Annotated in this window: 52 protein-coding genes and 1 pseudogene (1 of these 53 running past the window's edge); 28 read left to right on the plus strand and 25 right to left on the minus strand. The window is 70.2% G+C overall.

Translation table 11 applies throughout. From position 1 onward, the window contains the following. Positions 1-137 precede the first annotated feature (137 nt). The gene (locus ACFY1H_RS40540; RefSeq protein WP_386955516.1) at positions 138-1,016 is read right to left on the minus strand and encodes an AAA family ATPase; all 879 of its coding nucleotides are present in this window, start codon (positions 1,014-1,016) and stop codon (positions 138-140) included. Further along, entirely contained in the window at positions 1,013-2,083 is a 1,071-nt protein-coding gene (locus tag ACFY1H_RS40545; RefSeq protein WP_386955517.1) for a cupin domain-containing protein, read from the minus strand. The genes ACFY1H_RS40540 and ACFY1H_RS40545 overlap by 4 nt, the downstream gene beginning before the upstream one ends. Positions 2,084-2,180: 97 nt before the next feature. On the opposite strand from ACFY1H_RS40545, the gene ACFY1H_RS40550 reads away from it, so the two are divergent. Both ACFY1H_RS40550 and ACFY1H_RS40555 read left to right on the plus strand, forming a co-directional pair. Next, complete coding sequence (locus tag ACFY1H_RS40550) at positions 2,181-3,425, plus strand: MFS transporter (protein ID WP_366581737.1); 1,245 nt, start codon at positions 2,181-2,183, stop codon at positions 3,423-3,425. 100 nt (positions 3,426-3,525) lie between these two features. After that, on the plus strand, positions 3,526-5,832 hold the full coding sequence (locus ACFY1H_RS40555) for a protein kinase (protein ID WP_386955518.1): 2,307 nt from the start codon (positions 3,526-3,528) through the stop codon (positions 5,830-5,832). A gap of 22 nt (positions 5,833-5,854) precedes the next feature. Here ACFY1H_RS40555 and ACFY1H_RS40560 read toward each other — a convergent pair whose 3' ends face one another. The 7 genes from ACFY1H_RS40560 to ACFY1H_RS40590 all read right to left on the minus strand — a co-directional run bounded on the left by ACFY1H_RS40560 (position 5,855) and on the right by ACFY1H_RS40590 (position 15,507). After that, positions 5,855-7,843: a nitric oxide reductase activation protein NorD gene (locus tag ACFY1H_RS40560; protein ID WP_386955520.1), complete on the minus strand. Its 1,989-nt coding sequence runs from the start codon at positions 7,841-7,843 to the stop codon at positions 5,855-5,857. Continuing rightward, positions 7,840-8,646: a CbbQ/NirQ/NorQ/GpvN family protein gene (locus ACFY1H_RS40565; protein WP_386955521.1), complete on the minus strand. Its 807-nt coding sequence runs from the start codon at positions 8,644-8,646 to the stop codon at positions 7,840-7,842. Before ACFY1H_RS40565 ends, ACFY1H_RS40560 begins: the two co-directional genes overlap by 4 nt. Next, positions 8,643-10,112 carry a hypothetical protein gene (locus ACFY1H_RS40570; RefSeq protein WP_386955522.1) on the minus strand — a complete coding sequence of 490 codons (1,470 nt, stop codon included), beginning with the start codon at positions 10,110-10,112 and terminating at the stop codon, positions 8,643-8,645. The genes ACFY1H_RS40565 and ACFY1H_RS40570 overlap by 4 nt, the downstream gene beginning before the upstream one ends. A gap of 22 nt (positions 10,113-10,134) precedes the next feature. Further along, positions 10,135-11,226, minus strand: coding sequence for an ABC transporter ATP-binding protein (locus ACFY1H_RS40575; protein ID WP_366581742.1), 1,092 nt, complete (start codon positions 11,224-11,226; stop codon positions 10,135-10,137). 38 nt (positions 11,227-11,264) lie between these two features. After that, complete coding sequence (locus ACFY1H_RS40580; protein WP_366581743.1) at positions 11,265-13,040, minus strand: iron ABC transporter permease; 1,776 nt, start codon at positions 13,038-13,040, stop codon at positions 11,265-11,267. Between the two features lie 37 nt (positions 13,041-13,077). Continuing rightward, positions 13,078-14,169 carry an ABC transporter substrate-binding protein gene (locus tag ACFY1H_RS40585; protein ID WP_386955525.1) on the minus strand — a complete coding sequence of 364 codons (1,092 nt, stop codon included), beginning with the start codon at positions 14,167-14,169 and terminating at the stop codon, positions 13,078-13,080. 348 nt (positions 14,170-14,517) lie between these two features. After that, positions 14,518-15,507: a hypothetical protein gene (locus ACFY1H_RS40590; RefSeq protein WP_366581745.1), complete on the minus strand. Its 990-nt coding sequence runs from the start codon at positions 15,505-15,507 to the stop codon at positions 14,518-14,520. 172 nt (positions 15,508-15,679) lie between these two features. Here ACFY1H_RS40590 and ACFY1H_RS40595 point away from each other — a divergent pair, with 172 nt between their 5' ends. Further along, the gene (locus ACFY1H_RS40595) at positions 15,680-16,672 is read left to right on the plus strand and encodes a cupin domain-containing protein (protein ID WP_386955527.1); all 993 of its coding nucleotides are present in this window, start codon (positions 15,680-15,682) and stop codon (positions 16,670-16,672) included. Positions 16,673-16,775: 103 nt separating this feature from the next. Then, on the plus strand, positions 16,776-17,591 hold the full coding sequence (locus ACFY1H_RS40600; RefSeq protein ID WP_386955529.1) for an NAD(P)-dependent oxidoreductase: 816 nt from the start codon (positions 16,776-16,778) through the stop codon (positions 17,589-17,591). Here ACFY1H_RS40600 and ACFY1H_RS40605 read toward each other — a convergent pair. The 4 genes from ACFY1H_RS40605 to ACFY1H_RS40620 form a co-directional block, all read right to left on the minus strand. Further along, positions 17,588-18,625 carry a HoxN/HupN/NixA family nickel/cobalt transporter gene (locus ACFY1H_RS40605; RefSeq protein WP_366581922.1) on the minus strand — a complete coding sequence of 346 codons (1,038 nt, stop codon included), beginning with the start codon at positions 18,623-18,625 and terminating at the stop codon, positions 17,588-17,590. The genes ACFY1H_RS40600 and ACFY1H_RS40605 overlap by 4 nt on opposite strands. A 67-nt stretch (positions 18,626-18,692) precedes the next feature. Next, positions 18,693-19,364 (minus strand): class I SAM-dependent methyltransferase, encoded by a 672-nt coding sequence (locus tag ACFY1H_RS40610; RefSeq protein ID WP_366581748.1) that lies wholly within the window; start codon positions 19,362-19,364, stop codon positions 18,693-18,695. Positions 19,365-19,444: 80 nt separating this feature from the next. Continuing rightward, positions 19,445-20,020 (minus strand): cupin domain-containing protein, encoded by a 576-nt coding sequence (locus tag ACFY1H_RS40615; protein ID WP_360605098.1) that lies wholly within the window; start codon positions 20,018-20,020, stop codon positions 19,445-19,447. A gap of 32 nt (positions 20,021-20,052) precedes the next feature. Beyond that, a complete protein-coding gene (locus ACFY1H_RS40620; protein ID WP_386955530.1) occupies positions 20,053-20,760 on the minus strand; it encodes a class II aldolase/adducin family protein in 708 nt (235 codons plus the stop codon). Positions 20,761-20,905: 145 nt separating this feature from the next. Between ACFY1H_RS40620 and ACFY1H_RS40625 the strand changes: the two genes are divergently transcribed. Beyond that, positions 20,906-21,685: a FadR/GntR family transcriptional regulator gene (locus tag ACFY1H_RS40625; protein WP_386955532.1), complete on the plus strand. Its 780-nt coding sequence runs from the start codon at positions 20,906-20,908 to the stop codon at positions 21,683-21,685. Between the two features lie 19 nt (positions 21,686-21,704). On the opposite strand, the gene ACFY1H_RS40630 is transcribed toward ACFY1H_RS40625, so the two are convergent. Further along, positions 21,705-22,091 carry a MerR family transcriptional regulator gene (locus ACFY1H_RS40630; protein ID WP_386955533.1) on the minus strand — a complete coding sequence of 129 codons (387 nt, stop codon included), beginning with the start codon at positions 22,089-22,091 and terminating at the stop codon, positions 21,705-21,707. An 85-nt stretch (positions 22,092-22,176) separates the two neighbouring features. On the opposite strand from ACFY1H_RS40630, the gene ACFY1H_RS40635 reads away from it, so the two are divergent. Continuing rightward, complete coding sequence (locus ACFY1H_RS40635) at positions 22,177-23,130, plus strand: TIGR03619 family F420-dependent LLM class oxidoreductase (protein ID WP_366581752.1); 954 nt, start codon at positions 22,177-22,179, stop codon at positions 23,128-23,130. A 36-nt stretch (positions 23,131-23,166) separates the two neighbouring features. Here the strand turns inward: ACFY1H_RS40635 and ACFY1H_RS40640 are convergent, their stop codons facing one another. Beyond that, positions 23,167-24,069 (minus strand): LysR family transcriptional regulator, encoded by a 903-nt coding sequence (locus ACFY1H_RS40640; RefSeq protein WP_366581753.1) that lies wholly within the window; start codon positions 24,067-24,069, stop codon positions 23,167-23,169. Between the two features lie 99 nt (positions 24,070-24,168). Between ACFY1H_RS40640 and ACFY1H_RS40645 the strand changes: the two genes are divergently transcribed. The 6 genes from ACFY1H_RS40645 to ACFY1H_RS40670 all read left to right on the plus strand — a co-directional run bounded on the left by ACFY1H_RS40645 (position 24,169) and on the right by ACFY1H_RS40670 (position 30,146). Beyond that, positions 24,169-25,008 carry an oxidoreductase gene (locus tag ACFY1H_RS40645; protein ID WP_366581754.1) on the plus strand — a complete coding sequence of 280 codons (840 nt, stop codon included), beginning with the start codon at positions 24,169-24,171 and terminating at the stop codon, positions 25,006-25,008. 249 nt (positions 25,009-25,257) lie between these two features. Continuing rightward, positions 25,258-26,031: a FadR/GntR family transcriptional regulator gene (locus ACFY1H_RS40650; protein WP_386955536.1), complete on the plus strand. Its 774-nt coding sequence runs from the start codon at positions 25,258-25,260 to the stop codon at positions 26,029-26,031. Further along, complete coding sequence (locus tag ACFY1H_RS40655; protein ID WP_366581756.1) at positions 26,024-26,401, plus strand: cupin domain-containing protein; 378 nt, start codon at positions 26,024-26,026, stop codon at positions 26,399-26,401. The genes ACFY1H_RS40650 and ACFY1H_RS40655 overlap by 8 nt, the downstream gene beginning before the upstream one ends. 106 nt (positions 26,402-26,507) lie before the next feature. Then, entirely contained in the window at positions 26,508-27,872 is a 1,365-nt protein-coding gene (locus ACFY1H_RS40660; protein ID WP_386955538.1) for an MFS transporter, read from the plus strand. A gap of 33 nt (positions 27,873-27,905) precedes the next feature. Next, a complete protein-coding gene (locus ACFY1H_RS40665) occupies positions 27,906-28,817 on the plus strand; it encodes a polysaccharide deacetylase family protein (protein ID WP_366581758.1) in 912 nt (303 codons plus the stop codon). 207 nt (positions 28,818-29,024) lie between these two features. Then, on the plus strand, positions 29,025-30,146 hold the full coding sequence (locus ACFY1H_RS40670; protein WP_386955540.1) for an iron-containing redox enzyme family protein: 1,122 nt from the start codon (positions 29,025-29,027) through the stop codon (positions 30,144-30,146). On the opposite strand, the pseudogene ACFY1H_RS40675 reads toward ACFY1H_RS40670, so the two are convergent. Next, positions 30,108-30,230 (minus strand): annotated as a pseudogene (locus ACFY1H_RS40675) (hypothetical protein); the annotation flags it as partial. The gene ACFY1H_RS40670 and the pseudogene ACFY1H_RS40675 sit on opposite strands and share 39 nt — an antisense overlap. A 164-nt stretch (positions 30,231-30,394) precedes the next feature. Between ACFY1H_RS40675 and ACFY1H_RS40680 the strand changes: the two are divergent. Then, on the plus strand, positions 30,395-31,978 hold the full coding sequence (locus ACFY1H_RS40680) for a phytoene desaturase family protein (RefSeq protein ID WP_386955541.1): 1,584 nt from the start codon (positions 30,395-30,397) through the stop codon (positions 31,976-31,978). A gap of 28 nt (positions 31,979-32,006) precedes the next feature. On the opposite strand, the gene ACFY1H_RS40685 is transcribed toward ACFY1H_RS40680, so the two are convergent. Together ACFY1H_RS40685 and ACFY1H_RS40690 are read right to left on the minus strand one after the other, a co-directional pair. Further along, positions 32,007-32,459 carry an SRPBCC family protein gene (locus ACFY1H_RS40685; protein ID WP_366581760.1) on the minus strand — a complete coding sequence of 151 codons (453 nt, stop codon included), beginning with the start codon at positions 32,457-32,459 and terminating at the stop codon, positions 32,007-32,009. Positions 32,460-32,671: 212 nt separating this feature from the next. Continuing rightward, on the minus strand, positions 32,672-33,106 hold the full coding sequence (locus ACFY1H_RS40690; protein WP_386955544.1) for an SRPBCC family protein: 435 nt from the start codon (positions 33,104-33,106) through the stop codon (positions 32,672-32,674). Positions 33,107-33,388: 282 nt separating this feature from the next. On the opposite strand from ACFY1H_RS40690, the gene ACFY1H_RS40695 reads away from it, so the two are divergent. Further along, positions 33,389-33,784 (plus strand): STAS domain-containing protein, encoded by a 396-nt coding sequence (locus ACFY1H_RS40695; protein ID WP_366581762.1) that lies wholly within the window; start codon positions 33,389-33,391, stop codon positions 33,782-33,784. A gap of 129 nt (positions 33,785-33,913) precedes the next feature. Here ACFY1H_RS40695 and ACFY1H_RS40700 read toward each other — a convergent pair whose 3' ends face one another. Next, entirely contained in the window at positions 33,914-35,473 is a 1,560-nt protein-coding gene (locus tag ACFY1H_RS40700; RefSeq protein ID WP_386955546.1) for a CocE/NonD family hydrolase, read from the minus strand. 293 nt (positions 35,474-35,766) lie between these two features. Here ACFY1H_RS40700 and ACFY1H_RS40705 point away from each other — a divergent pair, with 293 nt between their 5' ends. Next, positions 35,767-36,432 carry an alpha/beta hydrolase family protein gene (locus tag ACFY1H_RS40705; RefSeq protein WP_386955548.1) on the plus strand — a complete coding sequence of 222 codons (666 nt, stop codon included), beginning with the start codon at positions 35,767-35,769 and terminating at the stop codon, positions 36,430-36,432. Between the two features lie 30 nt (positions 36,433-36,462). Here ACFY1H_RS40705 and ACFY1H_RS40710 read toward each other — a convergent pair whose 3' ends face one another. Beyond that, a complete protein-coding gene (locus ACFY1H_RS40710) occupies positions 36,463-37,194 on the minus strand; it encodes a helix-turn-helix domain-containing protein (protein WP_366581765.1) in 732 nt (243 codons plus the stop codon). 368 nt (positions 37,195-37,562) lie between these two features. On the opposite strand from ACFY1H_RS40710, the gene ACFY1H_RS40715 reads away from it, so the two are divergent. Both ACFY1H_RS40715 and ACFY1H_RS40720 read left to right on the plus strand, forming a co-directional pair. Beyond that, positions 37,563-38,798, plus strand: a complete 1,236-nt coding sequence (locus ACFY1H_RS40715) for a hypothetical protein (protein ID WP_386955550.1) — start codon at positions 37,563-37,565, stop codon at positions 38,796-38,798. Positions 38,799-39,092: 294 nt separating this feature from the next. Continuing rightward, positions 39,093-39,293, plus strand: coding sequence for a hypothetical protein (locus ACFY1H_RS40720; protein WP_366581767.1), 201 nt, complete (start codon positions 39,093-39,095; stop codon positions 39,291-39,293). 22 nt (positions 39,294-39,315) lie between these two features. Here the strand turns inward: ACFY1H_RS40720 and ACFY1H_RS40725 are convergent, their stop codons facing one another. Next, a complete protein-coding gene (locus tag ACFY1H_RS40725; RefSeq protein ID WP_386955552.1) occupies positions 39,316-40,239 on the minus strand; it encodes a TIGR03564 family F420-dependent LLM class oxidoreductase in 924 nt (307 codons plus the stop codon). A 429-nt stretch (positions 40,240-40,668) separates the two neighbouring features. On the opposite strand from ACFY1H_RS40725, the gene ACFY1H_RS40730 reads away from it, so the two are divergent. The 6 genes from ACFY1H_RS40730 to ACFY1H_RS40755 all read left to right on the plus strand — a co-directional run bounded on the left by ACFY1H_RS40730 (position 40,669) and on the right by ACFY1H_RS40755 (position 48,757). Continuing rightward, positions 40,669-42,147, plus strand: a complete 1,479-nt coding sequence (locus tag ACFY1H_RS40730; RefSeq protein WP_386955554.1) for an ABC transporter substrate-binding protein — start codon at positions 40,669-40,671, stop codon at positions 42,145-42,147. 30 nt (positions 42,148-42,177) lie between these two features. Beyond that, positions 42,178-43,137: an ABC transporter permease gene (locus tag ACFY1H_RS40735; RefSeq protein WP_386955556.1), complete on the plus strand. Its 960-nt coding sequence runs from the start codon at positions 42,178-42,180 to the stop codon at positions 43,135-43,137. Positions 43,138-43,226: 89 nt separating this feature from the next. Next, positions 43,227-44,042 (plus strand): ABC transporter permease, encoded by an 816-nt coding sequence (locus ACFY1H_RS40740; protein WP_386955714.1) that lies wholly within the window; start codon positions 43,227-43,229, stop codon positions 44,040-44,042. Further along, positions 44,024-45,709, plus strand: coding sequence for a dipeptide ABC transporter ATP-binding protein (locus tag ACFY1H_RS40745; RefSeq protein ID WP_386955557.1), 1,686 nt, complete (start codon positions 44,024-44,026; stop codon positions 45,707-45,709). The genes ACFY1H_RS40740 and ACFY1H_RS40745 overlap by 19 nt, the downstream gene beginning before the upstream one ends. 407 nt (positions 45,710-46,116) lie before the next feature. Further along, the gene (locus ACFY1H_RS40750) at positions 46,117-47,505 is read left to right on the plus strand and encodes an amidohydrolase family protein (protein WP_386955559.1); all 1,389 of its coding nucleotides are present in this window, start codon (positions 46,117-46,119) and stop codon (positions 47,503-47,505) included. 76 nt (positions 47,506-47,581) lie between these two features. Then, positions 47,582-48,757 (plus strand): LLM class flavin-dependent oxidoreductase, encoded by a 1,176-nt coding sequence (locus ACFY1H_RS40755; RefSeq protein ID WP_386955561.1) that lies wholly within the window; start codon positions 47,582-47,584, stop codon positions 48,755-48,757. Between the two features lie 108 nt (positions 48,758-48,865). Here ACFY1H_RS40755 and ACFY1H_RS40760 read toward each other — a convergent pair whose 3' ends face one another. Next, positions 48,866-49,639 (minus strand): hypothetical protein, encoded by a 774-nt coding sequence (locus tag ACFY1H_RS40760; RefSeq protein WP_386955563.1) that lies wholly within the window; start codon positions 49,637-49,639, stop codon positions 48,866-48,868. Further along, on the minus strand, positions 49,624-50,187 hold the full coding sequence (locus ACFY1H_RS40765) for a hypothetical protein (protein ID WP_386955565.1): 564 nt from the start codon (positions 50,185-50,187) through the stop codon (positions 49,624-49,626). The genes ACFY1H_RS40760 and ACFY1H_RS40765 overlap by 16 nt, the downstream gene beginning before the upstream one ends. Positions 50,188-50,331: 144 nt before the next feature. Between ACFY1H_RS40765 and ACFY1H_RS40770 the strand changes: the two genes are divergently transcribed. After that, complete coding sequence (locus ACFY1H_RS40770) at positions 50,332-50,847, plus strand: DUF2199 domain-containing protein (protein ID WP_366581775.1); 516 nt, start codon at positions 50,332-50,334, stop codon at positions 50,845-50,847. Here ACFY1H_RS40770 and ACFY1H_RS40775 read toward each other — a convergent pair. Further along, complete coding sequence (locus ACFY1H_RS40775; RefSeq protein ID WP_366581776.1) at positions 50,844-52,082, minus strand: MFS transporter; 1,239 nt, start codon at positions 52,080-52,082, stop codon at positions 50,844-50,846. The genes ACFY1H_RS40770 and ACFY1H_RS40775 overlap by 4 nt on opposite strands. 373 nt (positions 52,083-52,455) lie before the next feature. On the opposite strand from ACFY1H_RS40775, the gene ACFY1H_RS40780 reads away from it, so the two are divergent. The 3 genes from ACFY1H_RS40780 to ACFY1H_RS40790 all read left to right on the plus strand — a co-directional run bounded on the left by ACFY1H_RS40780 (position 52,456) and on the right by ACFY1H_RS40790 (position 55,131). Beyond that, positions 52,456-53,091 (plus strand): DUF3558 domain-containing protein, encoded by a 636-nt coding sequence (locus tag ACFY1H_RS40780; RefSeq protein ID WP_366581777.1) that lies wholly within the window; start codon positions 52,456-52,458, stop codon positions 53,089-53,091. A 214-nt stretch (positions 53,092-53,305) separates the two neighbouring features. Continuing rightward, on the plus strand, positions 53,306-54,214 hold the full coding sequence (locus tag ACFY1H_RS40785) for a DNA-3-methyladenine glycosylase 2 family protein (protein WP_366581778.1): 909 nt from the start codon (positions 53,306-53,308) through the stop codon (positions 54,212-54,214). Between the two features lie 158 nt (positions 54,215-54,372). Next, positions 54,373-55,131: a hypothetical protein gene (locus ACFY1H_RS40790; RefSeq protein ID WP_366581779.1), complete on the plus strand. Its 759-nt coding sequence runs from the start codon at positions 54,373-54,375 to the stop codon at positions 55,129-55,131. On the opposite strand, the gene ACFY1H_RS40795 is transcribed toward ACFY1H_RS40790, so the two are convergent. Next, complete coding sequence (locus ACFY1H_RS40795) at positions 55,077-55,757, minus strand: hypothetical protein (RefSeq protein ID WP_366581925.1); 681 nt, start codon at positions 55,755-55,757, stop codon at positions 55,077-55,079. The genes ACFY1H_RS40790 and ACFY1H_RS40795 overlap by 55 nt on opposite strands. A 263-nt stretch (positions 55,758-56,020) precedes the next feature. On the opposite strand from ACFY1H_RS40795, the gene ACFY1H_RS40800 reads away from it, so the two are divergent. Then, positions 56,021-56,318, plus strand: the 5' end (the start) of a protein-coding gene (locus ACFY1H_RS40800) for an SDR family oxidoreductase (protein ID WP_366581780.1). The gene runs 443 nt beyond the window's last position; only the first 298 of its 741 coding nucleotides appear in the window; it begins with the start codon at positions 56,021-56,023; its stop codon lies beyond the right edge, outside the window.

Genomic DNA, 56,318 nt, shown 5'->3' on the forward strand with positions numbered 1-56,318 from the left:
CGCCCCCCCCCGCGGGGCCCCCCCGCCCCCCCCCCCCGCCCCCCCCCCCCGGCACCACCCCCCCCCCCCCCCGGCGCCCCCCCCGGGGGGGCGCGGCCCCCCCCCCCCCCCCCCCCCCCCGCGTCCGTCGGAGAACCTCAGGCTTCGAGCTGCGTCGCGTGGCGCAGGTCGTCGGCGGTGAGCAGGTTCGGGTCGAGGGCGACCTCGGTGCGCACCGTGAGCGCCGCGAGGATCGACTTGCGCACCCGCCGGCCGTCGAGGCCCCGCAGGCCCTTGGCCAGCTCCGCGCGGAGGTCGGCGTCCCGGGCGAGCGGCATCAGCCCGGGCCACTGCTCGGCCAGCTCGGTCAGCGAGGACGCCACGATCCGCTCGACGACCTCGTCGTCGGGCAGCGTGGTGGTCATGACCAGGTCGGCCCGCGAGAGCACGGCCTCGTCGACCGCGTCGACGAAGTTGGTCGTGGCCACGAGAACCAGGTGCGGGCACTGCGCGCGCAGCTGGTCGAGACCGGACAGCACGGCGTCCGTCGCGCGGTGCACGTCGACCGGGTTGGTTTCGAACGACGCCGAGCTTCGGCGCACGGCGAGTGCCTCGACCTCGTCGATCAGCACCACGGTGTGCGGTCGCCGCGCGGCGATCTCCGGCAGGGTGTCGAGGAACAGCCGCGAGACGGCCCGCTGGCTTTCGCCGAGCATGTCGCTCGGGAACGCGTGCGGGTCGACCTCGACGAGCGTGGTGGCGCCGCGCGGGGCCATCTTCCGTGCGGCGGCCTGCGCGAGTCCCTGCGCGAGCGTCGTTTTTCCCGTACCCGGGGGACCGGCCAGCACGATCAGGCCGTGCGGCGCGCCGGAGAGTCCGCTGAGCAACCGGCCCTGCCGCAGGACGAGCAGTGCGGTGCCGAGCAGCCTCTCCTTGGTGCCCGCCGGCACGATCATCGAGTCCCACGGCCCGTCGTGGTGGTCCGAGGGCAGCGCGTGCAGTCCGACGACTCCGGGCGGGAGCGTCCGCTCGCTCACGGCCAGGACGGCCGGTCGAGGGCGGGCCACACGACCGTGTTGACGTCGCCGGCCTGGGCGTCGCGGATGTGGTCCGGCGGCTCTTCGAAGAGCACCGCGGGATCCATCAGCGCCCGCATCGTCTCCAGCAGGCTGTCGAACATGTGGATGCGCACGACCCGCGCGGTGTTCTCCTTCGAGTCGTTGAAGTGCTGGTGCCACAGGAAGTGGTCGACCACGATCAGGTCGCCCTTCTTCCACGGGTGGTTCTCTCCGCCCTCCGGCTCGGTGCCGAGGTAGGAGTGGCCTTCGCCTTCCAGCACGTACAGCCAGGCCTCGCCGGCGTGGCGGTGCATCGACTGCTGCCGGCCCTGGCCGATCTCGAACATCGCCATCGTGATGCCGGAAGCCTGGTACCCGATGGCGCGGTCGAGGAGGAAGGTCGTGCGGGTGCCGCGCGGGGTGTTGAGCAGTTCGAGCTCGTCCCAGTCGGTGTGGAGCCGGCCGCTGCGCCGCTTCTGCTGCTCTTTGCCGAGCCGGCGCAGGCGCCGGGCGTACGCGTCGTCTCCCGGCACGTCGGGTGCGCTGAAGTCGGGCCGGCCCGGGAGGTTCTCGACCGGTTCGTGACCGCGGTCGTCGAGGATCGACATGCCCATCGTGGCGAGCAGCGGCTCGCTGGAGAACGTGAGGTAGCGGAACGTCTCGTCCCCGTCGTTGCCCGAGCGGTGCCACGCCCACGCCGGGATGTGGGCCGAGTCGCCGGGGGCGACGGCCACCCGTTCGCCGTCGATCTCGATCCAGCCGCGGCCGCCGACGCCCAGCACCATGGCGTCCCAGGAGTGCCGGTGAATCGTGGTGACCACGCCGTGGTCGACCTCGTGCACGAGGGCGTCGATGGAGCGCGTCGGGTTGTCGCCGTCCTCGCCCATGTAGACGCCGGTGCGCATGCCCCGCGCGGTCGGCTGGAGGGTGACGGCCTCGCTCCGGATGATCGTGCGGTGGTTGTCACGCCAGTCCTCGAGGAACTTCGCCCGCCGGGCTTTCTGCTGGTGGTAGTGGGTGGTCTTCGTCGTGGTCTTCGTCGACACCGAGCCTCCTGATTGGGCGGACCATTTTACCTTTCGCATTGTGGTCCGCCGGGCGCGCGGCGGCAAGCATGGACTTTTGGTCATACCATCAGGCAATATGGCGGTCATGAAGGTCGCCGAGGTCCTGCGCAATCGCGACTTCGACTTCTACTGGGGCGGTGTCGTCCTCTCGCAGATCGGCAGCCGGGGAACGATCGCGGCCAACCTCTACCAGGTCTACGAACTCTCCGGCTCGGTGGCGCAGACCGGGCTGGTCGGTGCCGCCCAGGTCGTGGCGCTCGTGGTGCTCAGCCCTTTGGCCGGCGTCTACGCGGACCGGGTGGACCGGCGCAAGCTCCTCCAGTGGTCGCAAGCCGTGGCCATGGTCGTGGCGCTCGCGCTCGCGGCGACGAGCTTCACCGGCCACGCCGACGTCGTGCAGGTGGTCGGCTCGGTCGTGCTCACCACCGCGGCCGCCAGTTTCGACCAGCCCGCGCGCCAAGCCCTGATCCCGGCCCTGGTCCCGCGGGCCCAGCTGCCGCAGGCCTTCGCGCTGCTCAACCCGTCCCGGGAGCTCGCCGTGCTCCTCGGCCCCGCACTCTCCGGGGTGCTCATCGCCGTCAGCGGGCCGGGCCTGATGTACGCCGTCGACGCGGTGACCTACCTGCTGCTGATGATCACCTTGGCGCTGCTGCGGATTCCGCACCTGCCCGGGGCGGGCGAGCACATCACGCTGCGGGAGCAGCTCGCGGAGGGGGTCCGGTTCGTCCTGGGGAGACGGATCGTGTGGCAGATGGTGCTGCTCGACCTGGTGGCGACCGTCTTCGCGGGCTACCGGGTTCTTCTGCCCTCCCTGGCGATCGACCGGTTCCACCTGGGAGCCACGGCGTACGGGCTGCTCTCGGCGGCACCGTCGGCAGGGGCGCTCATCGCGACGTACACGGTTTTCCGCGTCGTCGACCGCAGCAAACGGCTCGGCAAGGTCCTCCTCGCGTCGACGATCGCCTACGGCCTGAGCGCCGTCCTGCTCGCCTGGGCCGCCGGGCTCGTGGTCGCGCTGGTCGCCTGCCTGTTGCTCGGCGCGTTCGACGCGATGGCCACGACGATCCGGCAGGCGGCGGTGCAGCTCGAGACGCCGGATGCGCTGCGCGGGCGGGTTTCCGCGATCTACCAGATGGCCTCACGCGGCGGCCCGGCCCTGGGCGACACCGTGATCGGGGGCGTCGCGGCGGCGATCGGTCCCGTGCTCGCGCTCATGATCGGAGGGCTCGCGACCGCGGCCTTCGCCGTCGGGCACTTCGGCCGGGCGAACCCGGTGCGCAGGTACGCCGCCGCCCGCGCGGAGGAGCCCGAGCCGGCGTGACCCGCGAGTGTGACGGTTTCGCACTGAATGCCACATTCCGGTAGTGCCGGACCGCCGGTCGTGGTCTGATGTCCTCCGCGATTCGCGGAGGGGGCGGGGAATGGTCGACACCTGGCACTTGCCCGGGTTCACCGAGGTCGACGTGCTCGGCACCGGCGGCTTCGGGCGGGTCGTGCTGGCCAAGCACGACGCGTCGGGGCGGATGGCGGCGATCAAGTACCTGCGCGCGGAATACCTCGCCGACGCGCGGATCGCGGACGGCTTCCGGCGCGAGGCGTGGCTGCTGTCCGGCGTCCGGAGCGCGCACGTGGTCCGGCTCTTCGACTTCGTGGAGACGCCGGACGGCGCTGCGCTGGTCATGGAGGCTGTGCCCGGGGTGTCGCTGCGCGCGCTGCTGGCGGCGGAGAACGTGCTCGCCCCCGAGTCGGCGCTGGCCATCCTGAAGGGCTCGCTGCTGGGCCTCGCCGACGCCCACGCGGCCGGGGTGGTCCACCGGGACTACAAACCGGGAAACGTGCTGGTGTCCCGGGAAGGCGAGTCGAAGCTGGTCGACTTCGGACTCGCCACTTTGGACGGTCACAACGGGCTGACGGCCGGCTCACCGTCGTACATGGCGCCGGAGCAGTGGTCCGGGCAGCCCGGAATGCCGGCCACCGACGTGTACGCGGCGACCTGCGTGTTCTATCAGTGCGTGACCGGCCAGGTGCCGTTCCGGGCGGACACGACCGAAGGGCTGCGCTCGCTGCACCAGGCGGCGCCCGTGCCCGTGGACGCGGTGCCCGAGGCGTTGCGTCCCCTGATCGCGCGGGGGATGGCCAAGGACCCGGCGTGGCGGCCGGCCACGGCGCACGCGTTCGTGAGCGAGCTGGAAACCGTGGCGCGCAAGGCCTACGGGAAGAACTGGGAGAAGCGCGGCTGGAAGCGGCTGGCCACCTCGGCCGCCGCGCTCACGGCGCTGACGCCGTTGGCGCTCCTGGCCACCGCCGGGACGGCCGCCGCACCGGTCGGCGCCGGCACGGCGGCCGGGATCGCGGGTGGGGTCGGCGGCGGAGTGCCGGCCACCGGGTCCGGAGTGGGCGCGACCGCGGTGATCGCCGGCAAGATCGCCGCGGCGGTGCTGGTCGTCGGCGCGCTCGTCGCCGGGGGAGTGGCGATCTTCGCCAACCACGACGATCCGCCCGCGCAGGCAGCGGCGCTCACGGTGAGCCTCCAGACCACGTCGGGGCGGGATCCGGCGCTGCCGGTCACCTACGACCTCCAGTTCCCCCAGGTGTCCGGCGGCCCGGATCCGGCCGTCCGGCAACGGATCAACGACGCGTTGCGGGCCCCGGTCGACAAGCGGCTGAAGGCGATCCGCGACGCGGTGGCCGGCAATCGCGAGATGTTCCAGGAGCGCGGGGACACGGCCGCGGCGCACACGACGGCGCGGATCCTGCTGCGGACCCCGAGCCTGCTTTCCGTGCGGTACGACCACGATCTGGATTCGGACGTGCTGTCGCACACGACCTGGCGGTTCCCCGAGACGGTGAACGTCGACCTCGGCACGGGACAGGTGCTCGGCCCGAAGGACATGTTCCGGCCCGAGGTGCTGACCGCGGCCGGGATGCGGACGCTGACCCAGCGGCTCGAGCCGGTCACGAAAAACGGGTTCTGCCGGGTCCCCACGATCGACGGAGCGGGGGAGAAGGTCACCATCGACGCGGCCGACCGCGGCTCGGGCACCGACCATGTACCGGGCGCGGCCATCGGGTTCACTGCGACCGGCGCCGAGTTCGAGATCCAGTGGTACGACCTCGGCTGCGACACGGCGTCCGGGAAAGAGACCGTGACCCTGCCCTACAACGGGATCGGCGACCTGCTGCTGCCGAAGTTCCTGACGATGCTCGGCAAACCGGCGCCCGCCTCGTCGCCTCCCGCTTCGCCGCCGCCTTCGACCTCGGTCTCCGAGGCGCCGACGACGCCCTCTCTTGGCCAGTCCGCGCAGGGGCCGACGTACACGAACCCGCGGTTCGGGTTCACCGCGCTGATTTCCGAGAGCTACCTCGCCACCCCGTACGCCCCGCCGAACGGGGAAGGGATGACGTTCAGCAGCTCCGACGCCGACGCGACGCTGACGGTCTGGGGCGCCAACTCGACAAAGTCCGCGGCCCAGGCGATGGCCGGCGCGGTCGCCGCGGTGGAAGCGGACGGCGGACAGGTGACCTACCAGAAGGTCGAGGGCGACCGGTACTCGGTTTCCGGCTACCAGGGCGACGGCAAGATCTTCTACGAACGCGGGTTCACGGGATCCGCGTCGATGGCCGCGTTGCGCTGGGTCTACCCGCGGGAGGACAAGGACCGGTTCGACGGGCTCGTCAGCTCGACGGTGGAAGGGTTCCGGCCGGGCGACCTCTCCCGGCCGCACTGATTCCCGGCGGCACTGATTCCCGCTACGCGCGCCGGGCGGTGACGTACAGCCGGGCGAGGGCCACCGGCAGGTCACGCGGATCGGCGATCACGTGGTACTCGTCGGGGTCGCACATCGTCCGCAGGTAGTCGCCGCCCGCCGGGTCGACGGTGATGAGGTACGGGCGGACACCGGCGCGCCGGGCTTCCGCGAGCGCGCGCGTGGTGTCGGCGAGCGCGTAGCCGAGCACGGCGTCCTCGCCGTACTGCTGCCCGTAGTCGAGGTCGAACGGGCGGCCGTCGGAAACGAGCACGAGCAGTTTCGAGGGCGCGCCGTGCGCGGCGAGCCGGCGGGTGAGGTGGCGGATGGCCGGGCCCATCCGGGTGGTGTGCTGCGGCACGAGCCCGTCGAGCCGGCGCAGGGTCGCCGGGGTGCGGCGCTCGTCGAGGGACTTCACGACCGAGACGACGACGTCCTCGCGGCCGGTGCCGGAGAAGCCGTAGATGCCGTAGGTGTCGCCGACCCGCTCCACCGCTTCGAGGAGCAACGCGACCGATTCCCGCTCCAGGTCGAGGATCCGGCGGATCCCGTCGTCGCGCTCGGGCAGGCGTTCGGCCGTCGACGAGCTGAGGTCCAGCGCGAACGCGACGGCCACTTCGCGGGCCACCGGTTCGAGCGCGCTGTACACTGCTTCGCCCGGCGTCCGGCCGATCCGCAGGTCGGCCATCGCCTCGACGCAGGCGTCGAGGTCGAGGTCGTCGCCGTGGCGCAGCCGGGTGCGCCGGCGGCGTCCGAGCGGCGCCATGCGTTCCAGCTGAGCGGTCAGCGCGGGCAGCAGCGCGCGGTTGCGCTTGAGTGAGTCGCGGTGCGCCCGGCCGCTGCGCCCCGAACGGGGCCGCTTCTCGCGGACCAGGCACCAGTCGGTCAGGTACTTCCCGGCGCGGTGGTCCCACTCCGGGTAGGTGAACTCGTGCCGTCCGTTCGCGTGGACGGGGCCGGTTCCCCCGTGGTGGTGGTCGTCCAGGTCGGGGCCGTGGTCGTGCGGCAGTGGCTCCGGCGGCCGCTCGACCGTCGTGACGTCGACCTGTCCGCTCTCGGCCGCCAGCGAGCGTTCGGTGAACTCGTCGGCCGCCTGCGCTTCCTCGCCGGTCATCCGCAGGATCGCCTCGGTGAGCGGCATGCCGGAAGCCGACAACCCGAGGTACCGCGGACCGGGCACGTCGCGGTAGCGCACAGGCGCGAACCGGACGTCGAACACCTCGTCGCCTTCGAGCCGGAACTCCTGACCCGGCAGCGTGAACCCGTCGTCCACTTCGGACTCGGTGAACGCGACTGCCATGCCCGCGCCCGTCGCCGGTGCGAGGTTGGGCAGCCGCGCCAGCACGCCGTAGCACCGGATCGCCGCCTCGGCCGTCGATTCCACAGTGGACGCCCGGTCGGTCAGCGCTCGCGCCACGGCGGCCATCCGGGTGACCGCCGGGTGCAGTGAGAGCGGCAGCCGGATCGCGGTGGCGCCGAGGCTCAGCCGGACGAGCGCCTCGGCCGCCGCGGAGCGGGCCGGCAGCTCGGCCGGATCCGGCCGCGTCGCCAGCTCATCGGCGCGCACCCGCTCGTAGACCGGGGCCAGACCGGGGAACAGCCGCAGGGCCGCGGTGTCCACGCGCAGGTCTTCGAGCACGGTGAACACCTCGACCGCGAGCGCCGTCCGGCCGAACAGGCCGGCGAAGCGGTCGAGCCCGCCGCGCAGGCCGGCCGGGCGCAGCCGCCGGAAGAACGGCTCCGGCCGGGCGAGGTCGAGCTCGAACGTGCCGAGCTCGTGGTGCAGCGCCCGGTGCGTCAGCGCCACCTGGTACCACGACGGTCCCGAGTGCACGTGCGACGGGAGCCGCACGGTCGTCGCGGTGTCGGGCCGCTGGCGGAGCTCGGTTTCGTCGTCGTAGGGCACCAGTTCGCAGCCGCGCCCGCACAACGCCCGGTAGTACAGCGAGAGCGAGCCGGTCAGTTCGGTCAGGTGCGCGAGCGTCGCCGTCATGCCGCGAACACGGCGTGCGTCACCTGCCGGACGGCGTCCTGCACGTCCCGGTCGTCGCTGGTGGCCAGCACGAGCGCGAGATCGCACGCGCGCCGCGGTGCGACGCCGCGGCCGATCAGCGCGCCGGCGTGGACGAGCAGCCGGGTGCTCGGGCCGTCGACGAGATCGGCGGCGTCGAGGTTGCGGATCCGGGCGCCGAGCGCGGCCAGCGCCTCGGCCACGTCCGCGGGCACCCCGGCTTCGTGCGCGATGATCTCGGCCTCCAGATCGGGGTCCGGGTAGCCGAACTCGATGGCGAGGAACCGCTGCCGCGTGCTCGGCTTGAGATCCTTGCTCGTGACCTGGTAGCCCGGGTTGTACGACACGACGAGCAGGAAGTCCGGGTGCGCCGCCACGGTGGTGCCGAGCCGTTCCAGCGGCAGCGTCCGCCGGTGGTCGGTCAGCGAGTGCAGCACCACGGTGGTGTCCTTGCGGGCCTCGACCACCTCGTCGAGGTAGCAGATCGCGCCCGTGCGCGCGGCCCGCGTCAACGGCCCGTCGAGCCACGTCGTGCCCTCGGCCGAGAGCAGGTACCGGCCGACGAGGTCGGCGGCGGTGAGGTCGTCGTGACAGGTGATGGTCACCAGCGGCTCGTCCGGCGGCGCTCCAGTGCGTTGTTTCGCGATCTCCCAAGCCATGTACTCGACGAACCGGGTCTTGCCGCAGCCGGTGGGTCCCTTGAGCAGCACCGGGATGCGCTGGTCGTAGGCCGCGCGGAAGAGGTCGACCTCGTCGCCGGCCGGCAGGTAGAAGGGCGCGGTCACCGGGCGAACTCCCCGTTCTGCTCGCGGCGGATCCACGACACCGGGTCGGGTGCGTAGTCCCGGTGGTAGTCCCCGGGGTAGTTGATGCCCGGCACCGCGGGAATCCAGTCGTACTCCAGGTGGTGCGTGCCGCCGAGGCTGCTGGCGAGCCGCACCACGCGCTCGGAGTCGAGTGCGGTGATCCGGCCCTTGTCGATCAGCTTGACCCACTCGCCGGTGCTGCGCCGCCGGATCTCGTAGGTGGCGAACAGGTTGTGCACGTGCGGGAAGTGCATCGTCGGCAACTTGTTCTCCTTGGCGTAGGAGAGGAAGGTCTGGTCCCAGTGCTCGGCGCCGAAGCCGAAGTGGATCACACCGGCCTGGGCGCGCTCGGGCAGGTTCGTCCAGGAGTCGTTGTAGTTCCACAGGGTTTCGATCTGGCGGTAGCTCTTGGGGTTGGTGCCGATCGACGCGTCGTTGAAGTACGCCCAGCCCGGGTAGGGGAACCCGGGGTAGTGCGTGTCGCGGTAGCGCTCCACGACCTCGCGCCAGAGCTCGCCGTAGCGGCCGCCGCCCTCGATCTTCGTGATCATCCCCGACTCGATGGTCACCGACGCGTGCGGGAAGTAGCCCGTGTGGTTGCTCGTCCCGCCGATCACGCCGTTGAGCGTGGGCATCAGCGTCTTCGCCTCACGCAGGAAGGTCTCCGCCGGGTGGCCGAACCGGATGCCCTGGATCGTCGAGCCGAGGATGTGCCCGGAGATGTAGGCGCCCTTGGGCCACAGCTCCGCCTGCTGCTCGCTCACCTGCCAGCCGAGGTCCGTCCCTTCGGGACTCGTGATGCGGACCTCGGCGGCGTCGCGGAACGCGTCGACCACCATGAGGTCCACGGTCCGCCAGATCTCGTCGGGGATCCCGTTGGCCCGGGAGATGAAGTCCTCGTAGGTCGAGTACACCCAGTTGTTCCGGATCCGCTTGCCGGCGGCGCGCTTCCAGTGTGAGCGCCCGGCTTCGCCCGCGTAGACGCCGGTGTAGCCGGGGCGGTCGTCGAGGAACCGCTTCAGCGCCGCCGCGGCGACGTTGAACTCGATGCCCTCCTCGATCATCGGCGGCAGCCGGTCGGTGATCTCCCGCCACCCCTCGGCCGCACTGTAGGACTTCACCTCCATGCCGAGGTCGGTCACGTCGATGCGGTCGACCTTCGCGACGCCGATCTCCAGCAGGGCCTCGCGGATGGCCTGGAACACGAGCTCGTGCTGGTGCGGGAACGTGACGATGAGCAGCTCGTCGCCGGGCCGGACGTCGCCGAGCGCGGACCGCCCGTACCGGCGCCGCACGTGGGCCCGCGCGAGCGGCATCAGCTCCTCGAGATCGTCGGTGCGCTCCTGCAGCAGGTAGCCCGGGAACCGCGGTGCCGGGTAGTCGAACCCGGGCAGCGGGGCGGGGACACCGGGGGCTTGCTCGGACAGGGGGTACGGGGCGCTCATCGGCGGCCGTGCTCCTCTCGGGTCAGTGCGCGGGCAGGACGATCGCGTCCTCGGGCTCGGGCTGCAGGAAGATCGGGTCGCCGTGGGCGAGACCGACCTTCTCCTTGTAGACGCGGACCTTCAGCACGTCGTCGCCGAGCCGGACGTAGTAGTCCCAGCAGTCGCCGTGGTAGATGCTGAACTCCACGGTGCCCTTCCAGGCTTCGGCGTCGTGCTGCTTGCGGGAGAACCCGAAACTCTCGGGCCGCATGAACACGCTCACGGTGTCGCCGGCGCTCAGCCCCGAGCCCGCGCGGCAGACCAGCCGGCCGGGCCCGACCTGCACGCACACGCCCGCGTCCGACACCTCGGTGACCACGCCGGTGAGCGTGTTGGAGACCCCGAGGAAGCGCGCGGTGAACTCCTGCTGCGGACGGGTGTAGATCTCCTGCGGCCGGCCGCGTTCGACGATCGAGCCGCTGTTCATCACCACCACGTCGTCGGAGACCGCGAGGGCCTCGTCCTGGTCGTGCGTGACGAACACCGTGGTGATGCCGAGCCGCTGCTGCACGGCGCGGATCTCGTCGCGCATCCGGTCGCGCAGGCCGGCGTCGAGGTTGCTCAGCGGCTCGTCGAGCAGCAGCACCTTCGGCTCGCGCACGAGGGCGCGGGCGAGCGCGACCCGCTGCTGCTGGCCACCGGACAGCGCCGGGGCCGGGCGTTCGGCGAAGTCGGCCAGGCCCACGAGGTCGAGCGCGTCCAGCGCCTTCTTGCGCGCTGCGGCGGCGCGGATCCGGGGTTTGTTGACCCGCAAGGGAAACATCACGTTCTGCACCACCGACATGTGCGGCCAGATCGCGTACGACTGGAACACGATCCCGATCGGACGGCGGTGCGCGCCGGCGAACACCCCGTTGCGCGGATCGGAGACCACCTTGCCGTCGAGCTCGATCGACCCGGCGTCGGCGCGTTCCAGCCCGGCGATGAGCCGCAGGGTCGTGGTTTTCCCGCAGCCGCTGGGCCCCAGCAGGGTCACCAGCTTGCCCTCGGCGATTTCCAGGTCGATCCCGTCGACCGCGTTCGCGGCCACGGTCCGGCCCGGGAACCGTTTCGTCAGTCCGGTCAGCCTGATCATCTTCGGATCCCTTCTCCTACGGTGGTTGTCGGGTCTGCTCAGCTCTGATTCGCGCCCTGGATCCCGAAGCGGCGCCCGAGCAGGCGGACACCGGCGACGAGGATCGTCAGGAACAGCACCATCACCACGCCGAGCGCGGCGACCACCGGGTACGACCCGTTGGAGTAGAGGTCGTAGATGCTCACGGACACGACCTCCGACCCCGAGGAGTAGAGGAAGATCGCCGCGGAGATCTCGCGGAACGCGACGATCATCGTGTACAGGAACGCCGCCAGCAGTGAGGGCATGAGAAGCGGGATGAACACCCGCCGGAACGTCTGGAGCCAGGAGGCCCCGCTCGCGGTGGCCGCCTCTTCGAGCTCGTCCTTGATCTGCGCCATGCCGGGCACGAGGTAGCGCATCGCGTACGGCAGGCTGATCGTCACGAACGCCACGACCAGGATGGTCAGCGTGCCGTAGAGGTGCACGGGCAGCGGCGCGGCGAGGTACCAGTAGAGGATGCCGACGCCCATCACGATGCTGGGCACGGCGATCGGCACCGTCGCGAGCCCGTCGAGCAGCCCGCGGCCGAACATCTTCGTCTTCACTGTGAGGTAGGCGACCACGGCGCTCAGCGCGGTGACGATCACCGCCGAGCTCACCGCCGTGACGACGCTGTTGCGCACCGACTCGATCAGGGCCGGCTGCCGGAAGATCTGGGCGTAGTTGCCGAATCCCAGGTCTCCCAGGGCTTTCAGCGAAGGCGGCTCGTAACCCGGCAGCAGCGAGGACCAGATCAGCATGGCCAGGGGCAGCACGACGGCGATGACGAAGAACAGGATGAACACGGCCAGCCCCGCCCAGCGCCACTTGCCCAGGTCCTGCACCGTCGAGCGGAACCCCTTGCCGGTGATCGTCTGCGTGGCCGAGCGCCGGCTCAACCGTTGCGACAGGGCCAGCCCGATCGACGCGATCACCAGCACGAACACCCCGATCACCCCGACCGTGCCGTAGTCGGCCGGGAACGCCTGCAGCGCGCTGTAGATCCGGCTGACGAACACGTACGTGTGGCCCGGCACGCCGATCAGCTGCGGCACCTCGAACGTCGAGATGGTCTGGATGAACATCAGCAGCGCGGCCGACAGGATCGCCGGCCGGGCCATCCGCAGCGTGATCACCCGGAACGTGCGCACGGGGGAGGCGCCCGACGCGAGCGAGGCCTCCTCCAGCGAGGAGTCCATCGAGCTGAACGCCGCCGTGCCCATGAGGAACGCGACCGGCGCGACGTGGATGGACTGCACGAACACCATGCCGGCGATCGAGTAGATGTTGAACGCCGGCAGCCCCACCGACCGCAGGACCCCGTTGAGCGGCCCGCGTTCGGGGGAGAGCAGCAGCGCCCACGCCACCGTGTTGAGGATCCCCGGCACGATCAGCGGAACGAGCGCCGCCAGCTGTGCGAACGTCTTGCACGGGGTGTTGGTCCGGCTGACCAGCCACGCGAGCCCGAACCCGATCACCGTGCAGACGATCGCGGTGAGCCCCGCGTAGAGGAACGAGTTGAGCACCAGCGTGCCGAACCCGTCGGCGGTGAAGGTCGTGGCGTAGTTGCGCAGGGTCCACGTCGAAACGCCGGTGCCGAGGAACGACGTCTGCAGGCTGGCGTAGATCATCGTGCCGACCGGCACCAGCGCGAGGTAGGCCACCGCGATCGCCGCCACGGCGAGGGTGAGGTAGCGCGGCTGCAGCAGGGAGCGCCAGGACCGCGAGGTCTTCGCGGGCCGGACGGTCTCGTGGGGTGCCGGATCGGGGGGTCGGGTGTCCAGCAGGGTCATCGGGGGTCCTTTCGCCGGCGGTGTCCGCCGTCGGGGGTCACGGCGCTTTCAGAGCCGACTTCATTTCCGCGAGCTCGTTGTTGTAGTCCGCCTGCGAGAGGTTCGGGTGGCCCCAGGCGGCCGGCCACTTCGTCTCGTCCCACACCTGTGCGTCGTTGGTGACGTCCGGGCGGACCGACGTGTGGTTGGTGACGTCGACGATCTCCTGCTGCCCGGCCTTGGAGACCATCCAGTCGTCGAAGAGGCGGGCGGCGTTGGGGTGCGGCGAGTTCTTCACGACGTCGATGAGGTTCAGCGACGCCGGCAATGGCGTGCCGTTGACGAAGTCCAGGGTGTTCGGCGTCTTCTTCTTGAGGCTGGAAGCTTTGTAGCCGTATGCGGTCGCGGCGGCGAGCGGCTCGCCGGCCTGCACGTTGGTCAGCGACTGGGTGTGGCTCTCGACGAACACCGGCGAGTTGTCGCCGAGCCCCTTCAGCAGCGCCAGGGCCTTGTCGTGGCCCATCGCGGCGATGAGGCTGTCGTACCAGTTGACCGCGCCGGGGTCGATCGAGAACTGGCCGCGCCACTGGGGCTTCGTGAGGTCCTCCCAGGATTTCGGCGCGGTCAGGCCCTTCTGGCTGAGCACCTGCGGGTTCCAGGAGAGCACGGTGGTGACGGCGTACACGACACCCTGGTAGCCGTCGGGGAGGCTGAGCCCGGCGGGCAGCGGCGCGGCGTCGACCGGCTTGTAGGGTTGCATCGCGCCCGCCTGCAGGAGCTGGGCGATCTGCGGGGAGTCACCGGAGACCACGTCGGCGTTGAACTTGCCGCCGCGCTGTTCGGTGATCACGCGGGGCGGGATCTTGTCGGCGCTCAGCCGCAGCGCGTTGACCTTGACCTTCGGGTAGACCTTGTTGAACGACGCGATGATCGGCGCGACGTCGGCGTCGGCGAACGTGGTGTACCAGACCACCTCGCCTTCTCTCGCCGCGACCTCGGCGAGCTGCTGGGGGTTGCGCTGGTCGGCCGTCGTCTGGGCCGCGTCGGTGGAGCTGGCCGCGCCGGAGCCGCACGCGGCGGCCATCGTCAACGCCAGGCCGCCGGCGAGGACGGCCGAGACGGTCCGTCGGGTGCTTCGCCTCTTGAGCATTGCGGTTCCCTTCGGTGAGCGGACCGCCGCCGGGAACAAGGCGGGCTCACCACGATGTGAGTGCGGAACTGTCGCGGAGCTTCGGGTGCCGAGGGGCCCGGTGCCTGAGGCCGCGGGCCGTTCGGTCCGAGCAGTATGGACCTATGGTATGACCATTTGTCAACCGTTGGACCCGATGCTGGTCCCGATCGAAATCCTGGGGCGCGGATCCACTTCGGACGGTGAGCGCAGGGCGGGACGGCCCGTGTGCGGTGCGTGCAGACGGGCGCGTCCCAGCGGCGAAGTTCAGTCATTCTGCCAAAAACCGGCGGAAACCGTAGGGCCGAATGGCCGATTACCGCGACGGGTTCACACCACCACCTCGGTCATGATCCCGGCCGGGAAAATCTCGTCGGCCGTGGCGAGCCGGTGTGCGATGCCCTGCTGGGCTGCGTAGGTGAGCAGCTGTTCCCAGGTGGCGCGGTTGGGTTCGATGCCGAACGGGAACGGGTCGCCCGCGAACAGGTCGCGCATCTCGCGGCCGTAGGTGGCGAGCCAGGGCAGCGGGTAACGCGAGACGGCGGGGTCGAGCAGCCGTTCGACGCTGCGTTGTTTCGACTCCAGGAACGCGTTGTAGAGGTTGCGGGCCACCCACGGGTGCTCGTCGAGGATCTGCCGGCGCATCGCGATCAAGTGCATGATCGGCCAGATCCCGGTGTCGCGGAAGTACTCCTGTTCCTTTTCGCGGTAGTCCGGGAAAAGACGTACGACGTCGGGGTGGCCTTCGAGGAAACACGTCGGGGGCCGCGCGATGATCGCGCAGTCGATCTCGCCCGCGGCGAGCAGGTCCGACAGCGACCGGTCGGTCACGCGGGTGAGCCGCACGCCGGGTGGCAGCGTCAGCTCCACCTTCTCGACGCGGCCCGGGGCGTTCGCGCCGGCCTGGTACCACTCGATCTCGTCGAGCTTGACGCCCATGTCGTTGTGCAGCCAGCCCCGCATGTACACCGCCGCCGAGTGGGCCCACTCGGGCGAGCCGACCTTCTTGCCGCGCAGGTCTTCCACGGAACGAATTCCGCTGTTGCGGTTGACGTAGAACGAACCGAACCGGAACAGCCGCGAGCAGACGACCGGCAGTCCCACGATGTCCGGCTCGTCGCGGGTGATCTGGGCGCTGAACTTGGCGAAGGACAGCTCGGCGACGTCCCACTCCCGGTTCGCGGTGAACCGCGCGAAGATCTCGTGGTGGCTCAGCGTCGACCAGGTGTGGTCGATGCCCTGGGCGCGCACGGCGCCGGTGCGGAAGTCGCGGAAATGGTCGTAGTCGGTCGTCGCGATGCTGAGGTGGACGTCGCTCAAGGAAGCCTCCCGGACGGTCGGGCTCTGGATTGGTAGGACAGTTAGGCCTATACTTCGGAGCGTACCCGGGCCGGGCGTCCGGGAGGAACATGTTCTGCCTCCGTCGAAAAGCGCCAAGGCGCGGGAAAGCGAGGAACGCATGGGCAAGAAGGGACGCGTGTTCGTACGTGGCTTGACTTCTGAGACCTACGGGCTCGGTCAGTTCCGTCAGGCCCAGCTGGCCGCCGAACGGGTCCGCGACGACTCGGTGGTGGTCGACGACGCGAAGGTCGGCCACTCCGGCGACTCGGAGAAGTCCCGCACGTGGTGGCGGATCGGGCCCGGGGACGAGGAATTCCTGACCCAGACGCTGCAGGTCCATTTCGTCGAGCTGCCGCCGCACAGCTCCAACCGGGGACACGGACACCAGAACGAGGCGTCCTTCTACATCCTCGAAGGTGCCGGCTACGAGATCCACGACGACCAGCGGTACGACTGGAAGGCCGGCGAACTGGTCTTCGTCCACACCGACTCGGTGCACCGGCACTACAACCCGTACGACGAAAAAGCCGTCGCGCTGGTCATGAAGGCCAAGTGCACCTGGATGTTCCTGGGCCTGCTGCAGCAGGGCCGCGGCGGTCCGATCGAGCGGCCGGACGAGTTCGGCGAGCGCGAGGACTGGTCGCGGATCTGGACCGACGGTGTGCTGGAGCGCAAGAAGGTGGTGCGCCAGGAGGACACGGTCTGGGAGACGACCCCGATGGGCCGCGTCCGCGTGCTCAACAGTCCCGATCGGACGGACCTGCGCCAGTTCTCCGTCGACGTCTTCGAGCTCGACATCCCGGCCGGCAGCCGCTCGGGCAAGCACTGGAAGATGGCCGACGAGGTCCTCTACGTGCTCGACGGCTCCGGCTATTCGCTGCACTGGGAGGTCCAGGAGGAGATCGCGGAGAAGTACTACGCGCGGGTCGCGAAGACGCCGACCCGGCACGAGATCACCAAGGGCGACACGCTCTACGTTCCGCAGAACACGATCGCCGTGCACTACGCCGCCGACGGCACCCCGCTGCGGTTGCTGTCCGCGCAGAACCGCATGTTCAAGCACCTCGGTTACGACAAGGTGCACTACTTCGAAAACGCTCCGGAGTACACCGGCGAACTGGCCGAAGCCGCCAGCGCCGTCTGAGGTGTCCGTCCGAAGGGGCCTGTCTCGTGCACTCACCACGAGGCAGGCCCTTTCGCTTCGACTGCCGCGGGGCGCGGCCCTGCCGGCGGGGAGGAAGGTCCTGATGTCGAACCACGGAAGCGTCGGTGTGGCCGGGCTGGGGGCGATGGGCGCGCCGATCGCCCGGCACCTCGTCGGCGCCGGCCGCGACACGGTGGTGTACGACCGTGATCAATCCACAGTGGACACGCTCGTCGCCGCGGGTGCGCGGGCGGCCGGGTCCCCGGCGGAGCTCGGCGGGTGCGACGTGGTGCTCGTGATCGTTCCGTCCGATGAGGACGTGCTCGAGGTGTCGTCGGCCGTGCTGGCCGGGTCCGAGCGCGGGTCGACGTTGCTGATCTGCAGCTCGGTGACCCCCGAGACCTGCCACCGCGTCGAGGCCGAGGCCGGGGGAGCGGGCGTGGCCGTGCTGGACGCGGCGCTCACCGGCGGGGTCCGCGGCGCCGAGAACGGTGAGATCGTCCTGCTGGTCGGCGGGGAGGAAGCCGTGCTGGACCGCGTGCGCCCGGCGCTCGCGTCGTGGACGAAAGCGGTGCACCACCTCGGTCCGCTCGGCTCCGGCCAGGTCGGCAAGACGGTGAACAACCTGTGCCACTGGGGTCAGATCACGGCGATCGTCGAGGCGATGCGGCTCGGCCGCGACCTCGGCGTCGAGCCGGCGAAGCTGCGCCGGGCGCTGCTCGACGGGGTGGCCGCGAGCGCCACGCTCGCCCAGCTCGAACTGATGCGCTTCACCTGGTACCGCAAGGATCTGGCCAACGCGTTCCGCATGGCCGACGGCGTGGGCCAGGACCTGCCGGTGGCGCACACCGCCCGCGAGGTGATGGAGGGCATCACCGTCGCGGGCGTGGCGGAGCTGTTCGGCGGGCCGGTCGCTTAACGGTCGGGGTCGAGGGAGAGGTGGGCCGACCACTTCTCCTCGATCCGGCCGATCCGCCAGACCAGGACGGCGACGAGCCAGGTGGCGACGAACAGCCCGGCGATCGCGAAGCCGACGTTGTTCAGGTCGAGGCCGGCGATCGCGGCCAGCGGCCCCGAGACGATCCCGAGCCGGTCGGCGAGGATCGACAACAGCTCGATCGTCCCGATGACCAGCGCGACCGCCACGGACAGCGCGGTCACGGTGAGGTTGTAGAAGACTTTCCGCACCGGCTTCGCGAACGCCCACCCGTAGGCGAAGTTCATGAAGCAGCCGTCGGCGGTGTCGAACAACGTCATCCCCGCCGCGAACAGCACGGGCAGCACCAGGATGGCGTACCAGGGCAGGGCGAACGTGGCGGCGCCGGCGGCCAGCACGAGCAGGCCGACCTCGGTGGCGGTGTCGAACCCGAGTCCGAAGAGGACACCCACCGGATAGATGTGCCAGGGCTTGCGGACCGCCTTCGTCAGGCCGGACAGCAGCCGGTTCAGCACGCCGCGCTTGGCGAGGTGCTCCTCGAGTTCGGCTTCGCTGAACCGCCCGTGGCGCATCTCGCGGAACACCCGCAGGATGCCGAACAGCACCACCAGGTTGACGATCCCGATAATGTAGAGGAACACCCCGGACACCGACGTGCCGATCAGGCCGGTCACCCGGTGCAGCGCCGACGAGTCGTCCGTGACCGACCCGGCGAGCGCGCGCACGCCGACCGAGAGCAGCAGGCACAGTCCGAACACGACGGTCGAATGCCCGAGCGAGAACCAGAACCCGACCGACAGCGGCCGTCCGCCGTCGGCCATCAGCTTGCGGGTGGTGTTGTCGATCGCGGCGATGTGGTCGGCGTCGAACGCGTGGCGCAGCCCCAGCGTGAACGCCGTGACGCCCAGCCCGACCCCGAAGAACCCGCCGCCGGCCAGCGCGTGGTGCTCCGGGGCCACGACGAGGCCGAGCACTCCCCAGCCGACGAGGTTCAGCAGCAGGACGACCGTGGCCATGCCACCCAGCGACGCCCACTCGCGGCCGCTGAGCGCGACGCGGACGCGGGCGAGCCGGCGGGATCCGTCAACCGTCACGACGAGCCGCCAGCAGGCAGGTGTACAGGCCGCGCCAGGGCATCTCGACGTCGGTGAACCCGGCCTTCGCGAGGCCCTCGAAGTGGTCGGCCACCGACGGCAGGGCGTCGTTGTGCTTGTGGGCACCGGCTTTGTCGGACGGCGGGATGAGCTGCTTGCGGGCCGCGCGCAGCCGCGCGTCCCACACCGGGCCGGGCCCGATGTGGTCGAGGTTGAGCAGCCAGCCGCCGGGCGCCAGGTGCTCGGCCGCCTCGGTGTAGAAGCGCGCCAGCTGCGCCGGGTTCAGGTGGTGGCTGGCCCGCGACGTCATCACCACGTCGAGGTCACCGGGCAGCTGCGCGAGGTCCGTCATGTCGGTGAGCCGGTAGGAAACGCGGTCTCCGAACCGGGCGAGCCGCGCGCGGGCGGCCTCCTCCATCACGGTGGAGACGTCGGTCCAGATGCCGTGCGCGCCGGGGAAGAGATCGAGCAGGACCTCCAGGAAGTCACCGGGGCCGCTGCCGATGTCGGCCACCAGCTTCGTCCGCGGCCGGTCGCCCGCCACGAGCGTGGCGGCGATCCGCCGGGGCAGCACGAGGAATCCGACGAGGCTGTCCTGTTCCAGCCACGACGTCGCGACGTTCGGGTCGAGCCATTCGGACACGGGTGTTCCTTCGGGCACGGGCACTCCTCACAGGTCGGATGGGTTCGTGGCTCGGCCGTGCTCCCGCCTGGGGTGCGGGAGCACGGCCGAGGGGCCGGCTACTTGCGCGCGCCGTGCGTGGTGCCGGCCTCGACGGCCGCGTCGAGCAGCTGCTTGCCCTCCTCAGGGGAGAGCTGCACGCCGTGGCGCTCGATGTTGTGCAGGCGCATGGTGCGCAGCAGCCCCGTGTCCTGGATCGCGAGGTAGCGGGCCGTGTCGTTGCCGTCGAGGTTGAAGTGCTGGTGCCACGCCCACCGAGGCGGCGCGAACAGCGTGCCCTCCTGCCACTCGACGACCTCGATCGGCTCGTCGTCGTAGTTGATGAGCGAGAAACCGTGCCCCTTGACCACGTAGAGGTAGGCCTCGGTGGTGTGACGGTGGCGGACGGAGTTGTTGCCCGGCTTGAGCTCCGAGATGTGCGCGCTCAGCACCTCGTAGTCGGCGAGGTCGAAGTAGTGGCCGCGGTTGTTGCGCCACGGCCGGGCCGGCAGCTCCATCTTGCGCAGGTCGTCCTCCACGACCAGGCCCTTGTTCGGCGGGTGCTGCCGGTTGAACTCGTCGCGGGCCGCGATCTCCGAGGAATCGAGGTTCTTCTTCTCGCTGGCCAGGACACCTTTCAGGTACTCGTCACGCACTACTGCTCTCCTTGTCGTACTCGCGGGGGACTTCAGGGGTTTTCGGTGCGCCGCACCACGTGCCGCCACAGGGTCGTGACGTTGAACGCCCCGCCCAGGTCGGGCAGGCGCGCGAGGTCCTCGTCGGGGATCGCCACCGGCTTCCCGCCGGCCTGGGCGACGGCGAGGGTGTGCCGGGCGAGCGTGTCGACGGCGATGGCCTGCAGCACGGCCTGGGCCACCGCGGTTTCCGGGTCGCCGCCGGCCACGCTGACCAGGCCGTGTCCACTGAGGACCAGGACGGGCCGGTCGCCCAGCGCGTCGGCCATCTGCCCGGCGAGGTCGTGGTCGTTCACGAGCACCGAGCGCGGCCACACCGGAATGCCGTCGGCGGCGAGCCGCGCAGCCGGGATGTCGTAGGCGCCGAACAGGGGCAGCCACGGCAGCCCGGCGAGCGCCATGGTGACCACGGCGGGTGGGTGCGCGTGGACCACGGCCGTCACCTCGGGGTGGCGCCGCAGCACCTCGGTGTGGATCGGCAGCTCGTTGGGCACGCTCCACTCACCGGTGTCGGGTGTGCCGTGCAGCGGCACCGGCCGGATGTCGTCGGCCGTCGTGTAGCGGAGGCCGGACTCCCGCGGGCCGCGGCAGCGCACCAGCAGCTCGTCCGGCGACGTGCGGACGCTGATGTGGCCGAGCACGTGCTCGACAAGGCCGGTCGCGGCGAGCACCCGGCAGGCCAGCGCGACGGATTCCCTCACGGCGCCTCCTGGCTGTTCTGAACCTCTGGTCTATTGGTTAGTCCGAACGACGATATGACCATAAGGCGCCCTCCAGCTGCCGGTCAACCCTTCGGCGGGCGCCGCGACGGCGGGCGTTCCGGCGTTCCTGTGAGAGGATCGCGGCATGGAACCAGCAGGGCGGGGTGGATCCGCGGCGGCTCCGCGGGCCGACAGCGGGCTGTTCGACGTCGTGTCGTCGAGCCGGATGTCGGAGGTCATCGTCGAGCAGATCCGCTCGCTCATCCGCGCCGACAAACTGCGTCCCGGTGACCGGCTGCCGAGCGAGCGCGCCCTGTGCGAGCAGATGGGCGTCAGCCGCGTCACCGTCCGCGAGGCCCTGCGCGTCCTCGAGGCCGCCGGCCTCGTCGCGATCCGCGTCGGCGCCCGCGGCGGCGCCTTCGTCACGACCCCCTCGTCGACCACGCTCAGCGCGAACCTCGCCGACCTCGTGAACCTCTCGCCGATGACGGGGCCGGAGGTCATCGAGGCCCGTCAGGTGGTGGAGCTCGGCATCCTCGACATCGTCATCGAGCGCGCGACCGAGACGGACGTCGACGAACTACGCGAGATGACCCGCGAACACCAGGCCGCCCTGAAACGCGGCGAGTACAACATGGAGATGTCGGCGGCGTTCCACGTCCGCGTGGCGCAGTGCACCCACAACGCCGCCATCGAGATGCTGGTCCACTCGTTCCACGGCCCACTGCTGATGTCCCTGCGCGAGGCCCAGGTGGCCGCCCCGCTCATGGGCCACCGCGGCACCACCGAACACCGCGACCTCGTCGAGGCCATCGCCGCCCGCGACACGGAAAAGGCACGCGAGATCATGGCCAGGCACCTCCGCCGCACCTCCCAGCGCATCGCCCGTGTGCAGGCGTCGCGGGAAAAGGGCGAGGAAGTCTAGGACGGGGCCGCGCGTCAATTCACGACGCGGCCGGCTCCCGGCGTTCGCTGACGGTGAGAACGGTTCCGAGGTAGTCGGTGATGGCGTCGCGGTTGCGGGTCAGGAATTCGATGCGTTCGGAAAGCCGGGCCTGTTCGTGCTGCAAAGTGACGATCATTTCGGGGGTCACGAAAGGCGCGTAGATGGTGTGCGGCTTGTCCAGGCACGGCAGGAGCTGCTGGATGATGCGGGTCGGGAGGCCGGCGTCGAGCAGTCCCTTGATCTGCTGCACGACGTCCACGTGCGGCTCGCCGTACTCGCGGTAACCGTTGGAGGAGCGGGTGGGCGTGATCAGGCCCTGCTCCTCGTAGTAGCGCAGCAGCCGACGGGAGACGCCGGTGCGCTCAGCGAGCTCTCCGATTCTCATGTGACCCAGTCTACCTTGACCTTCACATCGATGTGAGTGTTCAGACTCGCAGTAGGGACTGGTGACGATTACAACGGAGATTCGAATGAAACTGGGACTGCGGTTGCCCCAGCGGCTGGAAGTGGATCTGCAGCGCGACGTGGTCGAAGCCGCCAGAACGGCGGAAGCGGCGGGATACGCGAGCCTGTGGACCTACGAACAGTTGCTGTTCCCCGAGACACCCCTGGAACCGTACGCGCCGCCGAACGTGCCGTGGCCGGAGAGCGGGCGCCAGACCGCCGACCCCCTGGCGGTGCTCACGGCAGCGGCGGTGGTGACCGAGAAGGTGCGCCTCGGGACGGCCGTGTTGATCGCGGCCCTGCACACCCCCGTTCCGCTGGCGAAGGCGCTGGCGACGGTCGACCGGATCAGCGGCGGCCGCGTCATCGCGGGCCTGGGCGCCGGCTGGTCCAGCGACGTTTTGCGGGCCACCGGCGCCACCCGAGCGGATCGCGGGCGCTTCCTTGACGAGATGCTGGACGTCTTCGACGCCGTGTGGGGGCCGGATCCGGTGACCTTCCGCAGCCCTCGCGTCATCATCGAGAACGCGTCGGTCCTGCCGAAGCCCGCTTCGAAGATCCCCGTGATGCTCGCCGGCGGCGCCAGCAACCTGGGCCGCGCCTCCAGTTCCACGGCCCTGGAGCGCATCGCGCGGCGCGCGGACGGCTGGCTGCCGCTGCTCACCACGCCCGGGCCGGCCGGAGCCGCGGCACTGCGCGCGGACTGGAACCGCATCCGGGAAATGGCCACCGGGTACGGCCGGGACGCGAGCCGGATGGAGCTGGTCGTGGTGGGCAACGTCACCTTCACCGACCGTCCGGCGGGATCCGGCCGTTCGGCGTTCGTCGGCACGCTCGACCAGATCGTGGAGGACATCCACACGGCCGAGGAGGCCGGCGCCGACGAGCTCATCGTGGACCTGAACCTGCAGGACTGGTTCAAGAGCACCGGGCAGATGCTCGAAAAGGCGGTGGAGATCCGCGAACGCTTCGCCGCCTGACCCGTTTGGACGGCAGCGCCGCCGCCCTGGTGCGCGTCAGCCGGCCGCGGCGAAGTCGGTGGAGGCGGCGACGTCGGTGACGACGTCGAGCAGGGCGTGCAGCGCGGCGGAGTCGTTGCCCTCGAGCCAGACCATCTCGGTGGAGACGACCTCGCCGGCGATCGGCACGAAGACCACCCCGGAGCGGCGCAGGCTGCGCGCCGACCGGGCGAGGCGCGTGATGCCGACTCCGGCGGCGACCAGGCCGAGCAGTGCTTGCACGCTCGCGTCGCGGTGGACCACGTCGGGGGTGAACCCGGCGGTCCGGAAGGAACTGTCGAACGCCTCGTGCCACGGTTCCCAGGAGCTGCGCGGGGTCAGCACCCACCGTTCGCCGGCCAGCTCGGCGAGCGTCACCTCGGCCCGGTCGGCGAGCGGATGGCCTTCGGGCAGGACCGCGCACACCGGTTCGATCACCAGCGTCCGGGATTCCAGATCGGACACGAGCGGCGGTCGCGTGAACGCGACGTCGTAGCGTCCTTTTCGCACCCCTTCGACCAGCGGGGCGATCGTCGTCTCCTCGGTGGTCAGCCGGAGCTCGGGGAGCCGTTGCCGGACCGCGCGCACCACCGGCGGCAGCAGGTAGTTCGTGGTGGTCGCGAGGAAAGCGAGGCACAGGCGGCCGACTTCGCCGCGCGTGGCCCGGGCGACGAGATCGAACGCTTCGTCCGCCCGGGCGAGCACCGCGCGCGCCTCGGGCAGGAACAGCGTGCCGATCGCGGTCAGGCTCGTGCCGCGGGTGTCGCGGTCGAAGAGCTTCGCGCCCAGCATGCGTTCCAGCGAGGTGATCTGCTGCGACAGCGACTGCTGGCTGATCAGCAGCTGCTCGGCCGCCCGCGTGTAGCTGGACTCCTCGGCGACGGCGACGAAGTACCTCAGCTGCCGAAGATCAGGGGTCACAGGAAAAGCCTACAACCACGACAGGCAACCGGTGTTGGACGACGCCACGCTCCCGGGACGACCATCGACCTTGTTGGACACCAAGGGAAAGGCATGGGAATGACGAACGAAACACCGGGCCGCGTCTGGCTGATCTCGGGCTGCTCGAGCGGCTTCGGCCGCGAGCTCGTGCGGGCCGCGCTGGCCGCCGGTGACCGGGTGATGGCCACCGCGCGCCGCCCGGAGACCCTCGCCGACCTCGCGGAGGCCGGAGGCGACCGGGTCAGCACCGCGGCGATGGACGTCACGGACCCGGCCTCGATCCGCGCCGCGGTCGACGCGACGCTGGCCGTGTTCGGCCGGATCGACGTGCTGGTCAACAACGCCGGCTTCAGCGTGCTGGGCGCCATCGAGGAAACCTCGGCCGAGTACCTGCGCGCCATGTTCGACGTCAACTTCTTCGGTGCGGTGGAGCTGACGCAGGCCGTCCTGCCGGTGCTGCGCGAGCAGGGCAGCGGCACGATCGTGGTGATGAGCTCCCTCGGCGGCGTGATGACGTTCCCGGGTCTCGGCGGGTACAACGCGACCAAGCACGCGCTCGAGGCGCTGGGCGAGGCGCTGTCACTCGAGCTGACGCCGCTGGGGATCCGGGTCGTGGTGGTGGAGCCGGGGATGTTCCGCACCAACTTCAGCACCAGTCTGCAGTGGACACCCGAGAACCCCGCCTACCACGCGACCTCGGGCGAACTGCGGCAGATGGTCAAGAACGTCGTGGGCCAGGAACCGAACGATCCGGCCAAGGGCGCCGCGGCGATCGTCAAGGTCCTCGAGTCCGAGAACCCACCGCTGCACTTCCTCCTCGGCGAAGACGCGGTCGACGGCCTGCGCCAGCACCACGAGGCCCTACTGGCCGACGTCACCACGTGGGAGTCGCTCAGCCGGTCGACCACGATTTCCTGACCCGTGGACAGCGCGGACGGACTTCACGTTCCGCGGTGAACCCGAGACGGCCCCCGTCGCTCGAAGGTCCTCCCTTGCCGGGAGGTCGTCGGCCGGCGGGGGCCTTCTTTTCGGATCAGACGCCTGTTCCAGTCCGGATTCACCGGCTCACCATCCGTAATACCCGCAGTTCAGAGCCGGTGCCTGCGCCCTTGTCAGACCGATGAGTCGACTCTTGTGCGACCCGGGGCACTGGTCTAACCTCTGCGGATGCAGTCTTCAGACCAGTCCGAGCGGACCGCCCTGCCGCAGCGGCGGTACCTGCGCGTGGCTCAGGCCCTTCTGAGCGAGATCCAGCAGGGGGGCTGGACCGCCGGGGCCCGGCTTCCGTCGGACCGTGAGCTCGCCACCAAGTTCGAGGTGTCGCGGGCGAGCGTGCGCGAGGCTTTGTTCGCGCTGGAGCTCAGCGGCGCCATCGTGGCGCGGCACGGCGACGGCACCTACGTGGCCGACCTGAGCCGGGGGCTGTTCAAGCGCTCCGGAAACGAGATCGGCTCGACGCCCGAGCACGTCATCGCCGCCCGGCTGGTGGTCGAGCCGCCACTTTCCCGCCTTCTCGCGGCGAGTCCGGGTGATCTCGACTTGGACAAGGTGCAGCACGAGCTCGACCTGGCCGCCCGCTTGATCGACGAGCCGGCGCAGCTACCCGACTTCGTCAACCACTCCATGGCCTTCCACGCCGACCTGGCCGCGATGTGCCCCAACCACATCCTCAGCCACTTCGCGCTGGAGCTGGTCGAGATCGACCGGCAGCCCCTGTGGGTCCTGATCAACCAGATCGTGCTGCAGGACCGCGGAAACCGCCTCAAGCTGATCAACGATCACCAGCGCATCCTCGACGCGATTCGCAGCGACGGTCCTCGCGGTGCCGAGGATGCCATGCGGGATCACTTGCGGCTCAACAAGGAACAGCTCTTCCCCGGGCAGATTGGGGTCGAGTGGCCAGGTCTGGCGACCGAATCCGGAAGAGGAACGAATGACTGACAGTGTCACCGTCACGGGAAAGTACGTCCAGGTCACCTACGATCCCGCGAACCCGCCGGCGGACGGCCTGCTGCTGAGTGCGGCCAACGTCCCCGAGATCCAGAACTGCCTCGGTGTGGTGACGATCCCCGCAGGATCGCCGAGGACGGACACCATTGCGCACGCGACTTCCGAGGTCATGTACGTGGCCCAGGGGACCGGGCAACTGCACACGGACCAAGGTGTCATCGATTTCGAGCGAGGCCAGGCGATCTTCATCCCGGCGGCTTCGTGGCACGCACTGGAGAACACCGGCGGCGAGGACCTCGTTTCCGTGTTCTCCTTCCCCTCTCCTTCGCGGCCGTCAACACGCGCCAAAAGGGTGTCTTGAGGGCTCGGATCACCCACACTCGAACGTAGGAAGTGCAATCATGGCATTCGATGCGAAAGCCGCCATGGGCAGAAAACCCAGGTCACTTGGTGAAATCATCGATGACATGGGGCTCACCCGAACCCATTACCTGGCGCTCACCCTCGTGGTGCTGGGCGGCCTCTTCGAGGTCTTCGAGCAGCTCATTCTCTCCGCGCTCGGCCCCTCCCTCCAAAAAGATCTCGGCATCGACGCCTCCGCTTTGGCCTTGCTTTCGACGGTGAGCCTCATCGCGATCGTGATCGGCGGCATCGTCGGCGGAGTGGTCGCGGACCTGCTGGGCCGCAGGAGCCTGCTGGCCGTCAGCCTGGGGATCTACTGCCTGGGCTCGGTGCTTTCGGCCCTGGCGCCGAACTCGACGATTCTCGGGGTCACCCGGGTCGTGACCGGCCTCGGGGTCGGCGGTGAGATCGCCGTCGGGCTCACCTACCTGTCCGAGCTCACGCCGACCAAGGTCCGGGGCGTGTTCGTCTCCCTGTTCAACACCATCTCCGCGGGCGTCGGCCTGTTTCTCGCCTACGCCTACACGTTGCTGGTGATCGGCCCGTTCGCCTCGTGGGTCGGCGCCGGCGCCGACGACTGGCGGTGGGCCTTCGGCCTGCTGGGCCTTCCCTCGATCTTGATCTTCTTCTTCAGGCGGTACCTGCCCGAGACACCCGCTTACCTCTTGAGCCGGGGCAAGATCCGCGAGGCGAACGAGGCGCTCACCCGGCTGGCGACCGGCAAGCTGCGCCTGCGGGGCGGCGAAGTCCACTCCTACGTCGACAGCCAGACCGCTGCCGTTTCCGAGAGCGCGCAGGGCGACGGGCCCGCGTCCCAGGCGTTGAAGAGCGTGCTCACCAAGCCGCTTCGCCGGCGCACCATCGCCTTGGGGATCGCGGCGTTCCTGGCGTGGGGCGCGGAGTTCAGCGTGGTGCTGCTGATGCCCATCATGCTGGTCGACCGAGGCTATTCGGTGCAGGGCAGCGTGACCTTCACGATGCTGCAGAACCTGGGCGGTCTCCTCGGCTGCGCGATCGCCTCCTACGGCGGGTTCGCCATTTCGAGGCGGACCGTGGTCTGTGTGGGTGCGGTGTGCGGTGCCGTGGCCGTGCTCGCCTTCGCCATCTTCGCGCAAGGCGACGGGCTCATCCTGACGCTGGGTTTCGTGTTCCAGATCTTCGTGCTCCTGGTCAACACCACCATCTGGACGTGGGCGCCGGAGCTCTTCCCGACGCGGGTCCGCAGTTTCGGCACGGCTGTCGTCGTCAACACCGGATTCGTCGGCGGCGCGCTTCTGCCGCTGGTCGCCAGCTCGCTGCTGCAGGGGGTCGGCGAGTTCTGGGTGTTCGCCATCGTGGCGGTGATGTACCTGGGGCTGGCGCTGGCGGCGCTGTTCGTTCCGGAAACCCATCGGGTGCCCCTCGAGGTCCTGCACGGATCCGCCAAGTAGAACGAAAACTTCGTGAGTGAGGATTTGCGGTCGATGCGAGAAATTCCGAGCAATCTCAGCCGGGACCTGGTCGGCTACGGCAAGGACGTGCCGGCTGTCCGGTGGCCCGGCGACGCCAAGGTGGCGGTCAACCTCGTGGTGAACTACGAGGAGGGTTCCGAATACTCCCACGAGATGGGAGACGGTGAGAACGACAGTCTCGCCGAAGTGGACTACGCCTTCCCGGCTCATCTGCGGGACCTGGCGAAGGAATCGATGTACGAGTACGGCAGCCGCGTCGGCGTGTGGCGCCTGCTCCGCCTCTTCGACGAGTACGACGTCAAAGCCACGTTCTTCGGCTGCGCAGTGGCCTTCGAACGCAACCCCGAGGTCGCGTCGGCGGCCCGCGAAGCCGGCCACGACCTGCTCGGGCACGGGTGGCGCTGGGAAGAGCACTGGCGCTTGTCGCGCGAGGAAGAGGCCGACCGGATCAAGAAAGCCGTCGCCTCCTTCACCCAGACGTGGGGTGAAGCGCCCAGCGGCTGGTACTGCCGCTACGGCCCCTCGATCAACACGCGCGAGCTGGTCGTGGAGCACGGCGGATTCCTGTACGACTCGGACGCCTACAACGACGACCTGCCCTACTACGTCGACGTGAACGGAGTCCGGCAGCTCGTCGTCCCGTATTCGCTGACCTACAACGACATCCAGGGCACTCGGTCACCGAGCCTGTTCCTCGACTACCTCAAGCGCGGCTTCGACGAACTGTGGCTCGAAGGCTCGAAGGGCCGGCCCAAGATGATGTCCATCGGCCTCCACCCCCGCCTGGTGGGTCAGGCGGCACGCACCGGGGCGCTGCGGGAGTTCATCGAATACGCCCAGGCCAAGGGCGGCGTCTGGTTCGCCCGCCGGGCCGACATCGCCCGCTGGTGGAACGAGCACTCGGAGGAGTTCGTCCAGGGGTGAGGCCCGGACGGCTGGCGGACCTGGCCTGAGGACAGATCCCGCCGCCCGCGCTCAGGCTGCTCTGTCCCGCCTGTGACCTTCCCGCGCCGCCCCCGGTTTCCCGGTCCGAACCGGAGGGTATCCGGACGGCGCTCGGCCACCGCTGAGGAGTCCCCACCGGCCACCCTGGCCGGTGGGGCACATTTCCCCCGGGTACCAGGAGGTTCCATGCGTCTGCCCCATCCTCGCGGTCCGGCGAGTTCCGCGGTCGTCACCCGGCTCGGGTCCGAGCCGGACGACGCGGCGGCCAGTGCGGTACCGGCCGGCGCCGGCGGGCCGGTGTGCCACGACGAAGACCTGCAGCTCACCCTGTGGATCTGTTACGAGCTGAGCTACCGCGGTTTCGACGACGTCGACGCCGCCTGGGAACACGCTCCCTTCGTCACGGGCATGCGACGGCAGCTGGAACGCAGATGGGTGGCCGGTCTGCACGAGCTCGTGCCGCCCAACCCGGTGCGGCCGGACGCGGTGGCGCAGGCGTTGGCCGACCTGGTGCGGGCGGACGAAGGGCCACCCGTGGCGAAGTTCCTGCAGCGGCGCGCTTCCGAGGAGCAGTTCCGGGAGTTCGTGGCGCAGCGCTCGGTCTACCACCTCAAGGAGGCCGATCCGCACAGCTGGGCCATTCCCCGGCTTTCCGGCGCGGCCAAGGCGGCACTGGTCGAGATCCAGGCCGACGAATACGGGCAGGGCCGGCTCGCCCGGATGCACTCGGAGCTCTTCCGGGGCACCCTGCGCTCGCTGGGGCTGGACGACGGCTACGGCCACTACGTCGACCGCGTCCCGGCGGTGACGCTCGCGGTCAGCAACCTCATGTCCCTGTTCGGGTTTCACCGCCGCTGGCTGGGCGCGGCGCTCGGGCACCTGGCCGCGTTCGAGATGACGTCGTCGTTGCCGAATCGCCGCTACGGCAACGGACTGCGCCGGCTGGGTGGCGATGCCGCCGCCACGCGGTTCTACGACGAACACGTCGAGGCCGACGCCGTCCACGAGCAGATCGCCGCGCACGATCTGTGCGGCACGTTCGCCCGTGAGAACCCGTCGGCCGCGGGCGATGTCCTCTTCGGAGCGGCGTGCGCGCTGGCGGTGGAAGGGGAGTTCGGCCGGATGCTGCTCACGCAATGGGACGAAGGACGCTCGTCCCTGCGCCCGGCGCCGGGGTCAGCGCCCGGCGGCCGCGCGGAAGCCCCGCACCTTGTGAGTGCCGTCGCAGAACGGTTTGACGGCCGAGAGCCCGCACCGGCACAACGCGACCGTGCTCCGGCCGGGGTCGATGACCTCGCCGTCCGGTGAGCGGAGCTCGAAGGCACCGCGGACCAGCAGCGGCCCGTCTTCGTACGGGGTGATGGTCACGGCTTCCGTGACGTCGTCGTTCACCGGCCCCGGGTACCCCGCCCGCGCCCCGCTCAAGCCGACTCGCCGGCGACCGCCGCGGCCGCCGGACGATTTCCGGGTTTCCGCCGGCCGAACCGGGGTTATCCGGGAGGCGTGCGCATCGTGATCACCGGCGCGACCGGGAACCTCGGCACGGCGTCGGCGTGATGGAGACCGTCGACGCGATCGTGGTCGGGGCGGGGCACAACGGGCTCGTCGCGGCGAACCTGCTCGCCGACGCCGGCTGGGACGTCCTGGTGCTCGAAGCCACGGACGCCCCGGGAGGGGCCGTGCGCACCGCGGAGGTGACGTCGCCGGGTTTCCGCAACGACCTGTGCAGTGCCTTCTTCCCGATGGCCGCCGCGTCGCCGATCCTGCGTGGCCTCGGCCTGGAGGAACACGGGCTGCGCTGGCGGCACGCGCCCGACGTGCTCGCGCACGTCCTGCCGGACAACCGATGCGTGGTGCTCTCGCGCGACGTGGACCGCACGGCCCGGTCGGTGGCTCGGTTCGCGCCCGCCGACGGGGACGCGTGGCGGGAGCTGTTCACCCAGTGGCAAGGGCTGCGTGACCCACTGCTGGACGCGCTGTTCACGCCGTTTCCTCCGGTGCGGCCCGCCGTGAAGCTGCTGCGGCGCACCGGTACCGCCGACGCGCTGCGGCTGGCGCGGATGCTGACGTTGCCCGCACGGCGGTTCGGGCAGGAACGGTTCGCCGGCGAAGGCGCGCGGCTGCTGCTGGCGGGCAACGCCGCACACAGCGACCTGTCCGTGGACAACGCGGGCAGCGCGGTGTTCGGCTGGCTGCTGACGATGCTCGCCCAGGACGTCGGGTTTCCCGTGCCCGAAGGCGGAGCGGGCGAGCTGGTGGCGGCATTGCTGCGCAGGCTGGGTGGACGCGGAGCCCTCCACTGTGAACACGGGGTGACCGAGATCCTGGTGGCCGGCGGCCGCGCGGTGGGGGTGCGCTGCGCCGACGGGACGGTGGTCCGCGCGCGCCGGGCGGTGCTGGCCGATGTGCCGGCGCCCGCGTTGTACGGGCAGCTCGTGGCGCCGGAGTGGCTGCCGGCCCGCCTGCTGCGGGATCTCAAGGCGTTCGAGTGGGACAGCGCGACGGTGAAGGTCGACTGGGCCTTGAGCGGCCCGGTCCCGTGGACCGCGCCGGACGCCGCGGGCGCCGGCACCGTCCACCTGGGCTGCGACGAGGACGGTCTCGCGACGTTCGGCGCGGAGCTGGGCCGGGGCCGGGTGCCGCGCCGGCCGTTCCTGCTGCTCGGCCAGATGACCACCGCGGATCCCACGCGTTCGCCGGCCGGGACCGAAGCGGTGTGGGCGTACACCCATGTGCCGCGTGGGTCCGTGGCGACCGCGTCGGCGTCGGCCCGCCGAGCCGACGCGATCGAAGACACGATCGAGCGGCAGGCGCCGGGCTTCCGCGACCGGATCGTCGGCCGCTGCGTGCAGGGCCCGGCCGAGCTCGCCGGTCACGACCCGAGCCTCGTGGGTGGCGCGGTGAACGGTGGTACCACGGCGCTCCACCAGCAGCTGTTCTTCCGGCCCGTCCCGGGTCTCGGCCGCGCGGACACGCCGGTCGACCGCCTCTACCTCGCCGGTGCCTCGGCCCACCCCGGCGGCGCGGTCCACGGTGGACCGGGTGCCAACGCCGCTCGCGCCGCCCTGGCGCGCGACGGCGTACTCGGTGGGGGATACGCGGCACTGATCCGCACGGCCCATCGCGCGGTGTACGGCTGATGAAGCGGACGGCGCGGCGGTGGCGTCGCTACGGCCGGACCCGCGCCCGCTCTCGGCCCTCGACCACATCGGCCAAACGGGCCAGGGATTCCTGGTTGCGCGGCCGCAGCACCAGCGCCTGCACCGCCTCGGGGAGCAGCTTGCCGGGTCCGCGCAGCGCCCGCTCGGACATCCTGACCAGAGTCTGTCCATCTTGGACGGACAACGTCACTTCGACCTCGGCTGTGCCGAACGGCCACGCCTGGGCTTCGAGCTTCACGGATTCACCCGGTCGCACGGCGAGAACCACCGTGCTGTCCTGAACTTGCGCCGGCCAGGCGCCGACGCTGTGGTGCAGGCGGCTGCCGACCGCCGGCCACGTCGCGTCGACGTCGCGGATGTGCGAACTGCCGACGACCCAGCCGGCGTAGGACCACCCGTCGGCGAGGACGGCGAACACCGCCGCAGGCGAAGCCCGGACGAGGCGGGTCACTTCGATCATCGTTCTCTCCTCGGGTTGTCCCCATCGCTGCCGACGTTCCGCACCCCGGGTACCCGCGGCCGGGGAAGGTAACCGCCGCCGGCGAGATCCTGGTGTGCGAAAAACCTCTGCGACCTGGAGAAGTTTGGTTCCCGCCCGAGGGGGTATCGCGGTCGGAGCGGCTCCCGCCGGTCGTGCAGCTGGTCGGCGGGAGCCGTTTTCCTGCCACCGCGTCACTCCGGTGCGCCGAGGATCCGGGTGAGGCTTTTTTCGGTGTCGGCGCCGACCTTTTCGAACACGACCTTGGCGAGTGGCGCCGCGAGCTTGGCGGCTCCGTGGAACTCGATCGTGGCGTGGTAGGTGATCGTGGTGCCCGCGCCGTCGGCGGCGAGGCCGATGTCGTCGGTGGAAGTCGCGGTGTCGTTGCGGCCGACGAACACCACCCGGCCGGGTTCGAGCCGCGTCAGCTCGTACGTCAGCTCCGTCTTGACGCCCGCGATCTTCGAGACGTTGCGCCATCGGGACCCGACCTCGACCGGCCCGCGGCCGAGCGGGTCGCACGAGACGGTCCCCGGATCCCACTCTTCGGCGTTGGCGAAGTCCTTCAGGTAGTCCTGTACCTCGGCCGGCGCGGCGGCGACGGCGAACTTGCGGGTCACCTCGACCATGGATCGTCTCCTTTGCTGCCGAACTCGTCGGCCGGTGCTTCGGCCGGCTGGGCTCTTCGCGGAATCGAGCCTCGGGTACCCCGCCCCGGACCGCCCAACCGGCCCGCGGTCGTCCACCCGCCCGCTGCGCGGCGGTGCCACCCAGCGCCACGGTGCGGTTGTCCGGGACGTACCGCGCGGCTATGGTGGTCTTCGCGTGGTGGAACACAGAGCCACGTCATGGTTTTCGTCTGGCCCGGCCCCGCCTCTCGGTTGCCTCGGATCCGAGCGCGGGGAGCTCAGATGGCTCGCTCCTTCAAAAATATCGACACCAGCGGACGTTCGTCGTTGGCGGTGGAAACCCGCCATCCCCGGCCCGGCCAGGCACTGGTGATGGTGGGCGGCGAAGTCGACTTGGCCACGGCGCCGCGGCTGGCCGACGAGGTGAACGCGCTGTGCCGGACGCCGCACCACAGCGTGGTCGTCGACTTGAGCGGGGTGAACTTCCTGTCGGTGCGGGGAATCGCGGTGCTGCTCAGTCTGCAACGGCACTGCCGGGAGGCTTCGACCGAGCTGTCGCTGATTTTCTCCCCCGCCGTCCGGCGGATCTTGGAACGGCTGGACTCGTCCGAGTTCTTCGCCACGAGCGAGCTGCTCCGGCCCGCTCCGATGCGGACCGGCCCTTCCTGCCGGGCGTGAGCCCGCGCCGTCACCTCACCTCAGCCCGGGCAGGCGGCAAAGTCGCTCGCCACCGCGCACCAGGACTGACGCCGGCGGCGATCACCAGGGGCGAGGCCGGTTCCGGACGGTCTCGCTCCACGTTTTGCTTCAGAGAGCCGCAACGGGCAGCGTCAGGTGCGAACCCTCGCACGAGATCGTGTAGTGGCACGGCTCCGGGTTGCGCGCGAAGCGTGGGTGGGCCCCGCCGGAAATCTGCAGGCGCAGGCGCCGGCCGGGCGCGAAGCGGTGGGCGCAGGTGCCGAGCGAGAGGGTGACTGGGGCGTCGGTGGTGGTGAGGCGGGTGAAGACCTCGGTGACGTTCCACGAGCGGCCGCGTTCGTCCACTTCGCACAGTCGCACGAACACGTCGGGCGTGGTGCCGGTGGTGATCCGCAGGTGCACCGACGGCGCGCCCAGGACTTCGAGCGGTGTGTCCAGCGGAGCGGAGGTGAAGGTGACCACGTCGTCGCGGGCTTCGAGCGCGCTGTTGTCCTGGCGGCCGGCCTTGGCGGACATGTGGCGCCCGCCCACCGACGGTGTCGGGTCCGCCGGGTCGTAGGTGAACTCGACGGTGCCCGAGTTGCTTTCGGCGCCGAGGCCGCCGGTCGAGGTCAGGCCCAGCACGCGTTGCTCGGTCTTGGGTGGCCACGACGGCATCGACCGCCACTGTCCGGCGCCGGTCACGTGGATCCGCACGGGCGCGGGCCGCCGCGACGGAGCACCGGCGAGGTGCTCGTCGAACCAGGCCAGGGCCTCGGGGTCGGTGACGCGCGAGGATTTGAAGGCCGTGTCCAGGTGTGTCCACGGGCCGATCGTGAGGGCGACGTCGGCGTCGAGGCGGCGGTACTGCTCCAGCGTCTGGTCCACGAACACGTCGTGCCAGCCGCCGATGAGCAGGACGGGGATCCGCGTCGCGGTGAGCGCCGCCGAGGCGTCGTAGCCCGTCCAAAAAGGATCTTCGAGGTCGGGGTGGGCGAGCCAGTCGGTGAACCACGGGTGGTCGGGGCCCAGGGCCTTCACCGCGGCGGCTTCCGGCGTCGGCTCGCGCAGCGCGGCGTCGACGCGGCGGCGCGCGGCGAGCATCGCGCGCGGTCCCCGGGCCTGCACGGTGGTGCTCCAGCCGAGGAAGTCGGCCAGGGCCACGGAACCGGTGCCGCGGATGGCGCGGGCGAAGTCGTGCGGCCCCACGAGGACGACGGCCGCCCGCAGCTCAGGTGGCGGGTCCTGCCGCAGCGCCCACTGCGTCCAGCCGAGGTAGGAACCGCCGAGGGTCGCGAGCCGGCCGGTGAACCACGCCTGCTCGCGCAGCCACGCGACCGCGTCCTGGCTGTCGGCCGTCTCCTGCGCGATGGGCCGGAACGCGCCGGTGGACCCGCCCGTCCCGCGGACGCTCTGCACCACGACCTGGTACCCGCGCTCGGCGAACGCGCGGCCGTGGAACAGGCTTTCGGGCAGGCCGCGGCCGTACGGCGAGCGGATGAGCACGGTGCCGTGCGCCTCGCCGACGGGCAGGTAGAGGTCGGTGAGCAGCTGCGCCCCGTCGCGGGTGAGCACGGGTACCGCCCGCTCGACCGTGTAGCGCCGGCCACCCTTGGGCAGGCCGAACGCCGCCCGGTGGACGGCACCGATCGCGCGGGCGAGCACGCCGGCAGGCCGGGGCTGGGCCATGGTTCCTCCTGGTGGTGCGCGTCCGCCGGCGCGCGGCGAGACCGTTTCGGGCTCGTGGGACGGTTCCTTCGACTTGCCGGGGTGGAGCGCCACCGCCCCACCCCAGAATGCTGCGTGGCATCCGGTGAGGACACCCCGGCGTCGCCGAACCGGGCCCCATCCGCACCTCCGTGAAAAACCCGGTATCGGAATAGCTATTCCGGATCATAGCATGATGGCGTACCAGGTCATTCGGCGGAAGCGGCACCGGGAACACGGTCTTGAGGAGACAATCATGAGCGCAGGAGCGCGCAATGTCGTGCTCGTCCACGGGGGGGTTCGTGGACGGTTCGGGCTGGGCGCAGGTCCACGACCTGCTCGTCCGCGACGGCTACTCGGTGAGCGTCGTGCAGAACCCGACGCTGTCGCTGGAGGGCGACGCCGCGGCGACCCGGATGATCCTCGATCAGCAGGACGGCCCGACTGTCCTGGTCGGACACTCCTACGGCGGCGCGGTGATCAGTGAGGCGGGTACTCACGACAACGTGGCGGCGTTGGCTTATATCGCCGCGTTCGCGCCGGACAAGGGGGAGTCGGTGAACACGCTGATCGCCGACCCGCCTCCGGGGGCGCCGGTGCCGCCGATTCTGCCGCCGCAGAACGGATTTCTGTTCCTGGACAAGGAGAAGTTCCACGAGTCGTTCTCGGGTGACCTCACGCCGGAGCGCGCGCGGTTCCTGGCCGACTCGCAGGTGCCGTGGGGTGTGGACGCTCTCGCGGGCGCGGTGAGTCAGCCGGCGTGGCGGGTGAAGCCGAGCTGGTATCTGGTGGCGACGGAGGACCGGATGATTCCGCCGCCCGCGCAGCACGCGATGGCGGAGCGGGCCGGGGCGACGGTGACGGAGGTGGCGGCGAGCCACTCGTTGTTCGAGTCTCAGGCGGCCGCGGTTGTCGAGATGATCAAGACGGCGGCGGCCTGACCCGGGATTCCGCCGGGGCGCGGCCGCGCCCTAGCCGTCGCCCGAGATCCGCCGGCGCCGGCCACGCTCCAGTGCGGAGATCTGCCGGTCGGTGAGCCCGGGTTCGGGCAGTGGCGTGGGGGTGTCGCGGGCGGGCTGGAGGCTGTCCATCAGGAAGCCGATCATCCGGCGGTACAGGCGGGGGTGGGCCGCGCCGCCGAACTCGACGGACGTCTGCACGGCCATCGACATCAGCAGCAGGTCGCCGGCCACGAGGTCGTCGCGCACGCGACCGGACTCGCGCGCCCGCTGCACGAGCCGGCCGAGGTGCTTGCCGGTGCGGTTGTGGGTGTCCTCGACCAGCTTCGCCAGCCGGTGCGGCGTGCGGGGCCGCGACCAGCCGAGCGACTCGCTGTAGGAGCCGCTGAGCAGCTCCCGGAACCCCTTGTCGGGAGCGAGGGTGGTGACCGACTTCTCCAGGAATCCGGCGATGCCCGCCCACGGGTCCGGGTCGAGGCTCGCGTCGATCGCCTGGTTCTCGGCGAGCTCGAACAGCGGCGCGTAGACGTCGTGGATCAGGTCGTCCTTCGTCGGGAACGTGCGGTACACCGTGGCCACGCCGACCCCGGCTGCCTTGGCGACGTCGGCGAGGGTGGCGCTGCAGCCGTGCTCCGCGAAGACCTCGGCGGCGGCGTCCAGGACCCGTGCGAGGTTCGCCTTCGCGTCCCGCCGCGACGGTCCCGGTCGCGGGGTCCTCGGTTCGGCTGCGCGCGGCTCGGTCACCTACCGGATTTTACCGGGCTGTCCTGCGGCTTCGCGGTCTGACGAGCTGAGCGGCACGATCGTCGGCGCCGGCCATCCGCGCCGGGTCGACACCGTGCTCGTCGCCGGCCGCGTGGTCAAACGCGACGGTCACCTCGTGGACCTCCCGTTGCCGGCCCTGCGGTCCCGGCTGCTCGAGTCCCGCCGCCGCATCGCCGAGGCGGCGGGCGTCCCCCGACCGCACCTGGCTGCCGAGGACCGAACAGGCGTAGCCATCTCCGCGTCGGCTTCACACGTTTGCGTGAAAGGGGACCGATTGCGCCGAGATGTGCTGCGTCGGCGCAGGTCAGGGTGGTTGCCTCGAGGGACGGGCGGGGTGAGGAGTGTCGATGGGGCGAGGTCGAGGCGCGCTGGTGCCGGCTGTGTCCATGGGGTTGGCCGCGCTGCTGGGCGTGCTCGGTGCGCAGCCGGCCGGCGCGGCCGGGTCGGCGTACGCGACCTGGGACCTGCGGTCCGGCGAGCGTTCGGTGACGGTGCCGGTGGCGGGTTTCCCGGCCGGCGCCTTGTCGACCGACGCGACCTCCGCGACCGCGACGAGCGGCGGGACCACGTACCTGGCGGCGGACACGCCGTTCGGACAGGTCTTCGGCAGCTCGCGCGGGCGGCCCTACGCGGTGATCCGGCCCGCCGCGGGCAGCGCGCCGTCGACGACCACGATCAGCTTCGCCCACCCGGCCCCGGCGTCGAGCTGGGGGTTCACCCTCGGTGACGTCGACGCCGACACCGTCCAGGTCAGCGCGACCGGCGCGGACGGCAGCCGCGTCGACGTCGCGTCGCTCGGTTATCAGGGCGCCTTCAACTACTGCGGCGGCACGCCCAAGCCGGCGTCGTGCGGCAGCGGGAGCGCCGGCGACCGGCCGACGTGGGACCCGGGCACCGCGACGCTGCGCGGCAACGGCCCCGACACCGAGGGCGCGAGCGGCTGGTTCCGCCCGACCGCGGCGATCTCCTCGCTGACCCTGCGCATGACGGTGCTGACGGGCCGGCCCGTCTACCAGGTCTGGCTCGCCGCCCTCACCCGCACGGTGAGCGGCACCCTGGCCGGCGCGTGCGACGGCCGGCCCGCCACGGGCACGGTGCGCCTGCTGACCGGCAGCGGCGCGGTCCTCGCGGAAACCACCTCCGAGCCCGACGGCAGCTACGCCTTCCCGTCCGTCGCGGCGGACCGCTACGAGGTCCAGGTCGTGCCGACGGAAGGCTTCACCGTGGATGGCCCCACCACCACCCCGGCCGACACGACCTCCGCCGACGCCCCCGACGTGGACTTCGCCCTCACCTGCCGGCCGAAACCACCGACGACGACACCGCCCACGACGACGCCGCCCACGACGACGCCGCCCACATCGTCACACCCGACCGATGTGTCCACCACCGAGCCGACCTCCGCCCAGCCCACGACGACAAGCAGCGGCATCGTCGTCCCGCCCGCGACCCGCACCACCCCGAACGGCCCACTCGCCACCACCGGCACCTCGGCCGGTCCCTGGCTCGGCGCCGGCCTCCTCCTCGTGGCCGTGGGAACAGGCCTGCTCATCCTCACCGCTCGCCGGCGCCGCACCCGCTGACCGCGCGAGGCTGGGCCACCCGACCGATCGGCCGAGTCGCCGAACACCTCAACATCCACATCGGACCGCGACCGCGACCGCACCGACCGGCCACAATTCGGCGGCCTGCGCGAGACTGCCGATCGGCGCGGAGCTGTGCCCGGCGAAATCTTTCCCACAGCCAAGCATTTTTCACCGCCCGGCTGCACGCGAGCCCAGGATGCGGGCGGTTTTGTTCTCCCGCCGGCTGGACGGGGCTGGACACGGCCGCGACCGCGACGAGAATGGAAGGCGGTCCGGTACGGGAGGCTGACGATGAAGCGTGCGATCCGGGCATTGACCCGAGCGGTCACCGGCTACGGCTGGGTGCTCGCACCTCCGTCCGCGCCGCTCGACTTCGGGTTCGTCATACCCGTGCCGCGGTCGGCCGCGGCCGATGAGCCGAGCGTGCCGCTGTCGCGCCGTGAGCGTGAGATGTTCCGGCGGATCGTGCACGACTTCGCCGCGTCCGAGTGACTGTCCACAGTGGTCTGCGCGGTCAGGCCAGGCCACCGAGGACTTCGAAGGTGCGGGCCTGGTCTTCGGGACCGCCGAGATCGGTCTGCGTGAACACCACTTCGGTCGCTCCGGCGTCGAAGTAACTGCGCACCCCAGCGGCGATGGCCGATTCGTCCCCGATGACGGCGAGCTCACCCGCGTGCTGCGCGCCCGCCAGAGACACGACGCGCTGGTAGGAGGGGATCTGGTCGTAGAACGCCATGTCCCGCAACGCTTTTTCCCGGACATCACCGGCGTTCGCCGTGACCGTGCCCGCCACGAAGGCGACGATCCGCGGTGCGGGGCGGCCGGCCTCCTCGGCCGCTTGGGCGATGGCGGGGACGATGTGCTCGCCGAGCACGCGCGGTGAGGCCAGGTAGGGGAGTGTGCCGTCGGCGAGTTCGCCGGTGACCCGCAAGGCTTTCGGCCCCATCGCGGCGACGAGCACCGGCACCGTCGGCTGCGCGCCGGGCACGGTGACCGGCAGGATCGGCGCGACGGTGAGCCGGTCGCCGTGGAAGTCGGCGGTGCCGGTGTCCAGCAACGCCCTCAGCGAGGTCAGGAACTCGCGCAGCAGCGCGACGGGCCGCTCGAACGGCAGCCCGAACGTCTTCTCGACGATGAACCGGGCGCCGAGCGCGAGCCCGAGGTGGAAGTGCCCGTGGGTCGCGGCCTGCGCGGTTTGCGCCTGGGACGACACGAGCACGGGGTGGCGGCCGAACACGGGGATCGCGGACGTGCCCACGTGCAGCCCCGGGAGCTCGCGTCCCAGGACGGTGGCGAGGGTGGCGGCGTCGTAGTCAAGACGCTGGCCCACCCACGCGGAGCGGATTCCGGCCGCGGCGGCCGCGCGGGCCTGTTCGACGACGGCGTCGACGTAGTTGGCGACTCCGGTGGTCGTGTTGAGCGAGACTCCGATGGTCATGCCGGGAACAACCCGTGCACCGGCCGAAGCATTTCTTTGTACGGCCGGATCTCGTCTGATGGGAGGATTTCCGCGCTCGTCCGGCGCCGTTGACCGGTGCGAGAAACGGTCATTAGAGTTCGCGGCGAGCGGCATCCCGAACCGGCGGCAAACCCGGCCGGAGGATGCCCGAATCGTGAGGACGCATTCTTTCCCGCCGCGGGAATTCCCGCCGACATTCGCGTGATCCGGCCGCGAGACACGACGTCGTGTTCCGCCGTGCCTTCGACGAGCTAGGAGTACCCGACCGTGAGACCGTCTCTTCACCGGCGCCGGACCAGTCGAGTGGCCCTCGCCGCACTGGCGGCAGCCACTGCCTTGACGCTCAGCGCCTGTGGGGAAGGCGGCGCCACGAGCACCGCGAGCGGACCGCCCCACAGCGGTGGCACGTTGACCTTCGCGGTGGGCTCGGACGCCGGTTGCGTGGATCCGCAACAGGTCAGCAGCAACGACACGATCTATTCGCTGCGCCAGATCGTCGATTCGCTGACCGACCAGGATCCCGCGACCGGCAAGATCGTGCCGTGGCTGGCGCAGAGCTGGGACATCAGCCCGGACGCGACCACGTTCACCTTCCACCTTCGCCCCGGCGTGACCTTCAGCGACGGCTCGCCGCTGACCGCGCAGGTGGTCAAGGACAACTTCGACGCGGTGCCGAAACTGGGCGCCCTCGGGGTGCTGGCCGAGGGCTATCTGAGCGGGGTCCAGGCCACCACGGTGGTCGATCCGAGCACCGTCCGCGTGCAGTTCAGCCGGCCCAATGCCCAGTTCCTGCAGGCGACCTCCACGTTCTCGCTCGGGATCGAATCCTCGGCGAGCGCGAAGAAACGGCCGCAGGACAAGTGCAGCCAGGGCGTGATCGGGTCCGGTCCGTTCGTGCTGAAGCAGCACGTGGCGAACCAGTCGATCACGCTGGCCAAGCGCACGGGCTACGACTGGGGTTCCTCGCTCTGGCGCAAGAAGGGCGAGGCCTACCTCGATCAGGTCGTGTTCAAGGTGGTGCCGGAGGCCGGGGTGCGCCAGGGCAGCCTGCAGTCCGGTCAGGTCGACGCGATCGGCAGCGTCGGCAAGGCCGACGAGGCCGCGCTGAAGGCGGCCGGTGTCACGTTGCTGGCGAGGGCGAATCCCGGCGCGGTGTTCAACCTCGGTCTGAACAATTCCCGTCCGGCACTGCGGGACGAGCGGGTGCGCCAGGCACTGCAGGTCGCGGTCGACCGGCAGCAGATCGTCGACACCGTGTTCCCGACCGGGACCCGGCCGGCGACCAGCGTCCTGTCGCACACGACACCGGACTATGCCGACCAAGGCCCGGCGCTGGCGTTCGACGCGGCGAAAGCCAAGGCGCTGCTGGACTCCGCCGGCTGGACGCCCGGCGGCGACGGCATCCGGCAGCGCAACGGCGCCCGGCTCAGCCTGAACCTGGTGTGGTTCGCCAACGCGGCCACCAACCAGCCCGCGCTCGAGCTGGTGCAGCAGCAGCTGAAGGCCGTCGGCGTCGACGTCGTGCTCAAGCAGCTGCCGATCGCGCAGCTCGCGCAGGCGCAGACCGCCGGTGACTTCGATCTGTTGTGGGGCAATCTGACTCGGGCGGATCCCGACATCCTGCGCGGCCAGTACTCGACGCAGCTGGCCAATGTCTACCGCATCCCCGCGCCCGGAATCGACGAGTTGCTGACGCGGCAGGCGGCGACGACCGACGCCGCTCAGCGCAAGGCGGTTGTCGCGCAGGCGCAGCAGGAGGTCGTGCGCAACGCCTACGTCATCCCCGTCGTGGAACTGCAGACGGAGCTCGGCGTCGCGCCGAAGGTGCACGACCTCGACTTCGAGGCCTCCAGCCGGATCCAACTGCACGACACGTGGCTGAGCTAGCCGGCCCCCGGCCCAGGAGGTGAAAACGCCATGCGTCGCTACGTGATCCGCCGCATTGCCCAGGCGGTGGGCGTGCTGTGGGCGGCCTACACGATCTCGTTCCTCGTGCTGGACTTCCTGCCCGGCGACCCGGTGTCGGCGATGGCGGGCGCCGGCACGGACTCGGGGCCGGTCGACCCCGCGCAGCTCGCCCGCCTGCGTCACGAGTACGGGTTCGACAAACCCGTGATCCTGCAATACCTCGACTACCTCGGCAGGGCGGTGCGGGGCGACTTCGGCGACTCGATCTCCACCGGCCGACCGGTCACGGCCACGCTCGCCGACGCGTTGCCGCAGACGCTGGCTCTCGCCGGGGCAGCGCTGCTGCTGGCCGTCGTCTTCGGTGGGGGACTGGCGGTGCTGGCCACCTACACCACGCAGCGGTGGCTGCGTCAGCTGCTGTTGTCCCTGCCGCCGCTGGGGGTGTCGGTGCCGACGTTCTGGATCGGGATGATGCTCGTGGAGCTCTTTTCCTTCCGCCTGCGGTTGTTCCCGGCCTTCGGCGGCGAGGGGGTGCGCGGGCTGGTGCTGCCGGCCGTGGCGCTGGCGGTCCCGACGGGCGCGATCGTGGCCCAGGTGCTCGCCAAGAGCCTCTTGACCGCGCTGGACGAGGCGTATGTGGAGACAGCGAGGGCGAAAGGCGCCGGGCGTGCGCGGATCCACTGGGGACACGCGCCGCGCAACGCCTCGCTGCCCGCGTTGACCGTCGTCGGTCTGCTGGCCGGGCAGCTGATGGCGAACTCGGTGGTGATCGAGACGGTGTTCTCGCGCGACGGGCTGGGCCGCGTGACCGCGGGTGCCGTGACGGTGCAGGACATCCCGCTGGTCCAGGGAGTGGTGGTGTTCGGGTCTTTGGTCTTCGTGGTGGTGAACCTCGTCGTCGACCTCGTCTACCCGCTGCTGGACCCGCGGATCGTGGTCGCGACCGGGAGACGGGTGGGTGTCGCGTGAGCCAGGGACTTGTCGACGACGTCGCGGCCGGAGCGGTTCTCGGCCCCGACCCGGCCGACGCCGGGGGGACGCCGGGAAAGCGCCGTGGAGTGGCGCGGTTCCTCCTGCGGCGCCCGGGCCTGGTGGCCTCGGTCGTCGTGGTGGTCCTCGTGGTGCTGGCCGCGTTCTGGCCGGATCTGTTCACCTCGCGGGATCCGCTGCGCGGCACGCCGGCGCAGCTGTTCCAGGCCCCGGGCGGCGCGCACTGGTTCGGCACCGACGAGCTCGGCCGCGATGTGTTCACGCGTGTTGTGCACGGCGCGCAGCTTTCCTTGCAGGCCACGCTGATCGCGCTGGCCGTCGCGTTCGTGGCGGGCGGGCTGCTCGGGCTGGTCGCCGGGTTCGTCGGGCGCTGGGTCGAAGACGTGCTGATGCGGTTCGTCGACGTGCTGCTCTCGATCCCGGCCCTGTTCCTGTCGCTCGCGCTGGTCACCGCGCTGGGCTACGGCACGGTGAAGGTCGCGATCGCCGTCGGCATCGCGAGCGTCGCGGGGTTCGCCCGGGTGATGCGCGCCGAGGTGCTCAGGGCGCGCCAGGCCGTGTTCGTCGAGGCGGCCCGCTCGTGCGGTGTGCGGTGGTACTCGGTGCTGCTGCGCCACGTGCTGCCCAACGCGATCGGCCCGGTGATCGTGCTCGCGACCGTCGAGATCGGCACGGCGATCCTGGCCGTGTCCTCGCTGAGTTTCCTGGGCTACGGAGCGCCGCCGCCGGCGCCGGAATGGGGCACGTTGATCTCCGACGGACGCAACTACCTGGCCAACGCGTGGTGGCTCACCGCGCTGCCGGGCCTGACGATCGCGGTGACCGTGCTGGCCACCAACCGGATCGCCCGGGCCCTGGACGGCGAATGGGCGCGACAGCGATGACCGGGGCCGAACCGCTGCTGCGGGTGCGTGACCTGTCGGTGTCCTACCGCACGCGAGGCGGGCAGGTGAGTGCGGTGCGTGGAGTCGACCTCGACGTCGGCGCCGGCGAGGTCGTCGCGGTGGTCGGGGAATCCGGCTCCGGCAAGAGCACCACCGCACACGCGATCATCCGGCTCCTCGCGGCGAACGGCCACCTCGACACGGGCACGGTCCGGTTCGGCCGGCACGAGCTCACCGCGTTGTCCGAGCGGGAACTGCGGACGGTCCGCGGCGCGCAGATCGGGCTCGTGCCCCAGGACCCGACCGTGTCGCTCAACCCGGTCAAACGCATCGGCGAGCAGGTCGCCGAGGTGCTGCGGATCCACCGCCTGGCGAGCCGGCGCGCCGCGTGGCCGGCCGCGATCGAGGTCCTGGACCGGGCCGGCCTGCCGGACGCGGCCACCCGCGCGCGCCAGTACCCCCACGAGCTGTCCGGCGGCATGCGGCAACGCGCCCTGATCGCGGTGGCCATCGCCGCGAACCCGCGGCTGATCATCGCCGATGAGCCGACCAGCGCGCTCGACGTGACCGTGCAGCGGGTCATCCTCGACCACCTGCAGCGGCTGACGGAGGAGTCGGGCACCTCGGTGCTGCTGGTCACCCACGACCTCGGCGTCGCGGCCGACCGGGCCGACCGGATCGTGGTGATGTCCGAAGGCCGGGTCGTCGAGACCGGCCCCGCGGCCGGCCTGCTGGCCGACCCGCAGCACGAGTACACGCGGCGGCTGCTGGCCAGCGCGCCGAGCCTGACCACGGCTCACCCTCGGGTCTCGGCGCCGGCGCCGATCGGCTCCGCCGCGCTGGTCGAAGTCCGCAACGCCGTCAAGGAGTTCCGGCTGCCGCGCGTCTCGGGCCCGGCTCGGACGTTGCGTGCGGTCGACGACGTCAGCTTCACCCTCCACCGCGGCCGGACGCTCGCCCTCGTCGGCGAATCCGGCTCCGGCAAGTCGACCACCGCGCGCCTGGTGCTGCGCCTGACCGACCCGACCGCCGGCGAGATCCGCTTCGACGGCACCGACGTCACCACCGCCCGCGGCGCCGAGGTGCGGCAGCTGCGCCGCCGCGCCCAGCTGATCTACCAGAACCCGTACGCCTCACTCGATCCGCGGTTCTCGGTCGGCGAGGTGATCACGGAACCGTTGCGCGCCTTCGGCCTGGGGGACCGCGCCTCCCGCCTCGCGCGCGCCCGCGACCTCCTCGACCGCGTCGCGCTCCCCGCGGCCACGCTCACCCGCCGCCCGGCCGAACTGTCCGGCGGGCAACGCCAGCGCGTCGCCATTGCGCGGGCCCTCGCGCTGTCCCCGGACCTGGTGGTGTGCGACGAACCCGTCTCGGCGCTCGACGTCTCCGTCCAGGCCCAGGTGCTCGACCTGCTGGCCGAACTCCAAGCCGACACCGGCCTCGCGTACCTGTTCATCTCCCACGACCTCGCCGTCGTCCGCCAGATCGCCCACGACGTCGCCGTGATGCGCCAGGGCCGGATCGTGGAAACCGGCACCACCGACGCTCTGTTCACCAACCCGGGCCACGAGTACACCCGCGAACTCCTCGCCGCGATCCCGGGCAACCGGCACCCCGACGGGCCCCGACGGCGCGACGTTCTCGGTGCCTTCGACCCGACAGTTTGAGTACGCAGTCGAACACAGCACTGCTGTCGCCCGAGTCCGCGGCCTCGGTGAACCATTGATCTTGCCGTTCTGTTGAAAACCGTTCGACGGCCGACACCGATATGGTGGCGGAGGGCCGTCAAACCTGTTGGTGCAGCGACGTTTCCAGGGCTTCCGAAGCGACAACTGGAGGCAACTCGTGGAAGACCAATGTGCTCGACCGGCACCACCGTCGCACGCTGGTCACGTCGATCGACAGCTCGGCGCCCGGTCCCGGCTCGAGGCGATGCGCAGCGCCGAACGACTGGCGCAGTCCGGCTGACCGGAATACCACCTGAGGGTTATGGCCACGGCCGCTCTCGCGGAACAGGGTGGGTGCCCGGGGTCCCGAAAACCGGCCCCGCCCATTTTGCGAGAGGACGATTCGAGTGACGCACGACGTCGGCGCGCCAGCGCGAACGGACCTGGTCATCACGGCGGGCGCGATCGCGACGATGGACGCGACCCGCCGGATCATCCGCGACGGCGCGGTGGCCGTCACCGGCAACCGGATCGTCGCGGTCGGCAAACGCGACGAGATCCTCGCCGCCCACGCGCCCGCGAAGCTGATCGACCGGCCGGGCGGCCTGCTCACACCCGGCCTGATCGACTGCCACCACCACCCGGCGGGCGCGTTCCTGATCAGCGGTGTCGTCGACGAGCAGCTGCAGGTGAACCGCCTGAAGGAACGCGTCATCCCGCACGAGGACCAGCTGACCGAGGACGAGGCCTACACCGCGGCCTCGGCGAGCTTCGCCGAGCTGATCCGCCACGGCACCACCTGCTTCGCCGACGGCGCCGGGCCGCGCACCGCCGCCACGGCGCGGGCCGCGCTTGACATCGGCATCCGCGGGGTGCTCGCGGCGAAGTCCGGTGACCAGGCCGGGCCGTTCGGCGGAAGCGTCCCGACCGCCGAGGAATGCCTGGCCGAGGCCGACGACATCCACGACCGGTTCCACGGCGCCGGCGACGGCCGCCTGAAAGTCTGGTACGACCTCGACATCCCGCCGGCCGTCAGCGATCGGCTGCTCGAGGGCGTCGTCAAGCGGGCGAACGAACGCGACACCGGCATCCTCGGTCACTTCATCGGCGCCCGGACGGATGCGAGCCGCAACCCGGATCTCGAGCGGTACGAACGGTTCGGCGTGCTCGACCAGCGGCTGCTCCTGGCCCACATCGCCTGGCTGCCCGAAAGCGACATCGAGTTGCTGCGGGCCGCGAATGTGTCCGTCGCCCACTCGCCGTCCGCCAGCCTCACCGGCGGCAACGGCTGGGTCACCCACGGCGTGATCCCGGAGCTCGTGGCCGCCGGCGTGAACGTCACGCTCGGCACGGACGGCGCGGCGATCAGCCGGTTCCTGGACCTGGTGCGAGTGATGTACGTGGCGGCCGCCGCGCACAAGGACGTGCGCCGCGACCCCTTGATCATGGGTGCGCACTCGGTGTTCGAAATGGCGACGGTCAACGCCGCCGACGCGCTGGGCTGGTCCGCCGAGATCGGCTCGATCGCGCCCGGCTGCGCCGCCGACCTCGTGGTCTTCGACGCCACCGGCCTGTCCTGGTCCCCGAACCGGCTGGCCAACCCGATCGCCGACCTCGTCTACTCGGGCAGCGGCACCGACGCCGAGACGGTCGTGATCGACGGCCGCGTGGTGCTGGAGGACAAGCAGCTCAAGACCGTCGACGTCGAGCAGCTCAAGCCGGACGTGGACCGGGCCGCCGACACGGCGCTGGGCCGCCTCGGCCTCCGGGCGGCGCCCCTGTGGCCAGTGGAGTGACGGGCAGGGCGGGAAATAACACCTGAGGGGTATGGCGATTCGGAGGTTCCCGGCGCGAAACTGTCCGGCACCTGGGTTGGTTTTCCATCAGCCGTCTCCATTACGAGGAATGAGTTCTTCCGTGGACCAAAACGTCGTCAAGCCCAATCCCATTCGGGATTCGGCCAACAAGCTCAAGCTGAGCATCTTCGGCATGAACGGCGGGGGCGCGTCCTTCACCTTTCACCCGGACCGGTTCTCCGGCGACTGGGAGGCCACCGCGCGCCTCGCGAAACGGGCGGACGCGCTCGGCATCGAAGGGTTCGTCTCCGCGTCGCGCTGGCACCCTTTCGGCGGTGACGGGCACTATTCGGGGGACGTCATGGAAACGCTCTCCTGGGCCGGTGCCGTCGCCTCGATCACCGAGCGCATCAGCGTCATCAGCACCGTGCCGATCACGCTGGTCAATCCGGCGTTCGTCGCGAAGGCGGAAGCCACGCTCGACCTCATTTCCCGCGGCCGCGCGGGAATGAACCTGGTGTGCGGCTGGTTCCAGCCCGAGTTCGACCTCTTCGGTGTCGCCATGAAGGAACACGGCGACCGCTACGCCTACGGCGACGACTGGATGGAGGTGTTCGACAAACTGTGGTCCTCGACCGAATCCTTCGATCTCAAGAATGACTCCTTCGAGCTCAAGAACGCCATTTCACAACCGCACCCCCTTCAGTCCCGTCCGGTGCTGCTGAATGCCGGGGGCTCACCCCGCGGCCGCCACTTCGCCGCCCAACACGCCGAAGTCGCCTTCACCATCCCGGACGACCCGGACCCCCGCGCGGTGCAGGCGCGACTGGCCGAATACCGCGAAGAAGCACGCAAGAAGTTCGGCAAGGAAATCCAGATCTGGCTCTCCGCCTACGTCGTGCAGAAGGACACCAAAGCCGAAGCCGAAGCGTACGCCCACGACTACATCGTGACCCAGGGCGACGACAAGGCGGTCGAGGAGTTCATCGCCGCCAACATCCCGAACGCCAAGACCATGCCGCCCGAACGCATGGCCGACATGGCCAACGAATTCAAGGCCGGCTACGGCGCCTACCCCCTCGTCGGCACGGCCACCGACATCGCGACCCGCGTGACCGAACTCTCGGCTGCCGGCGTCGACGGCCTGATGCTCCTGTGGCTCGACTACGAGACCGGCCTGGAACGCCTGGCCGCCGACGTCCTGCCGCGCCTGGAAGAAGCCGGCCTGCGCTCGCCCGCCCCCACGGCCTGACCGCAGCGGCCGTTCGTGGCCGGGCCCGGGTTTTCCGGGCCCGGCCACGGATGTTCTGTGTCCGCGCGCGGTCACCGTCCGACGTGATCTCGGCGGTGGCCGACGACGTCAAGGGATCTGCTTCAACCGGTCGACGATCGTGTTCACGACCTTCCCGAAAACCGCGTTGAGCGCGGGCTGCTGGTAGTCCTCGTGCTTGAAGGCCCACAGGGTGACCACGTGGCGGCCGACCTTGAACAGCAGGTGCGGGCTGCCGCCCGTGGGTACCCAGCAAGTGTCGCCGTCTCCGAGCTCGGCTTCGGTCTCCTCCGAAGGCGCGCCACCCGGTCCGGGGGTGTGCGGGTGGCATTGCACCTGGTTGGAGTACGTTGCGCCGTCAAGGTTGTCGTACGTGTCGAGCTGAACCGTCAATCCATCCTGGTCGATCAAGTTGCCCGTGTTGGCATGATTCATGCGATAGCAGCTGCTCCACACGTATTTCCACGGCCCCTTGCCGGAGTCCTGGGCATCGGCGGTGAACCGCACCGGACCGATCGACGACTGTTCCTGAACCCGGCCGGACGCGGTGTCGTCCGTGAACGACAGCCCCCAGTCTTCGGGCCGGTACACGTCACATGCGTTCGGCACGTTCCAGGGTGGCGCGAACCGGTACTTGGAGAGTCCCACCTTGCCGGGCCCGGCGGCCAGCTTGCCGGCGATCTGATCGATCAGGAACTTCAGAGCGTCGGCGGGTTCCTGGGAGATGCCCGGGCTGTCCTCAGGGGTGCCGTAGTCGCTGGCGTGCATGTTCAACGTGGCCCAGTACTGGTCGCCACCCCAGAAGAAATACACCTCGTACTCATCGGGATACACGGGTGTCCCCATCGTCACATAGATCTGCATGTCGCCACGCGTCTCGTGGCTGACGGTGTGGGACTGGGTGCTCTGTTGCGCCTCGGGATTGGTGGCGAGGCGCCAGATGGTGCCCCGTCGTTCGAAAAGCCGTCGCTCTCGTACTGCTTCTGGTCGATACTCAGGCCGAGCTGGTACTTGTCGTCTCTGCCCGTCATCAGGCACTCGGACGCGGGTTCCGGCGAGCTGTGCGTCCCGGACGGATCGTAGGTGACAGAACCGGGGGCCGGGGGACCGTCATTGCCGGTGAACTTCATCTGTATGAAGGTGTTCTCGGGATTGATCACGAACCCCGCCTGCTGCATCAGGAACGGGTTCATGATCGCGCAGGCGTCGTAGACGGGCTGACCGGCGTACGTCATCGCCTCGGCCGGAGCCACGGTCAGGTTCTCAAGGGCAATCCCGGTCTCGGCCTGCTTCGCCTCAGGGGAGTTCGCCGGGTGAGCCCGGCCCGCAATCGACGAGCTGCACGCGGTCACCGCCAGCACCCCTGACACTGCGAGGCAGGCCCACATCCTGGCCTTCTCGGAAGCCTTCACCGCAGATCTACCCCCTCGATTCTCCTCCGAATTCCGATCCTGCCCGCTTGGCCGATGGACCGCAGGATTTGCCGTCGCGGTGGCTTTCGGTGGATGGGCGCGAACTCATGTGCTGAGGCTCCGAGCATCCCTATGCTGTGTGCCATGACCGCCGACCTCGGGTACGACTGTTCCTGCTGCGGCCGGCACCACGACGAGCTCCCCTTGGGCTACCGAACATTCGCGCCCGCCTACTGGCACGACGGCCTGACCGGCAATCCCGGCAGCATCCTCGGCGACGAGCAATGCGTGATCGATGGCGAACACTTCTTCATCAGGGCCCGCCTGGTCCTGCCGACCCTGGACACCGGCGACGACTTCGAATGGGGCGTGTGGGTGTCGCTCAGCGAGGCCAACTTCGCGCGCGTCGCCGAACTGTGGACCAAACCGGAACGGGTGCAGGAACCGCCCTACTTCGGCTGGCTCGCCACCGAACTCCCCACGTACGAGCCGACGACCGTGAACCTGAAAACCAACCTGCACAGCCAGCCCGTCGGCGTCCGGCCGACCGTGGAACTCGAGCCCACCGACCACTCGCTGGCGGTTGAACAGCGCACCGGTATCACCCGTGCCCGCGTGCAAGCCATCGCCGAACTGCTCCTGCACCCGACTCGTGACTAGCGGGCCGGTGCCGCGGCAGGACTGGTGAGCGCTCGCAGGCCGCCGGAGAAGTGGGTGGCGATCGCGAGCACTGCCATCATGCCGGCGAACACGATCGTGGCCGCTGTCGGGCTCAAGGCCGAGGCCAGCAACCCGGCGGCGATCGGGCCGAGCCATTGGATCGACGTCGACGCGACGCTCATCGCGCTCTGCACCCGGCCCATCAGCTCGTCCGGGATGATCTTCATCTCGTAGGTCGCAAAGACGACGTTGAGCGGCGAGAGGAGGAACATCATCACGGCCAGCAGCGCGCCGACCGGCCACGTGCCGGGGACCGAACCCGTGGCGAGCGCCACGACGGCCATCGTCCAGGACATGGTGATGACCAGCAGCCGTCCGGGGAACCGCTTCACGATCCGGCTCGAGAGAAGTGCCCCGGCGAGCCCGCCGAGGGCGCCGATCGAACTCACGGCACCGACGAGTGAGGCATCACCGCTGCGGCCCTGGACGATCACGATCACGAGCAGGACCAGGCCGCTGTAGCAAGCCGAGACCAGGGAGACCCACGCTGCCGTGAACCGCAGGTAGGCGTTGCGCCAGATGAACTTCAAGCCGGCGCCGATGCTCGCGAAGACCGATTCGCCGGGACCGCTGTCCTCGTCGTCACGGTCCGGGCCGAGCGGGCGCTTGATGAGCAGCACGCCGACCGCGCTCGCCAGGAACGACAGGGCGTCCGAGAGGAACGGCACCCAGCGCGTGACGCCGAACAGGAAACCGCCGACCGCAGGGCCGGCCAGCTTGATCGTCCTGACCCTGGCCTCGTACTGGCCCCAAGCGGTCGCCATCTGCTCGTCCGGCACGAGGCGCCGCAGCGCCGCGAGTTGCGCCCCCTGAGTCAGTCCGCCGGCGAGCCCCTGCACGAACCCGACCGCGGCAAGACCGCTCACCGCGACGTGGCCGGTCGGCACCGCGACCACGACGCCGCTCACCGCGGCGGCCTGGACCAGCGGGCCGATGACGAGAATCGCCCTCCGGGAGAATCTGTCCGCGAGCACGCCGCCGAACAACATCGTCATCAGGCTGCCGACAATCACGGCCGCTTCGACAACACCCGCGCCCGCGACCGACCCGGTGACCGCCAGTACCAACAACGGATAGGCGACAACGGACAGCGCACTACCGAAATCCGAGAAGGTGTCTCCGATCCACCAGCCGGTGTAGTCACGATTGCGGAACATCAGCCCGTTCGACTGCACGTGCTCAGTGGAAACGGCTGCGGCTTCGTCCTTCACACATCCCCCAGGCATTGACGGCCTTTGCCATGGCAGCGTAGCGAGAACAGAACTCGCTTTCGCACGCGCCGTTGACGAAGAATTTCGTTTGTCACAACCGCTTTCGCGATGTTGTCGAACGCCGCACCGATGTTCTGGGCCGGTTCGACACCACGTACGGTCGCTCGCGGTCGGCCGCCGCAGCCGTCCCTCGTCCGGTTCGGCATTGTCGGCGATTGGCAGTAAGATCCGCTGGTCACGTTCCGTTAATCGACGGGACCCAGAGTAGGGGAGCCGGATGCACGACGCCGCGAGCGGTCATGACGGCGCCACGCCCGTCGGGCGACGAGAAGCAGTGGTGGGTCGAGCCGTCGGTGGCGCGGGCATGAGGGCGTGGGCGTTGGCCGGGCTTGTGGTGCTCGCCGCGGGTCTGCTCAGCGGGTGTGGTCCGGCCAAGCCGCACCGTCTGCTCTCGCAGCCTCCGGCTCCGGCGCAGACCGGGGCGCCGCTGCCGTTCACCCAGGTCGACCGGCCCGTCGACCTGGCCAAGTTCGACTCGGACCCGTGCAGCCTGCTCACCAAGGACCAGACCGCGGCCGTCGTGGCTGACCCGCCCAACGACATCCGCGCGAACGTGCGAAACGGCCCTTCTGACTTCGGGTGTTCCTGGACCAACCACCTCGGTGCGCTGATCTCGGCCTTGAAGCCGATCGACGGCCCTAAGACACTCGCCGAACTGTCGGTGGACGGCCTGAAGAAGGACGGCAAACTCGACCCGTGGACCGAGACGTCGATCGCCGGCCTCCCCGCGGTCGTCTACCACGTCTTCCGGCACATGTACGAGTGCTCCGTCTCCGTCCAAGTCACCCATGACCAGATGCTCACCTTCGACATCCAAGGCGAAGACCTGCCCGGCAGCTACTGGGACAACGACCGCTGCGGCGGACTCGCGAAAATGGCCGAATTCGTGATCGGCAATCTCCGGCAAAGCTGAAACTCCCGGCGGGCTGTCGAGACGGGCTCCATGACCTGCGCCTGCACTACCGAGGTACAGTCGCCTCCCGCCGAGCAGTGCGCGAGCAGGTCGGCGGCGCGGGCGCAACCAACAAGCCCGCTGCGCCGGCCCGGCGCGCTGGAACCTCCGCCGTCATCTCCGGTCCTCGAGGCAGACCGCCCGGAGAACCGTCTCGAGGGAGGGGACGTTGGAAATGCCACCGGACCAGTCGACGCACTGGGAGCCCGGCTTTCCCGTGGACGCGAAGCTGACGCTCAAGAGCCTGCGGCGCGGCCGGTACGACCCCACCCACCGGGTGGAAGCCGACGGGACGCTGTGGCGCACGGCCCGCACCTCGTCAGGGCCGGTCACCTACCGGATCCGGCAGCAGCGCCTGGACGATCTGGACGTCGACGCGTGGGGGCCGGGGGCCGAGGAGCTCGTCGGGAACATCCGCGCCGAGCTGGGGGAGCACGATCGCCCCGAGGAGTTCCGGCCGGGGCATCCGGTGCTGGAACGGGCCTGGAAGCGGCTGCCGGGACTCCGCGTTCCGCGTACGGGGCGGCTGTTCGAGGCGCTCGTGCCCGCCGTGCTGGAGCAGCGGGTGGTCGGCCTGGACGCCATGGCCGCCTGGGCCCGCCTCGTCCGGGCGCACGGCGGTGCGGCACCGGGACCGGCGCACGAGACGATGCGGGTAATGCCCTCTCCCGAGGAGTGGGCGAAGATCCCGGTCTGGGAATGGCGGCGCGCCGGGGTCGACCTCCAGCGGTCGAGGACGATCACCTTCGTTTCACGGCATGCGGCCAAGCTCGACCGTGCCGCCGGCGATCCCGCCCGCGCGTACGAACTGATGTCGCTGATGCCGGGCGTCGGCGTGTGGACCGCGGCGCAGGTCGGGCACCGGGCGCTCGGGGATGCCGACGCGCTGCCGCTCGGCGACTTCCACCTCGGCCGGATGACCGGGCTGGCCCTCGCCGGCCATCCCCTCGCCGACGACGAGATCGAGGCGTTTTACCGGCCGTGGAGGCCACACCGTTATCGGGTGGTCCGGGTCCTCGAACTCACTCCCGGCACGGCGCCGCGGCGTGGCCATCGTGCGCCCCGGGCCCAGCGGTTCCGGTGACGAGCCGGTCGTATGTCCACTTCGGAACGTCTTACCTCTGAGTGATTGTCGGCACTACAACGGGGAAATCGCGCCGTTCTACCGGGAAACTGGATCACCTGCAGGGTTGAGTACGAAACAAGTTCCACGTCACTCGGTTGACGGGGAGGACGCCGACGATGCCCGTCACCCGTTATGTCAACGCAGTCGAGGTTGTGCACCGGCCGGTTCCCGATGGCGTGGAGCTTCCGCCGCTGCCGACCCAGGCGGACCGCTGGGTCGGCCACTACCAGCGAGTCCTGCTCAATGTCCGGACCGGCGAGCTGTCGTTCTTCTGCGCCGACTGGCGTGTGCACGCGCCGATCCGTGACAAGGGCGGGGATCGCGCAGTCTGGACCTCGCAGTACCCCGGCGGCGGTTCGGACAGTTCCGTGCATTCGGCCACGGAACCGATCCCGGAGCTGCTGATGTTCTTCATCGACACCTGGACGCGCGCCGACGTTCCGGCCACCGCGCGTCCGGCGACGCCTGTGTGGACGTTCATGACCCGTGAGCAAGGTGACGCGTTCGTGGCTGCGCTGGTCCCGCTGGCCCAGCAGCTGGTGGACAACCTGTTCCGAGTGCCCGGCACCGACGATCTCGAATGGTCCGCGGAGTCCATGACCGCCGTGCGGGCGATCGATGCCGCGTGCAGCCGTCACCACCAGGGTCCGCAGGGCGTCGCGGTGTCACGGGCGGGCATGGTCAATTTCGCCGAAGTCGTCGCGGCGGCACCGGGACTGGTCCGTCCTGAGTGGGCCGCGATGGCAGACGCCGACCTCGACCACGTGGCCGACGGCCTGAGCAGGTCGGCCGTGTATGGAGCGCGATCCTGGCTCTACGCCTATCGCGCCTGCGAGAACCGGTCGGGCGCCGGAGAACGATGCTCCCACATGTAGCCCCACAGGTACGACGTCGCGTACGAGCGATACGGCCGCCACAATTCGCTGCGCTGCTCCGCAACCTTCGGCGTGATCCTCTTCTCGAGCCCGTCGAACGCCGTGATCGCGGCGCGCACCGTGAGGTCGCCGGCCGGGAAGATGTCGGGTCTGCGCAGGTACAGCATCATGAACCGCTGCGCTGACGACGGACCGATACCCGGTATGGCCACGAGTTCGCTTTCAATCTCGGCATCCGACCGGGTCGCGAGACCGTCCGGATCGAGCAGACCGTCGTCGGCGTGTTCGGCCAACGCTCGGATCGCCCTGGCCTTGGGGTAGGACAAGCCGACGCCGCGCAGCGTCGGCTCGTCGGTCGCGATGACCCGCTCGGCGGTGACGGACCCACCCAGCTGGGCGACGAACCGGTCGTAGATCGAAACCGCCGTCGCCCTGCTGAGCTGCCGCGAGGCGATGGTGAAGGAGAACCATTCGAGCGGACTGCGGACGTCGACGGGGAGGTGCATCTCGTAGGCATCGATCGGTCCGGCCGACCGCACCCACCTGGCGAGTGAGTCGCCGAGCGAGCCCAGGTACTTCGATGCGGCACGCTGTTCCTTGGTCGCGCGCTTGCCCGTGCGAGTCATGGTCACCTCGCAAGCGTGGCAAATGTGGCCCAGATAGTCCAGATAGGTGAGGGCGCAACAGTGGCAGCGTCAGGATGCATACCGGTGGTTACTCGACGTGCGTGGCTCACCTGAGTGGACTAGATAGTCCGCAGTGGGGCATGATGGACGCTCGGAACGGCAGAGTTGCGTCAGGCGAACTCGGTGGCGCTCGCTGCCTGCACCGCGCCGCGCCTGAGCGTGAACTCGGCGCAGTACACCAACCAATGTGGAGTGAGATCACCATGCCGGCACCTGCAGCTCTGATCACCGGTGGCACCAGCGGGATCGGGAAGGCGACTGCGGAGGTTCTGCACAGCCGCGGCTACCGCGTCGCGATCACCGGGCAGCGTCCGGAAAGCGTCGCCCGGGCGCGCGAGGAGCTGCCCGAGGACGTCCTGGTGTTGCGTGCCGACGCTCGCTCGCTCGCCGACACCGACAAGGTGGTGTCCGAGGTCCAGGACCGATTCGGGACGCTGACGACGCTGTTCCTCAACGCCGGCGTCAGCCGTCCGATGACGCTGGACGCCTGGGACGAAGCCG

It is taken from the genome of Amycolatopsis sp. NPDC001319, from assembly GCF_042896185.1.
Lineage (GTDB): Bacteria > Actinomycetota > Actinomycetes > Mycobacteriales > Pseudonocardiaceae > Amycolatopsis.

Bases quoted from the DNA above. Each gene is read 5' to 3' on its own strand.
- ACFY1H_RS40790 (WP_366581779.1), top strand. From the start codon at position 54,373: ATGCCCGTCACCCGTTATGTCAACGCAGTCGAGGTTGTGCACCGGCCG.
- ACFY1H_RS40725 (WP_386955552.1), bottom strand. From the start codon at position 40,239: ATGACCATCGGAGTCTCGCTCAACACGACCACCGGAGTCGCCAACTAC.
- ACFY1H_RS40670 (WP_386955540.1), top strand. From the start codon at position 29,025: ATGCGTCTGCCCCATCCTCGCGGTCCGGCGAGTTCCGCGGTCGTCACC.
- ACFY1H_RS40690 (WP_386955544.1), bottom strand. From the start codon at position 33,106: ATGGTCGAGGTGACCCGCAAGTTCGCCGTCGCCGCCGCGCCGGCCGAG.
- ACFY1H_RS40760 (WP_386955563.1), bottom strand. From the start codon at position 49,639: ATGCAGATCTATGTGACGATGGGGACACCCGTGTATCCCGATGAGTAC.
- ACFY1H_RS40695 (WP_366581762.1), top strand. From the start codon at position 33,389: ATGGCTCGCTCCTTCAAAAATATCGACACCAGCGGACGTTCGTCGTTG.
- ACFY1H_RS40715 (WP_386955550.1), top strand. From the start codon at position 37,563: ATGGGGCGAGGTCGAGGCGCGCTGGTGCCGGCTGTGTCCATGGGGTTG.
- ACFY1H_RS40580 (WP_366581743.1), bottom strand. From the start codon at position 13,040: ATGACCCTGCTGGACACCCGACCCCCCGATCCGGCACCCCACGAGACC.
- ACFY1H_RS40550 (WP_366581737.1), top strand. From the start codon at position 2,181: ATGGCGGTCATGAAGGTCGCCGAGGTCCTGCGCAATCGCGACTTCGAC.
- ACFY1H_RS40665 (WP_366581758.1), top strand. From the start codon at position 27,906: ATGCGAGAAATTCCGAGCAATCTCAGCCGGGACCTGGTCGGCTACGGC.
- ACFY1H_RS40720 (WP_366581767.1), top strand. From the start codon at position 39,093: ATGAAGCGTGCGATCCGGGCATTGACCCGAGCGGTCACCGGCTACGGC.
- ACFY1H_RS40770 (WP_366581775.1), top strand. From the start codon at position 50,332: ATGACCGCCGACCTCGGGTACGACTGTTCCTGCTGCGGCCGGCACCAC.
- ACFY1H_RS40635 (WP_366581752.1), top strand. From the start codon at position 22,177: ATGAAACTGGGACTGCGGTTGCCCCAGCGGCTGGAAGTGGATCTGCAG.
- ACFY1H_RS40645 (WP_366581754.1), top strand. From the start codon at position 24,169: ATGACGAACGAAACACCGGGCCGCGTCTGGCTGATCTCGGGCTGCTCG.
- ACFY1H_RS40745 (WP_386955557.1), top strand. From the start codon at position 44,024: ATGGGCGCGACAGCGATGACCGGGGCCGAACCGCTGCTGCGGGTGCGT.
- ACFY1H_RS40785 (WP_366581778.1), top strand. From the start codon at position 53,306: ATGCCACCGGACCAGTCGACGCACTGGGAGCCCGGCTTTCCCGTGGAC.
- ACFY1H_RS40560 (WP_386955520.1), bottom strand. From the start codon at position 7,843: ATGACGGCGACGCTCGCGCACCTGACCGAACTGACCGGCTCGCTCTCG.
- ACFY1H_RS40700 (WP_386955546.1), bottom strand. From the start codon at position 35,473: ATGGCCCAGCCCCGGCCTGCCGGCGTGCTCGCCCGCGCGATCGGTGCC.
- ACFY1H_RS40685 (WP_366581760.1), bottom strand. From the start codon at position 32,459: ATGATCGAAGTGACCCGCCTCGTCCGGGCTTCGCCTGCGGCGGTGTTC.
- ACFY1H_RS40600 (WP_386955529.1), top strand. From the start codon at position 16,776: ATGTCGAACCACGGAAGCGTCGGTGTGGCCGGGCTGGGGGCGATGGGC.
- ACFY1H_RS40735 (WP_386955556.1), top strand. From the start codon at position 42,178: ATGCGTCGCTACGTGATCCGCCGCATTGCCCAGGCGGTGGGCGTGCTG.
- ACFY1H_RS40705 (WP_386955548.1), top strand. From the start codon at position 35,767: ATGTCGTGCTCGTCCACGGGGGGGTTCGTGGACGGTTCGGGCTGGGCG.
- ACFY1H_RS40625 (WP_386955532.1), top strand. From the start codon at position 20,906: ATGGAACCAGCAGGGCGGGGTGGATCCGCGGCGGCTCCGCGGGCCGAC.
- ACFY1H_RS40795 (WP_366581925.1), bottom strand. From the start codon at position 55,757: ATGACTCGCACGGGCAAGCGCGCGACCAAGGAACAGCGTGCCGCATCG.
- ACFY1H_RS40680 (WP_386955541.1), top strand. From the start codon at position 30,395: ATGGAGACCGTCGACGCGATCGTGGTCGGGGCGGGGCACAACGGGCTC.
- ACFY1H_RS40650 (WP_386955536.1), top strand. From the start codon at position 25,258: ATGCAGTCTTCAGACCAGTCCGAGCGGACCGCCCTGCCGCAGCGGCGG.
- ACFY1H_RS40555 (WP_386955518.1), top strand. From the start codon at position 3,526: ATGGTCGACACCTGGCACTTGCCCGGGTTCACCGAGGTCGACGTGCTC.
- ACFY1H_RS40585 (WP_386955525.1), bottom strand. From the start codon at position 14,169: ATGCTCAAGAGGCGAAGCACCCGACGGACCGTCTCGGCCGTCCTCGCC.
- ACFY1H_RS40660 (WP_386955538.1), top strand. From the start codon at position 26,508: ATGGGGCTCACCCGAACCCATTACCTGGCGCTCACCCTCGTGGTGCTG.
- ACFY1H_RS40605 (WP_366581922.1), bottom strand. From the start codon at position 18,625: ATGGCCACGGTCGTCCTGCTGCTGAACCTCGTCGGCTGGGGAGTGCTC.
- ACFY1H_RS40575 (WP_366581742.1), bottom strand. From the start codon at position 11,226: ATGATCAGGCTGACCGGACTGACGAAACGGTTCCCGGGCCGGACCGTG.
- ACFY1H_RS40570 (WP_386955522.1), bottom strand. From the start codon at position 10,112: ATGAGCGCCCCGTACCCCCTGTCCGAGCAAGCCCCCGGTGTCCCCGCC.
- ACFY1H_RS40630 (WP_386955533.1), bottom strand. From the start codon at position 22,091: ATGAGAATCGGAGAGCTCGCTGAGCGCACCGGCGTCTCCCGTCGGCTG.
- ACFY1H_RS40655 (WP_366581756.1), top strand. From the start codon at position 26,024: ATGACTGACAGTGTCACCGTCACGGGAAAGTACGTCCAGGTCACCTAC.